Source organism: Alistipes sp. (genome assembly GCF_048465575.1).
In the GTDB taxonomy this organism is placed as follows: Bacteria; Bacteroidota; Bacteroidia; order Bacteroidales; family Rikenellaceae; genus Alistipes.
In genome coordinates this window covers 170996-228666 of record NZ_DBFWLG010000042.1, presented here as the reverse complement: position 1 = coordinate 228666, position 57671 = coordinate 170996, and the positions used below count along the sequence as shown (strand labels likewise).

36 protein-coding genes (2 of these 36 running past the window's edge) are annotated in these 57671 nt (G+C 61.8%); 13 read left to right on the top strand and 23 right to left on the bottom strand.

Going from position 1 to position 57671, the window contains the following annotated elements:
• Nucleotides 1-1140, bottom strand: partial view of a signal peptide peptidase SppA gene (gene sppA / locus ACMQ11_RS11840; RefSeq protein ID WP_418992983.1) — the 5' portion only. The gene continues 639 nt to the left of window position 1, outside the view; 1140 of the gene's 1779 nt are visible here — the first part of the coding sequence; its start codon is at nt 1138-1140; the stop codon falls past the left edge of the window.
• A gap of 186 nt (nt 1141-1326) precedes the next feature.
• On the opposite strand from sppA, the gene ACMQ11_RS11835 reads away from it, so the two are divergent.
• Nucleotides 1327-2376 carry a P-loop NTPase gene (locus ACMQ11_RS11835; RefSeq protein WP_418992982.1) on the top strand — a complete coding sequence of 350 codons (1050 nt, stop codon included), beginning with the start codon at nt 1327-1329 and terminating at the stop codon, nt 2374-2376.
• Nucleotides 2377-2767: 391 nt separating this feature from the next.
• Complete coding sequence (gene nadA / locus ACMQ11_RS11830; protein ID WP_418992981.1) at nt 2768-3709, top strand: quinolinate synthase NadA; 942 nt, start codon at nt 2768-2770, stop codon at nt 3707-3709.
• A 71-nt stretch (nt 3710-3780) separates the two neighbouring features.
• On the opposite strand, the gene ACMQ11_RS11825 is transcribed toward nadA, so the two are convergent.
• Nucleotides 3781-4095 (bottom strand): hypothetical protein, encoded by a 315-nt coding sequence (locus ACMQ11_RS11825; protein WP_418992980.1) that lies wholly within the window; start codon nt 4093-4095, stop codon nt 3781-3783.
• A complete protein-coding gene (locus ACMQ11_RS11820; protein ID WP_418992979.1) occupies nt 4083-5138 on the bottom strand; it encodes a hypothetical protein in 1056 nt (351 codons plus the stop codon). Before ACMQ11_RS11820 ends, ACMQ11_RS11825 begins: the two co-directional genes overlap by 13 nt.
• 182 nt (nt 5139-5320) lie before the next feature.
• Between ACMQ11_RS11820 and ACMQ11_RS11815 the strand changes: the two genes are divergently transcribed.
• The 3 genes from ACMQ11_RS11815 to ACMQ11_RS11805 all read left to right on the top strand — a co-directional run bounded on the left by ACMQ11_RS11815 (nt 5321) and on the right by ACMQ11_RS11805 (nt 10691).
• Nucleotides 5321-7447: a S46 family peptidase gene (locus ACMQ11_RS11815; RefSeq protein WP_418992978.1), complete on the top strand. Its 2127-nt coding sequence runs from the start codon at nt 5321-5323 to the stop codon at nt 7445-7447.
• Nucleotides 7448-7607: 160 nt separating this feature from the next.
• Nucleotides 7608-9650 (top strand): methionine--tRNA ligase, encoded by a 2043-nt coding sequence (metG, locus tag ACMQ11_RS11810; RefSeq protein ID WP_418992977.1) that lies wholly within the window; start codon nt 7608-7610, stop codon nt 9648-9650.
• Nucleotides 9651-9677: 27 nt separating this feature from the next.
• On the top strand, nt 9678-10691 hold the full coding sequence (locus ACMQ11_RS11805) for a branched-chain amino acid aminotransferase (protein WP_418992976.1): 1014 nt from the start codon (nt 9678-9680) through the stop codon (nt 10689-10691).
• 36 nt (nt 10692-10727) lie between these two features.
• On the opposite strand, the gene ACMQ11_RS11800 is transcribed toward ACMQ11_RS11805, so the two are convergent.
• The 18 genes from ACMQ11_RS11800 to pheS all read right to left on the bottom strand — a co-directional run bounded on the left by ACMQ11_RS11800 (nt 10728) and on the right by pheS (nt 38849).
• Nucleotides 10728-14765, bottom strand: a complete 4038-nt coding sequence (locus ACMQ11_RS11800) for a two-component regulator propeller domain-containing protein (protein ID WP_418992975.1) — start codon at nt 14763-14765, stop codon at nt 10728-10730.
• A 55-nt stretch (nt 14766-14820) separates the two neighbouring features.
• The gene (locus tag ACMQ11_RS11795; RefSeq protein ID WP_418992974.1) at nt 14821-16092 is read right to left on the bottom strand and encodes an MFS transporter; all 1272 of its coding nucleotides are present in this window, start codon (nt 16090-16092) and stop codon (nt 14821-14823) included.
• Nucleotides 16085-17815, bottom strand: coding sequence for a hypothetical protein (locus tag ACMQ11_RS11790; protein WP_418992973.1), 1731 nt, complete (start codon nt 17813-17815; stop codon nt 16085-16087). The genes ACMQ11_RS11795 and ACMQ11_RS11790 overlap by 8 nt, the downstream gene beginning before the upstream one ends.
• The gene (locus tag ACMQ11_RS11785; protein ID WP_418992972.1) at nt 17812-19578 is read right to left on the bottom strand and encodes a hypothetical protein; all 1767 of its coding nucleotides are present in this window, start codon (nt 19576-19578) and stop codon (nt 17812-17814) included. Before ACMQ11_RS11785 ends, ACMQ11_RS11790 begins: the two co-directional genes overlap by 4 nt.
• A 19-nt stretch (nt 19579-19597) precedes the next feature.
• Nucleotides 19598-21247, bottom strand: a complete 1650-nt coding sequence (locus ACMQ11_RS11780; protein WP_418992971.1) for a RagB/SusD family nutrient uptake outer membrane protein — start codon at nt 21245-21247, stop codon at nt 19598-19600.
• Nucleotides 21248-21254: 7 nt separating this feature from the next.
• Entirely contained in the window at nt 21255-24410 is a 3156-nt protein-coding gene (locus tag ACMQ11_RS11775; protein WP_418992970.1) for a SusC/RagA family TonB-linked outer membrane protein, read from the bottom strand.
• A gap of 12 nt (nt 24411-24422) precedes the next feature.
• A complete protein-coding gene (locus ACMQ11_RS11770; RefSeq protein ID WP_418992969.1) occupies nt 24423-24941 on the bottom strand; it encodes a hypothetical protein in 519 nt (172 codons plus the stop codon).
• A 6-nt stretch (nt 24942-24947) separates the two neighbouring features.
• Nucleotides 24948-26348: an FAD-dependent oxidoreductase gene (locus ACMQ11_RS11765; protein ID WP_418992968.1), complete on the bottom strand. Its 1401-nt coding sequence runs from the start codon at nt 26346-26348 to the stop codon at nt 24948-24950.
• A gap of 26 nt (nt 26349-26374) precedes the next feature.
• Complete coding sequence (locus ACMQ11_RS11760; protein WP_418992967.1) at nt 26375-28084, bottom strand: hypothetical protein; 1710 nt, start codon at nt 28082-28084, stop codon at nt 26375-26377.
• Between the two features lie 7 nt (nt 28085-28091).
• Nucleotides 28092-29132 carry a glycoside hydrolase family 130 protein gene (locus ACMQ11_RS11755; RefSeq protein ID WP_418992966.1) on the bottom strand — a complete coding sequence of 347 codons (1041 nt, stop codon included), beginning with the start codon at nt 29130-29132 and terminating at the stop codon, nt 28092-28094.
• Between the two features lie 154 nt (nt 29133-29286).
• Nucleotides 29287-30051: an SGNH/GDSL hydrolase family protein gene (locus ACMQ11_RS11750; RefSeq protein ID WP_418992965.1), complete on the bottom strand. Its 765-nt coding sequence runs from the start codon at nt 30049-30051 to the stop codon at nt 29287-29289.
• A 206-nt stretch (nt 30052-30257) separates the two neighbouring features.
• Nucleotides 30258-30827: a GDSL-type esterase/lipase family protein gene (locus tag ACMQ11_RS11745; RefSeq protein ID WP_418992964.1), complete on the bottom strand. Its 570-nt coding sequence runs from the start codon at nt 30825-30827 to the stop codon at nt 30258-30260.
• Nucleotide 30828: 1 nt separating this feature from the next.
• Nucleotides 30829-32244 carry an FAD-dependent oxidoreductase gene (locus tag ACMQ11_RS11740; RefSeq protein WP_418992963.1) on the bottom strand — a complete coding sequence of 472 codons (1416 nt, stop codon included), beginning with the start codon at nt 32242-32244 and terminating at the stop codon, nt 30829-30831.
• Nucleotides 32245-32552: 308 nt separating this feature from the next.
• Nucleotides 32553-34502: a tRNA uridine-5-carboxymethylaminomethyl(34) synthesis enzyme MnmG gene (gene mnmG, locus ACMQ11_RS11735; RefSeq protein WP_418992962.1), complete on the bottom strand. Its 1950-nt coding sequence runs from the start codon at nt 34500-34502 to the stop codon at nt 32553-32555.
• Nucleotides 34499-34930 carry an rRNA maturation RNase YbeY gene (gene ybeY, locus ACMQ11_RS11730; protein WP_418992961.1) on the bottom strand — a complete coding sequence of 144 codons (432 nt, stop codon included), beginning with the start codon at nt 34928-34930 and terminating at the stop codon, nt 34499-34501. Before ybeY ends, mnmG begins: the two co-directional genes overlap by 4 nt.
• Nucleotides 34931-34941: 11 nt before the next feature.
• Nucleotides 34942-36066 carry a murein hydrolase activator EnvC family protein gene (locus ACMQ11_RS11725; protein ID WP_418992960.1) on the bottom strand — a complete coding sequence of 375 codons (1125 nt, stop codon included), beginning with the start codon at nt 36064-36066 and terminating at the stop codon, nt 34942-34944.
• A 9-nt stretch (nt 36067-36075) separates the two neighbouring features.
• The gene (locus ACMQ11_RS11720) at nt 36076-37812 is read right to left on the bottom strand and encodes a tetratricopeptide repeat protein (protein ID WP_418992959.1); all 1737 of its coding nucleotides are present in this window, start codon (nt 37810-37812) and stop codon (nt 36076-36078) included.
• Between the two features lie 11 nt (nt 37813-37823).
• On the bottom strand, nt 37824-38849 hold the full coding sequence (pheS, locus tag ACMQ11_RS11715) for a phenylalanine--tRNA ligase subunit alpha (RefSeq protein ID WP_418992958.1): 1026 nt from the start codon (nt 38847-38849) through the stop codon (nt 37824-37826).
• 75 nt (nt 38850-38924) lie between these two features.
• Between pheS and ACMQ11_RS11710 the strand changes: the two genes are divergently transcribed.
• The 4 genes from ACMQ11_RS11710 to ACMQ11_RS11695 all read left to right on the top strand — a co-directional run bounded on the left by ACMQ11_RS11710 (nt 38925) and on the right by ACMQ11_RS11695 (nt 45560).
• The gene (locus tag ACMQ11_RS11710) at nt 38925-41249 is read left to right on the top strand and encodes a patatin-like phospholipase family protein (protein WP_418992957.1); all 2325 of its coding nucleotides are present in this window, start codon (nt 38925-38927) and stop codon (nt 41247-41249) included.
• An 88-nt stretch (nt 41250-41337) separates the two neighbouring features.
• A complete protein-coding gene (locus ACMQ11_RS11705) occupies nt 41338-43743 on the top strand; it encodes an ATP-binding protein (RefSeq protein WP_418992956.1) in 2406 nt (801 codons plus the stop codon).
• Nucleotides 43743-45122, top strand: a complete 1380-nt coding sequence (locus tag ACMQ11_RS11700) for a sigma-54-dependent transcriptional regulator (protein ID WP_418993038.1) — start codon at nt 43743-43745, stop codon at nt 45120-45122. The genes ACMQ11_RS11705 and ACMQ11_RS11700 overlap by 1 nt, the downstream gene beginning before the upstream one ends.
• 216 nt (nt 45123-45338) lie before the next feature.
• Entirely contained in the window at nt 45339-45560 is a 222-nt protein-coding gene (locus ACMQ11_RS11695) for a hypothetical protein (protein WP_418992955.1), read from the top strand.
• A 123-nt stretch (nt 45561-45683) separates the two neighbouring features.
• Here ACMQ11_RS11695 and ACMQ11_RS11690 read toward each other — a convergent pair whose 3' ends face one another.
• Nucleotides 45684-46721: a LacI family DNA-binding transcriptional regulator gene (locus ACMQ11_RS11690; RefSeq protein ID WP_418992954.1), complete on the bottom strand. Its 1038-nt coding sequence runs from the start codon at nt 46719-46721 to the stop codon at nt 45684-45686.
• A gap of 162 nt (nt 46722-46883) precedes the next feature.
• Nucleotides 46884-49775, bottom strand: a complete 2892-nt coding sequence (locus ACMQ11_RS11685; protein ID WP_418992953.1) for a glycosyl hydrolase — start codon at nt 49773-49775, stop codon at nt 46884-46886.
• 239 nt (nt 49776-50014) lie between these two features.
• Between ACMQ11_RS11685 and ACMQ11_RS11680 the strand changes: the two genes are divergently transcribed.
• The 4 genes in view from ACMQ11_RS11680 to ACMQ11_RS11665 are tightly spaced (at most 13 nt apart) and all read left to right on the top strand, a layout consistent with a single transcriptional unit that may run on beyond the window.
• Entirely contained in the window at nt 50015-51493 is a 1479-nt protein-coding gene (locus tag ACMQ11_RS11680) for an Ig-like domain-containing protein (protein WP_418992952.1), read from the top strand.
• A gap of 13 nt (nt 51494-51506) precedes the next feature.
• A complete protein-coding gene (locus ACMQ11_RS11675; RefSeq protein ID WP_418992951.1) occupies nt 51507-54569 on the top strand; it encodes a SusC/RagA family TonB-linked outer membrane protein in 3063 nt (1020 codons plus the stop codon).
• Between the two features lie 12 nt (nt 54570-54581).
• Nucleotides 54582-56147, top strand: a complete 1566-nt coding sequence (locus ACMQ11_RS11670) for a RagB/SusD family nutrient uptake outer membrane protein (protein ID WP_418992950.1) — start codon at nt 54582-54584, stop codon at nt 56145-56147.
• A 7-nt stretch (nt 56148-56154) separates the two neighbouring features.
• On the top strand, nt 56155-57671 hold the 5' portion of the coding sequence (locus ACMQ11_RS11665) for a hypothetical protein (RefSeq protein ID WP_418992949.1). It continues 1264 nt past the right edge of the window; only the first 1517 of its 2781 coding nucleotides appear in the window; it begins with the start codon at nt 56155-56157; the stop codon falls past the right edge of the window.

The following is a 57671-nucleotide window of genomic DNA, read 5'->3' as shown; positions in this document are numbered from 1 at the left end:
CTTCTCGGCCCGGAGCAGTTCGACCTCGCGCCAGATCACGTCCGAAGCTAGCGCGCTGCCGCCCGGCGAGTTGACGCGCAGCACCACCGCCTTGACCTTTTCGTCGTCGCGCACGGAGGCGATGGTGCGCGCCAGCGTGTTGCCGTAAATCTCGGGGCCCGAGCCCTCGCCGTCGACGATCTGACCGTCGGCATAGACCACGGCGACCTGATCGGAAGCGATGTGCTTCAGGTCGTAAGCCGCCTGCGCGGCGTATTCACCCAGGGTAACGAAGCGGTATTCCCCCTCGCTGTCGGGCTCGGCGCCCAGATCGGCCAAGACCTCTTTCATCTGGTCCTCATAGACGAGGCTGTCCACGAACCCCAGTTGCAATGCCTCTTCGGGCAGCGTGGCTTCCAGCCGGTCGGTGATGCGGTCGAGCGTGGCAAGGTCGAACCCGCGCGCCTCGGCCACCTCGCCGGCGACGGTTCCCCACATGGAGTCGACCAGCTCCTGCATCTGCTGCCGGTTGGCATCGGACATTTTGGTGAGGATATAGGGCTCTACGGCGCTCTTGTATTTGCAGGCCGTGGGGCGGAAAACCTCGGCTTTCAGGTCGAGTTTGTCGAGCAGCCCCTTGTAGAACATCAGGTCGAACGAGAGACCCGACCAGTCCATTCCGCCCTCGGGCTGCATGCAGATCAGGTCGGAGACCGAGGCCAGGTAGTACTGTCCCTGCGAATAGGTCTCGTTGTAGGAGACGACGAATTTGCCGCTCTCTTTGAAATCGGCGATGGCTTGGCGCAGCTCCTCGGCGATGGCCCAGCCTCCGATGCCGCCCGAGCCGTTCATGCGCAGGTAGATGCCGTCGATGCGGTCGTCCTCCTTGGCGGTCTCGATGGCCCTGAGCGCCTTGAGAAGATGGAGTTGGGGGGTGGTTTGCAGCGTGAAGAGGTCGATGCCCGCCAGCGGATCGGTCGCGGGTGCATCGGTCACCATCTCCGAAAAGTCGATCTTGAGAATCGACCGCGGATGCACCGCGACGCGCTGCTCCATCGACCCGGCGATTCCCAGCAGCAGGACGATCCAGAGAAAAAATACGACGAACGTCCCCACCACGAAGGCGAGCAATCCGGCGAGAAATGTTTTTACGAAATTCATGGTACGCTATTTTTTACGTGTTTGTCTCAATCGATGCACAAATATACGAACATTCTTATGAAAAACAAATAAAATTTATCGTTTTTCGATAAATTCATCCTTGCACCCTATATTATTTCTCTGAAAATAGCGTTATCTTTGCCGAGGATGCACCACGCAGGCGCATCGCATGGAAAAATTCGAATGATGGAAGAGAAGATAAAACACTTGTTGGCTTCGGTCGTTCATCCGGAGACGGAGCGCAATCTCATCGAGAGCGGTTTCGTGGAGCACGTGGCGGCCGCGTCGGGAAAGGTCACCATCGTGCTGCGGTTCTCGAAGACGCGCGATCCGTTCGCCGTGAAGATCAAGAACGCCGTGGAAGAGTTGCTGAGGCGGGAATTTCCCGGCGACGAGGTGCTCGTCGTGGTCAAGGAGGGCGGCGCGGCCCCGCGGCCCGAGCCCAAGACCCGGACCACGACAGGCGATATTGCGCATGTGGTGGCCATTGCCTCGGGCAAGGGGGGTGTCGGCAAATCGACCGTCACGGCCAACCTGGCCATTGCGCTGCGCAACCGGGGATTCCGCGTCGGCGTGCTCGATGCCGACATTTACGGCCCCTCGCAACCCCGCATGTTCGGCGTCGAGGGGTACCTGCCCGACGCCGTGCAGGAGCAGGGTGCGGACCGCATCGTGCCGGCTGAGTCGATGGACGTGCGGATCATGTCGATCGGCTTCTTCATCAAGCCGGACGACGCGCTGCTGTGGCGCGGTGCGATGGCCGTGAGCGCCCTGAAACAGATGATCCACCAGACCCGGTGGGGCGCGCTCGATTTCCTTTTGGTCGACCTGCCACCCGGCACGGGCGACATCCACCTCTCGATCATCGGCGAGCTGAAGATCGACGCCGCGGTGATCGTCTCCACGCCCCAGCAGGTCGCCGTGGCCGACGTGCGGCGCGGCGTCGAAATGTTCCGCAACGAGAACGTCTCGATCCCCGTGGCCGGTATCGTCGAGAACATGGCGTGGTTTACCCCCGCCGAGTTGCCCCAAAACCGGTACTACTTGTTCGGCAAGGGGGGTGCCCGCCGCTTCGCCGAGGAGAACGGAGTCGATTTTCTGGGTGAAATACCCCTGGTGCAGTCGATCATGGAGGGGGCAGACGAGGGGCATCCCGCCGCAGGCATCGATCCGCGCGTGGAGACGTGGTACCGTGATATTGCCGACAAGATCGTGTCGAAAGTGGTGAAAGGTTGATGATAAGTCAGCGGAAAAAGTGTTGATAACGGGATGATAACCGGGGATAACTTTTGAAAGAAAAGCCTTGCATTCGACGATCGACCGCGGGTATATACAAGATTTTCCGAAAACCAAAAAAAGTTGTGCCGACTTATTCCTCCCGACCCGATCCCGAAAACGCAATACGTTGTTCAAAATTCCCGGCTGTCGAAAAGCGCGCAAACATTGTGAACAACTGTTTATTGTTATATTAAATTATTGATTTATATAGCTTTAGAAATTAAAGATATAAAAGGAAAAAAGAATTCGTGTTGATAACCTTTTCACACCCCGAGTTGTGAACACTGTCAACAGCCATTATTTCTATTCTTTCTTTATTTAAATTATTTAAAGGAATAAAAAATAAAAGATGAAAGTCGATAACTCCGCGCAGCTCGTCCGCCGCATCGAACGACTCAAACGCGAAAAGCGGGCCGTCATCCTGGCGCACTATTATACCTTGCCCGAGGTGCAGGCCGTCGCCGATTTCCTGGGTGACTCGCTGGCCCTCTCGGTTCAGGCGCAAAAGGTCGATGCTCCGATCATTCTCTTTGCGGGGGTCAATTTCATGGCCGAGACCGCCAAGGTGCTCTGCCCGGACAAGAAAGTGCTCCTCCCCTGCCCCGAGGCAGGCTGCTCGCTGGCCGAATCGTGCGACGCCCGGGATTTCGCGGCTTTCAAAGCCCGCTATCCCGGCTACAAGGTGGTCTCCTACGTCAACACCACGGTAGGCGTCAAAGCCCTGACCGATATTTGCTGCACCTCGTCCAACGCGATGAAAGTCGTGCAGTCCATTCCTAAGGATCAGCCCGTGATCTTCGCCCCGGACCGCAACCTCGGGTCCTACATTCAGAAGCTCACCGGGCGGCGGAATATGGTCCTCTGGGACGGCGCCTGCCACGTGCACGAGGAGTTCTCGCTCGAAAAACTCCTGGCGCTTAAAAAGCAGCATCCCCTGGCCCGCGTCGTCGCACACCCCGAGTGCCGGGCCTATATCCTCGACGTAGCCGATTTCGTGGGCTCCACGGCGGCGATCCTCGACTGGTGCGGGGCGAGCGAAGCCCGGGAGTTTATCGTCGTTACCGAGGCGGGCATCCTCGCTGAGATGAAGCGGCGCTACCCCGAAAAGGTATTCATCCCGGCGCCGCCCGACGACGAGACCTGCGCCTGCAACAACTGCCGCTACATGAAGATGGTTACGCTGGAAAATATCGCCGCGTGCCTGGAAAACGAAAGCCCCGAGGTGGTGCTCGACGAGGAGGTGCGCCGCCGGGCCGAGCGGTCGATAAGGAACATGATCGCCGTCAAGTAGGGGACCCGGCCGGAAGAGGCAGAAAGAAACGCAGGGATTTCATCCGTCGAAATCCCTGCGTTTTTTACGGGTTAAATGTATTTCCAGATCAGAAGCAGCACCGAGCAGAGGAGAAACAAGAGAAAAAGTGCATCCTGAATGCGGTACAAGGAACGAACCCGATTCGGTTTTTCTTCCTTGTGTAAGACGTTTTTGCGCATGCTCCATGCGAGAAAGAGCGCGCGCAAGATCATAAAGCTCAGCATCCCGAACCCGACTGCGGAGGCGATCCATTCGGCCGTGCTGTCTGTCTTCAAAAAAAGGGAGACGATCAGCGAAACGAAGAGTGCAACGACGGCCAGGTTGAACCATTTATCTTGGAAGATGAGAGCTATCAGTTTTCGCATTTTTCCCAATATTTAGAACTGTAAGATGCAACAACCATCCCTATATATAAGGCGGTTTTTTCTTCTTCAGAGAGTTCTGTACTTGGTTTGATAGTGTTATAATAATAATTTACGATTTTATCAATATCATTTGCCTCATTGGTATAGAAGAGGGAAGCTTCTAAAAATAAATTCATAACATATTCAGATATGGAATTTGCTTCATCAAATAAAATACCACTTTCACTCTTTTGGATTTGCTCTTTAACGAGAGAAGAAAAATCTCTTTTAAAAATTTCTGAGGATACCATTTGAGCACTAAAATCATTTTGAAATATATTTATATCATCTATATAGAATGATGTAGAATTATCTGTATAATCATTAGCAGACAAAGTTCTACGATTAATTTTAGATGAGGGAGTTATTTTTTTGAGACTATCCTTAGTTTCTATTAATTTTTCTAATAGTACATTATGTGCTTTTCCAACTACATGATATATTGTATCAATTTTTATGGAAATTGTATTTGAATCATCTATTTCTTTTAAAGTGATAGATTTTTTTTCGGTAATTTCAGTATAAAGATTATATAGAATTTCTGGATTAAAAATCTCATTAGATTGTACCAAATCATTGATAAGAGAACTTTCCATTCTGGGAGCCCGTTGAACCCAATAATCGATTCCGGAGGAAATAGCCCCGCATAAAAGACCACCGACAATCGCTCCGGCAATTGCCCCACTCGGAGAAAACGCACAACCATAGGTAAAACCTGATCTGCCGCCTTGCCATGCCCCTGCAGCGTCCGCAAGCCAAAATTGTCTCCAGTTGATCCTTGTTACGTTGACATGATTAATACTGTCGGATTTATAATCGTAGATTCGAGGGATATTCCTTTTTGTAGATAAATCATAATTGAATTTATCCAGTCCTTTTAAGAGTACACTGGAGGTTGCCTTTTCTTGTAAGTCAAAATCAGTACATTGAGTTTCTGAGGTTTTGTTACAGCTCAAAAGGAAAGAGCACAAAACAGCAATCAAAATAATAACTAATCGTTTCATAACTAAAAAATTTATAGGTTAAACAAAAAGTATTTTTCATAACAAATTTACAAAAATGATAATTTGTTTGTACGGGCATGAAGAGGAAAATTTTTGATAAATAAATCGTATATTTGTAATTCATAATTTTTAATTGCGCAGACGGCTATGTCTGTCGAAAACAGAAAAACCAAAATCGAGCAATGAAAAAACTTTTTTTACTTTTTGCCGCGGCAAGCATTTGCTGGACCGCGGCCGCGGACGAGGGGATGTGGATGCTGCCCTACCTCCAGAAAATGAATATCAAACAGATGAAGGAGCGGGGCTGCAAGCTTTCGGCCGAGGAGATTTACAGCCTCAACCGCTCCTCGCTCAAGGATGCCGTCGTCATCTTCGGCGGAGGCTGCACGGGAGAGATCGTCTCGCCCGAAGGGTTGTTGCTGACCAACCACCACTGCGGCTACGGTTCGATTCAGGAGCTTTCGTCCGTGGAGCACGACTACCTCAAGAACGGATTCTGGGCCATGTCGCAGGCCGAGGAGATTCCCGCTCCGGGGCTCTCGGTGCGCTTTATCCGCAAGATCAGCGACGTGACGCCCGACATACTGGGCAACGTGCCCGCGACGGCCGGGCAGGAGGAGTACGAGCGGATCACTGGGGAGAACCGAAAGGCGCTGACCGAAAAGATTAAGGAGGAGAATCCGGGCATGCTGGTGGAGATCGAGTCGTTCTTCGAGGGCAACCAGTTCTTCGCATTCGTCATCGAACGCTTCGACGACGTGCGTCTGGTCGGCACGCCGCCCTCCTCGATCGGCAAGTTCGGCGGCGACACCGACAACTGGATGTGGCCGCGTCATACGGGCGATTTCTCGGTCTTTCGCGTCTATGCCGGACCCGACAACAAGCCCGCCGCCTACTCGCCCGAAAACCGCCCTTACCGGGCCGACAAGTTCCTCAAGGTTTCGCTCGACGGATACCGCGAGGGCGACTTTGCTATGATTATGGGATTTCCCGGATCGACCAGCCGCTTCGCCACCTCCTACGAGCTTCAGAACATGCTCGACGTGGCCAACCCGCAGCGCATCTCCATTCGCGGCGAGCGGCAGGCGATTCTGAAAGAGGACATGCAGCGAAGCGACAAGGTGCGCATCCAGTACGCCTCGAAATACGCCCGTTCGTCGAACTACTGGAAGAACTCGATCGGCATGTCGCGCGGCATCCGCAAGTTGGGTGTCGTGGAGCGCAAAAAGGAGCAGGAGGCGGCTTTCCAGAGCTGGGCCGAGCGGAACACGCTGCCCGAAGAGGAGTATGTCGACGCCCTGCCGCTGATCCGCGAGGCCGTCGAGGGAATGGCGGCACCCGATGCAGCCCGGCAGTACCTCTCCGAAGCGTTCCTCGCAGCGGTCGAGATACTCTCACCCGCGCGCAGTTTTCTGACCAAATCGGAGGTCAAGACCGAAATAAAGGATGTGGAAAAGGCCAGGAAGAGCCTGGCGGAGTGGTACAAGGATTACAACGCCCCGACCGACCGCAAGGTAGCCAAGCGGATGCTGCGCATCGCCCGCGAGAACATGCGCGAGCTGCCCTCGTTCTACACCGAGATCGTAGACCGGGAGTTCGGAGGCGACACGGACGCTTATGTCGACTACCTCTTCGACAACTCGGTTTTCGCCTCCGAAGAGCAGGTCATGGCCCTGCTGGATGATTATTCGCCCGAAAAAGTGGCAGCCGATCCCGCCGTGGCGCTGGCCCGGTCGGTGATGGAGAAATACACGGCTCTGAACGAAGCGCGCAAGCCGTTTGCCGAGAAATACCGCCAGGGTGCCCGCAAGTACGTGGCCGGACTGATGTTGCAGCAGCCCGACAAGGCGTGGGCGTCGGACGCCAATTTCACGCTGCGCCTGACCTACGGCCGCGTGCTTCCGTACGATCCGGCGGACGGAATCCGCTACAATTACTACACCACGCTCAAGGGCGTAATGGAGAAAGAGGATCCGCAGAACCCGACGGAATTCACCGTGCCCGAGAAGCTCAAGGAACTTTATGCCGCGGGCGATTTCGGCCGTTATGCCAACGAGCGGGGCGAACTGCCGACCTGTTTTCTGGCCGACTGCGACATCACGGGCGGCAACTCCGGATCGCCCGTACTGAATGCCCGCGGCGAACTGATCGGCCTGGCGTTCGACGGCAACTGGGAAGCCATGTCGGGCGACGTGGCGTTCGAGGCTCAGTTGCAGCGCACGATCTCGGTGGACATTCGTTACGTGCTCTTTATCATCGACAAGTTCGCCGGAGCCGGGTGGCTGCTCGAGGAGATGCAGATCGACTGACCTGCCGGATTCACTACTTGGAAAGGCGTGCCCCGAGGGTGCGCCTTTTCGTTTTACAGGAGAGCCGCAGGTGATGAATGGAAACATTTTCGCGGCGTTTGCTTTCCTTTTCGTTTAAAATTACTAATTTTGACAGAAAATTAGCAGATTGCAAGCATCTATGGCAAAAGAGTTCAAACGCTACCTCATCACCTCGGCACTGCCCTATGCCAACGGACCGGTCCATATCGGCCATCTGGCGGGAGTGTACATACCCTCGGACATTTACGCCCGTTACCTGCGGCTCAGGGGCCGCGACGTACTATGGGTCTGCGGCTCCGACGAGCACGGCGTACCCATCACCATCAAAGCCCGCAAGGAGGGCCTCACGCCCCAGCAGATCGTCGACCGCTACCACGAAATCATCCGTAAATCGTTCGAGGGGCTGGGTATCTCGTTCGACATCTATTCGCGCACCACCTCCGCAACGCACGCCGAAACTGCGTCCGCCTTTTTCCGAAAACTCTACGACGAGGGCAAGTTCATCGAGCGTACCTCGATGCAGTTCTTCGACGAGGAGGCCGGAACCTTTCTGGCCGACCGCTATATCGTGGGCACCTGCCCCCGCTGCGGCAACGAACGCGCCTACGGCGACCAGTGCGAGCAGTGCGGATCGACCCTCTCGCCCGACGAACTGATCGCCCCGCACAGCGCCGTCTCGGGCTCGGTACCCGTCAAACGCGAAACGAAACACTGGTACCTGCCGCTGGACGAGTACGAGGAATTCCTGCGCCAATGGATACTGGAGGGACACAAGGAGTGGAAATCCAACGTCTACGGCCAGTGCAAGAGCTGGCTCGACGGGGGCTTGCAGCCGCGCGCCGTCAGCCGCGACCTGGACTGGGGAATTCCCGTGCCGGTCGAAGGGGCCGAGGGCAAGGTCCTCTATGTCTGGTTCGACGCGCCGATCGGCTATATATCCGCTACGAAAGACCTGACGCCCGACTGGGAGCTCTACTGGAAATCCGGGGACACGAAGATGGTCCACTTTATCGGCAAAGACAACATCGTCTTCCACTGCATCGTCTTCCCGTCGATGCTGCGGGCGCACGGCGACTATATCCTCCCGGAAAACGTGCCTGCCAACGAGTTCCTGAACTTAGAGGGCGACAAGATTTCGACCTCGCGCAACTGGGCCGTCTGGCTGCATGAGTACCTCGAGGAGTTTCCCGGCAAGGAGGATGTCCTGCGCTATGTCCTTACGGCCAATGCGCCCGAGACCAAGGACAACGACTTCACGTGGAAAGATTTTCAGGCCCGCAACAACAACGAACTGGTCGCCGTGCTGGGCAATTTCGTCAACCGGGCGCTGGTGCTCACGAAAAAATATTACGACGGCGAGGTCCCTGCCTGCGGTCGGATGAACGACTACGACCGCGCGACAGTGGCCGAAATGGCTGCCGTGAAAGGGTCACTGGAGAACAATATCGAGAACTATCATTTCCGCGAGGCACTGAAAGACGCCATGACCATCGCCCGCATCGGCAACAAGTACCTCGCGGACACCGAGCCGTGGAAAGCGGTCAAAACGGATCCCGAACGGGTGAAGACCATCCTCTATACCGCCTTGCAGATTACCGCCAATACGGCCATTGCCATCGAGCCGTTCATGCCTTTCTCGGCGGCGAAAATCATGCGGATGCTCTCCCTCGACCGGTTCGGCTGGGAGCGGCTGGGCGGCCTCGACCTGGTGCCGGCCGGGCACCGGATCGGCGAGCCGGAGCTCCTGTTCGAAAAGATCGAGGACGACGTGATCCGGCGCCAGTTGGACAAACTGGCTGCGACGAAAGCCGCGAATGAAGCTGCGGAGACTGTTCAACAAATCGAAGCCCAGAAAGAGAGCGTTTCATTCGACGATTTTCAGAAGATGGACATTCGCGTTTCGACGATCCTCTCTGCTGAAAAGGTAGCCAAGACCAAGAAACTGCTCAAACTGGTGGTCGATACGGGTATCGACCGCCGCGAAATCGTCTCGGGTATCGCCGAACATTTCACGCCCGAAGAACTCATCGGGCGCCAGGTGCTCGTGCTGGTGAATCTGGAGCCCCGCGAGTTGAAAGGCACGCTTTCGCGGGGCATGATCCTTATGGCAGAAGACGCTGCGGGAAAACTGCGTCTGCTGGAACCGAACGAGAAGACCTGCAACGGAGCGATTGTGGGATAGATTTTAAACCAATTAACTGCTAAAAATATGGAAAACATCGATTGGGGCGCCTTGGGCTTCGATTACCGCAAGACGGACGTCAATGCACGCTTTACCTTTACCGACGGCAAGTGGAGCGAAATGGAGATCACCGACGACGAGTACATCCGAATGCACATGTCGGCTTCGTGCCTGCACTACGGCATCGAGTTGTTCGAGGGATTGAAAGCCTTTCGGGGCGTGGACGGCAAGGTGCGTCTCTTCCGCGTCGAGGACAATGCGCGGCGGCTGATCTCTTCGGCCGAACGGCTCTGTCTGCCGGTTCCGACCGTCGAAATGGTGGTCGAAGCCTGCAAGGAGGTGGTGCGCCGCAACGAACGTTATATCCCGCCCTACGGCACCGGAGCGTCGCTCTACCTGCGGCCGGTCATGTTCGGCACGACGGCCGGCCTGGGCGTGAAACCCGCCAAGGATGCGCTGCTGATCGTCTATTGCTCGCCCGTGGGAGCCTATTTCAAGACGGGAATCAAGCCCATGCCGGTGGCAATCGACCGCGAACAGGATCGTGCGGCACCGCACGGAACGGGCGATGTGAAAGTGGGCGGAAACTATGCAGCCAGCCTCTTGTCGGGAGAGAAAGCGCACAACCTGGGCTATTCGAACGTCATGTACCTCGACGCCGCCGAGCACAAATACATCGAGGAGTGCGGCGCCTGCAATTTCTTCGGTATCAAGGAGGGTAAATACATTACTCCCAAATCGCCGTCGGTGCTTCCGTCGATCACGAACATGAGCCTCAGGCAGCTGGCCCGCGACATGGGGCTGGAGGTCGAGGATCGCAAGATTCCCGTCGAGGAGCTGCCCACGTTCGAGGAGTGCGGCGGCTGCGGCACGGCAGCCGTCATCACGCCGATCGGCAAGATTTTCGACATGCAGACCAACGCCGTTTACGAATACGGCCCGGAGGTAGGCAAGGTCTCGATGGAACTCTATACCCGCTTGCAGGATATTCAGTACGGCCGGGCCGAAGACCGGCACGGGTGGTGTACGGTCGTGCTCTGAACGAGACGGGCAACGTAAACGGAGGGCTGACCAGCGTCAGCCCTCCGTTGTTTTGTTGCGGTACTCCTTGGGCGAGGAGGCGAATTTTTGCGTGAATTCGCGGTAGAAATAGGACTTGTTGTTGAATCCCGAGCGGTACATGATCTCCTGCACGGTCAGTTCGGTCGTGCGCAGCAGGTGGGCCGCCCGGTTGAGTTTTACGCAGCGGATGTACTCGCTGGGCGATGATCCGGTCAACTCCTTGATCCGGCGGTAGAGCTGCATCCGGCTGACGGCCAGCGTCGAGGCGATATGGGCCAGATCGAGGGATTCGTTTTCCAGATTTTCCTCGATGGTCCGGTTGAGCTGCACGAGGAAATTCTTGTCTTTCTCCGGGAGGTAGCTGCCGTTGTAGAGGTCGGTTTGCGCCAGCGGCGAATTGTAGTAGTCGCGCAGCGATTCCCGGCTGGAGATGAGCCGGTTGACGACCGACTGCAAGTGCCTGGGATGGAACGGTTTGGGGATGTAGGCTTCGACGCCCAGATCGTAACCCGAAATGTGGTCGGCCAGCGAGACTTTCGAGGTGAGGAAGACGATGGGAATGCTGGCCGTGAACGGATTGGATTTCAGCTCTTTCACCAGTTCGGGACCATTCATCGCGGGCATGATGATGTCGCACAGGATCACGTCGGGCCGCTGCCGCTTCATCACCTCGATCGCCTGGCGTCCGTCGGCGGCCTGCAACACGGCATAACGGTCGCGGAAGAGATCGGCTACGAGGTCGCGGATCTCCGCTTCGTCGTCGACGATGAGCAGCGTGCGGGTGCCTTCGGGCAGCGGAGCCGGTTCGGGCGGCTGCTCATCCGCTTCCGACGTTTCCGACGTTTCCGACGGGGCCGCCTCGGGCAGACAGACGGTGAAGACCGTGCGGCGGCCGACCTCGCTCTCGACACGGATCGTGCCGCCCAGCAGGGTGACCAGCCCTTTGGTCAGAGCCAGGCCGATGCCCGTGCGGACCACGTTGCCGCGCGAAACCTGGCGCTCGAAATTATCGAGCATCTTGAAGCGGTCGAACACCGTCTCCAGCTCTTCGGGGCGGATGCCTTTGCCGGTGTTGGTCACCGTAAGGATCGTGTCGGCCGCTTCGCTGCGGATTCCTACGGAGATAGATCCGCCCAAAGGAGTGTATTTGTAGGCGTTGGAGATCAGGTTGAACACGATCTTTTCGAGGCAGTCGCGGTCGCTGACCGCGATCGGATGATCGGACGGGAAATCGAGCGAAAAGTCGATGCCGTTTTCCCGGTTCAGTTCGGCGAAATTGTCCGCCACGCAGCAGACCAGTTCGTGGAGGTCGATCCGCTCGAAATGCAGTACGCGGTGCCCGGTTTCGACCTTGCGGAAATCCATCAGTTCGGAGATCAGGCCCTGCATCCGCGCGGCGTTTGAGCGGATGATGCGCACGTATTTGGCGGAGTTGTCGTCCAGGCCGCCCTCTTCGAGCAGTTTTTCGCACGGACTGTATATCAGGGTCAGGGGCGTGCAGAACTCGTGGGCGATGTTGGTGAAGAAGCGCAGTTTGGCTTCGTGTATCTCCTGCTGCCGCTGTTGCGAGAGCCGTTCCAGGAAGAGCGCCTTGTTCAGCGAGAGGTGGTTGCGGACGATCCGGTAGACGATGTAGCCGATCAGGGTTCCCAGCAGTGCGTAAAGTCCGAATGCCCACCACCGCGCCCACCACGGGTGGCGGATCAGCAGGGGGAACGAGAACTCGTTGTCGCACCAGATTTTGTCGCTGTTGGTGCTCCGCACGCGGAACGTGTAGCGGCCCGGCGGCACGTTGGTGAAGACGGCCGTGCCCTGCCGGGTCGCCGTCACCCAGTCGCGGTCGAATCCCTCGAGGCGGTAGGCGTATTCGCAGTTGCGGTTGTCGACGAGGTCCGAGGCGACGAATCCGATGCTGAAAAAACGCTGGTCGTGATCGAGCACCACGCCGTTGCCCGGCTTGCGGAAATAGTAATCGTTGTAGCCGGGAATGCGCTCGTTGAAGATCCGAAAATCGGTGATCCCGATCCGGGGCGAAAAGGAGCGTTCCCGTATGCGGTCGGGAACGAAATGGTTGAAGCCGCTGATGCCGCCCAGGTAGAACGTTCCGTCGGGAGCGCGGTAGGCGGCGCCGTCCGAAAATTCGTTGTTCTGCAATTCGTCGTCCATCGTATAGTTCACCGTCCGGCCGGTACCGGGGTGCAGGCGGCTGACGCCGCGGTTCGTCGAGACCCACACGGCGCCCTGCCCGTCGGGAAGGATGCCGTGGATGGTGTTGTCCGGCAGACCGTCCTGTTCGGTGAAGCGGGTGAACGAGCCGTCCGGCTCCATGCGGTTGAGTCCGTAGCCGGTTCCCACCCACAGCGTACCGTTCCGATCCGTGGCCAGCGAGAGGATGTCGTTGCTGCTCGGCGTGGCGGGGTCGGAGATGTGGTGCGGATAACACGTGAAGCGCTCTTCGGCCGGGTCGAGCCGGTTCAGACCGCCCCCGCGCGTTCCGATCCACAGGCTGCGGCCGTCGGCGGCGGGCAGGATCGCGTAGATGGTGTTGTTGCCGATCGAAAAGCGTTCTTCGGGATCGTACAGGTATTTCCTGTACTCGGTGACCCGGTAGCCTCGGGAGGTCGTTTCCAGGTGCATGCGCACCAGTCCGAATCCGCTCGTTCCGGCCCAGAGGATTTTCCGGTCCCGGTCGAGGTAGAGGCTGTACACGGAACCGAACGTGTCGCCGTTGCGCGTCAGCAGCGAAATGTCGAGGGGCGCCGTGCGCTCCCCGTCGCCCGAGCAGACGTCCACTCCCTGCCCGTCGGTACCGGCCAGCAGGTCGCCCCGCAGCCCTTCGATCAGGCAGTAGACCGAATTGTTCGAAAGTCCGTCGGCGGTCGTGATCCGGCTTCTTGCGGGCAGGGGTTCGAAGCGGTCGCCGAAGCGGAAGATGCCGTCGCCCTTGGTGCCGACCCAGAGAACACCGTCGGGACCGGTGCAGAAGCAGCGGACGGGGCTGTTGCGGCGGCCCTGCATCTGGCGGTTGTAAACCACTCCGAAATTGCGGTGCCGGGGGTATTGCACCACGACCCCCTCGCCGTCGGTGCCTGCCCAGAGGGTTTGCTGCGAACAGCGGCGCAGGGCCAGCACGGCTTTTCCCTGGAGGAATTCGACCGCCGTCCACCTCTCCCCGGCCGGGGAGTAGCGGTAGACGCCGCCGAGGGAAAACGCGGCCAGCAGCGTGCTGTCGCTCTCGGCCACGGCGGTCAAATCGCCGCATCCGGGGGCCGCATGGCGCACAATGCGCCGCACGCAGGCGCCCGACTGGGGGTCTAACAGGCAGATCGAATCCGCTTCGGCGGCGATCAGGTGGCTCCCCGCACCGTCGTAGAGCGCCCGGTAGCGGCCGTGCGCGCCGGAAGCCTCCGCGGCCGCGCCGAGAACGATCTTGCCGTTGCGGTCGCGGCCGACCGGAATGGCATGGAGGCGGCCTGAGGCGTCGAGCAGCCACAGCCGGTTGCCCGCAGCCAGCATCCCGTCGATCTCGAACAGGTCGATGCCCGGCAGGTTGAGAGCGACGAAACGTTGTTCGGCCTCTTCGTAGTAGGCCAGGCCGTATTGGCGGACGGCACAGAAGAGCGTGCCGTCCCCGGTCCGTGCCAGCAGGAACGAGTGTTCGGGCAGGGGGTTGGCCGAATCGTAGCCGAAATGGAAGCGGGAGATACGGTCGTTCAGGAGGTCGAGGCGGTTCACACCGTTGTCGGTGGCGACCCATACCGTGCCGGGCCGTTGCTCGATGATTTCGCGGATGACGTTGTTGCTCAGGCTGTTTTCGTCGGACGGATCGTATTTGTAGGTTCGCATGTCCCGGCCGTTGAAAGCGTTGAGTCCGTCCCAGGTGCCCAGCCAGACCGTGTGGTGCGAGTCTTCGAGGATCGTGGTCACCGAGCTGTTCGAAAGTCCGTCGGCGTTGGTGATGCAAAGCGAGCGCACATCCGCCGCGAACGCGGTTGCGGGCAGAAGCGTCCATGCGGTCAGAATCAGTCTGGGGAGCGAGTGTAGCGGGATCATCGAGGATAAAGGTAACGAATTGCAATCGGAAATCCTACTTTTCGGCCTTTTTGTTCTATTCCGATCTGCGGAGAATGCCGCTGGCCACGGGGATCGAAACCAGTTGTGCCAGGCCGATAACCACGAGGGCGTAGCGCAGGGCGAAATCGGACGACACGAGGAGTGCGAACACGAGGAAGAGGCCGCAGCCCGTGAACCGACCCAGGTAGAGACCCAGTTCGTGGACGAAAATATAGGTGAACGGATTGCGTTTTTCGCGGGCGGCCACCCGGTCGATCACGCGCAGCTGGATGGGGAAATAGGCCAGATCCATCAGCGGCCGTCCGATCACCAGACACAACAGGAAGAGCATGACCCCCGCGGGGGAGTAGAGCGCGGCGTTGAGAACCCCGCCGAGCGCGAAAAGGAGCAGTCCGGCTGAGAAGATTCCCAACCGGTGACGCGGCGCCGAGAAGCGCCCCAACAGGTAGAGCAAGGCGGCCGAGAGGATCGCACCGAGGGACTGGACCGTGCCGAGCGTGTCCTCGTTCCCGGCCAGCGACAGGACGAGCATGGCCGGAGCCGTGACGATGTATCCTTGGGCGATACCCTTGAGTGCCGCGAGCGCCATCATTCTCCACCACAGCCGCTCGAAATGCCGGTAGACGAAACGGCGGTTTTCGGGGTTGACGAAGCGACCGCGGAAGACCGCTGCCGAGGCGGCGACCGTAATGGCGAAAACCAGGCCCGTCACCATGCGGTAGGCCGTGTTGACCGCCTCCGCGGAGCCGTTGGAGGCGATGAATGCGCCGACGGTATAGGGAACCACCACGCCCGAAAGCGTGTAGAAGAAGCTCTCCAGACCGTAATAGTAGTTGCGGTTCGAGTCGTCGGTCGAGCTCAGGGCCAGAAAGTCGCGGTTGGCCCAGAAAAAGCCGTAGGAGAGTCCCATCACCAGGCCGGCGCAGACGATACCCGCGAAATCCAGCTCGCTCAGCGACATCATCATCGCCATCGATACGCCGCTGAGCAGCATGCCGAACGAATAGAGCCAGGCGATGGGGATGCGGCGGAGCAGATAGCCGTTCAGCAGAAAGGTCAGGGGAATGCCGCTGTACAGCGCCAGCTGGAACGAGACCACAAGCACCGTGTCGCTGCTGTTGCGCATGATGTAAGCTCCGATGAAGAGCTCCACGACGGGCAGGACGAACGAATAAAGCATGTTGGTCACAAGCAGCACGCGCATGTTGAGAGGTGCGGCCCGGAAATGGGCGTATTCACTGCTGAGGCGCCCGAACAGTCCCTTTGCCGGGCGCTTGGCTTCGGTGGCGGAGAAAGGGCTATTCATTGTTTTTTTCACATTTCTGACGATAATCGACGATACTTTGGCCTACTGCCAGACGGCCTGCCGTTCGCCGGAGTTTCCTGCCCGCGGGGATGCACACCAGGTTGAGCGTCTGTCGGCCGGCCATATCCAGTCGCACGGTCTCCGTCACGTTGCGGGCCACGTAGCGACCCGACACCAGGTCGTAGAGGTCCGAGGCCGTCTGGGGGAGCTTCACCGCGACCAGCCGGTTTTCGGGGTGGGGGTTGAACACGAGGTAGTGCGGCAGCGAGCGGTCGCCGAAAAAGTCGGTGGCGTTGCAGTCCAGCTGAAGAATGCCCTCCACGTCGGTCGTCTGCACGATACCCGCCAGCATGCCCGACCAAGCCGAACCGTAGGGACACAGGTCGGTGTAGGACTGGTAGTTCTTGAGGTGGTCGCCCACGGCATAGGGCCCCTCGGGGGCGAGCACGCCGAGGAACGGCTCGAAACGATTGCCCCGGAGCGAACTGCGCAGCCCCTCGTAACAGATCGCATGCGCCGGGTCGCCCTGCCACAGCGCACTGGTCTGGCGGTTGCGGGGATGCTCGTCGGCATAGAAGAGCCGCGCGGCGTTGACGGCGTTGAGCACCCACTTGGCGATCGCGTGCGAATAGGCGGCGTTGTATTTCACTACCGGCACGAGGGCGGCGATCTGCGAAAAGGTGTTCATAGCAAAGGCGTACCCCTCGTATTTCTTCTGCCCGACCAGTCCGTGCACGTCGTAGCCGTTCCAGCGGTCGGCCACCACGCCCCAGCCGTCGCGGTCCGTGTTGTGGCCGTCGAAACACCACGCGAGCATCTTCCGCTCGTCGAAAGCGGTGCCCCGCTCGGCGTTGAGCCGGACGGCCAGACAGGCCCCCCAGGGCAGCATGATCTCGTAATAGGGACCCTCGGCGGCATCGCGCTCGTCGAGAAAGCGCAGGCAGGCCAGCGCGCCGGCGAGGAACTTTTCGTCCCCGCTGCGCCGCCAGGCGGCGTACTCCAGCCACGCCACGCCCGCAGCGGCGTCCGGCTCGCGCCAGCGGCCGTTGTAGCGGCCCGCGCCGGTTTCGAAATCGTAGCCCGTCCAGTCGAAATCGGGATAGTCGCGGCCGCGGCTCAGCGCACGGACGGCTTCGAGCCATTTGCCGGCGTTGGAGAGCATCAGCGAGGAGAGCTCCCGGTTGTCGGGATAGAGGTCGCAGATCATGCTGAAAGCCATGCCCGGAAAGATCTCGTACCAGAAACTTTCGCCCGTGCGTGTCCGGTTGGGTGAGTTCTGGATAAGGTTCAGCCCGCTGCGGCGCGTGTAGAACTGGCGTATCATCGAGACGTAGTCCACGCCTCGCTGGTCGCTCTTGTCGATGCCGGCCAGCGTAGCTCCGATGATCGATCCCATCACGGGCAGCGATTCGTAGACGTAGGAAGCGCGCCGACTGCGCGTCTGCCCCACGTAGCTGGCGATGCCGAAAGCACGGCCCCGGAAATTGTAGCCGCTGTCGTCCCACCAACCCAGGGGCAGGAGCGCCCCGCGGGCGTCGAAATTGTAGAGCAGGCGGTCCTGCTCGCAGGCGATGGCGCGCCAGTCCTTGATCTTGTAGGGGGAGGGCAGGTCGGGCATACGCTCCACCAGCGCAATCGGGATTTGAGGCGTTTGCGGCTGCGCGGCCGCCCCGAAAGGCGCCGCACAGAACATGGCCGCAGAAAGGGTGAGTCTCTTTTTCATCGTTTCGATTCTTCGCGGATGCGGACGCAGCGTACCGAGAGCGCCGCCGCCTTGTCCATGGCGCGAACGGCCTTGCCTGTGGTGAACATGACGTATCCGCCGTATTTTTCGTCCTTGTTGTTGGTGACGTCCCGGCCCGTGCCCGAGTCGGATGCCCAGAGGTAGGTCTTGATGCCCTTGCCCGTAGCGCCGGCACCCGTGAAGACCCCCGCCGAGGTGACGTACCCGGCGGCCGGAATCGCCAGCAGGGCGAAAACGTCTTCGGCCGCCGCGGTTTTACCGACCAGCGCCGTCACGGCCGTCCACTCGGTCGCCGTCGGTATGCGGAACCCGCGCGGACAGGGGTTGTTCGTGCCGCCCGAGGCGTAGGCGGGGTCCTCGCGCTTGGCGGCCCAGTAACAGTTGAGGCTGTAATCTTCGGCCGTGGCCTGGTTGGGATCGCGCACCCAGTCCACCGTGCTCTGCCCCTTGAGGTAGAAGGGGGTGTCGTCGGCCGTGGTACGGTCTTGAGGAGCCTGGGCATTGGGCGCCGTGCCCAGCCGGAATGCGCCTTTGGTCGGCGAGCTCCACTCGACCTGCTGGTGGCCGTCGGCGCGGCGTCCCCACTGGAACATCCAGCCGTAGGAGAGGTGGTCATGGATCCCCGTGGCGACACGTTCGGCCCCCAGGTTGCGGTCGAGGAACTCCAGCGAGGTCGATACCCCGCCGATGGTGACACGCAGGGGCGGCAGCACGTGGTAGATCAGCCCGCCTCCGCCGTCGATGGCCGTATGGAAGCGCACCACCTGCTCCGAGAGGCCCGTACCGGTGCTGTTCGCGGCGAACGCGCGCAGGTAGTAGGGGGTATTCTCTTCCAATCCGTTCAGCGTCACCCTCACCAGCCCCTCTGCATCGGGCGTGCGGGTCGTCTCGGCGAATTTCGTCTCGACGGCCGCGGGGTCGGTGCCGTAGTAGACGCCGAACTCGGCGGGCTCTTCGCCGCCGTTGTCGGTGATGCGGATGGCGATGGTGCCGCCGGTGAAACCGATCTCGGACACGCTCTTATCAGCGAATTCCACTTTCGGCTCTTTCGGGACGAAGCGGGCCGTGAAGCGGGTCTGCGTGGAGTAGGCCGTGCCGGCGGCGTTCACCGCATAGGCGCGGACGTAGTAGGCGGTCTTGTCCGTCAGCCCGGCTACCGGGACCGTGAATGCGCCGAGCCCAGTCTGGGTGTCGGCTACTCGTGCATCGTCGACGGTCGGGTTTTCGGTCGTGGAGTAGCAGACGCCCCGCTCGCCAAGCCCCGGGCCCGCGACCACCGAGCAACTGACCGCGGCCCGGGTGGGTTCGATCTCGCCGACCGCGATTTCGCCCAGCACCGGCAGGGCTTCGTCGTCCGAGGGAGAGGCCGAGGTGAATTCGATTTCATTGCCCAGCACCGGCCCGTCGTCCGAGAGGGCGTAAGCCCGTGCGTAGTAGCGTGTTCGGGCTTCCAGTCCCGAGAGAACGGCGGTGAAAGAGGTGCCCGCCAGCGAGGCCGCGTCGGAGCGGGGCGTCGTTTCGGTGACGGCGAAATCCGCTTCGGCGGAGTAATATACGCCGCGCGCGGTAATCTCCGCGACGTCACCCGTCAGCACGGCGCTTACCACGGCGCTGCGGTCGGTAATGCCGATTACCTCGGCGGAGGTTCTCACGACGAGGGGCTGCTGCTGGTCGAGTTCGTCGCCGCTGTCGTTGCAGGCCGCGGCTGCGGCTGCGAGGATAATCCAGATAAGTTTTCGCATGGCTGAGTCGTTTTCGAATTTATCGGTCGTAGTGCATGCGCACGGCGTCGCGCAGTTCGTAGTTGGTGATGCGCTCGGCATGGGGATAGGGCAGCCAGTAGTTGTCGGCCGTGCGGGGACGGGGATTGCCGACGACGCCCTCCACACCGTTCCAGGCGACCTCCTTGCCTGCGCAGCGCTCTTCGAGGACTCCGCAGCGCATGAGGGTGAAGATGTCCTTGCCCTCCATGGCGAACTCCCATTCGCGCTCATCGATGATCCGTTCGCGCAGCTGCTCGCGGCTGAACTGCCCGGCGGCGTAGAGGTCCACACCGGCGCGGCGGCGGATGGCGTTGATGTGATCCACGGCCTGCTGCGTGCAGCTGTTCAGTTCGTTTTCGGCCTCGGCGTGGAAGAGGTACGCTTCGGCCATGCGGTAGTAGGGCATCTGGATAGCCGGACCGATGGTGTTGTTGGTTACGGTGTAGGTCGTATCGTAGAACTTTTTGGTCTGGAGCCGCTGGTAGGAGTTGTAGCGCCAGACGTTCTTGCCCTCGGTACGGACTGTGCCCTTGGCTACTTCGCGGTGTTCGTCGTCCAGATCGCGCATCCACACCTCGATGTAGGTGTTTCCGTTGGTATGCGGGGCGTAGCGCTTGTCGCGGTACTCCCAGATCACGCCCTCGCGGAAACGGATGTCGCGGCGGTCGAACGAGGCGGCCCAGTCGTAGGTCATGAACTGCTCGCCCACGCTCTGCCCGGGGCAGTACTCCGAGTAGGTGGGCGTATACTTGAAGAGGGTCTTGCTGCCCAGCACCCCCGGCACCACCTGCGAGGTCCAGATGTGTTCGCGGTTCGTGCGAGCGTCGAGCGTCGGGGAGTAGCCCCAAAGACGGGTCCAGTCCGCGGTCTCCAGGGCGTAATAGTCGCTTTGCATGACCTCGGCGGTCAACTCCTTGACCCGGCTCCAGAAAGCCTCCTTTTCGCCGTCGAAAGCCGCGAAATAGGGCTTCAGCGCCCGGGCGCTCGTCGCCGGGTCGTAGGCCCGCGCCGAGGAGGCGCACGTGAGGTAGATGTCCGAGAGGATCATGCGCGCCCCCGCGTGGTCGAGCCGCCCCCGCGGCTTGACGCCCGGCTGCCAGAGATGGGGCAGCGCCCACTCCAGGTCGGCGATGAGAAAGCGGTAGATGTCGGCCATGGGCGTCAGGCGGAAAGTCGAGACCCAGTGGTCGCACTCGGCCAGGCGGAATGGAACATCGCCCCAGAAACGCACCAGGCGGAAATAGCCGTAGGCCCTCAGCGCCATGGCTTCGGCGATGTTGGGCAATTTCACCTCCTCGTCGAGGGGCGAACGCCACAGATTGGCGATCACCTCGTTGGCCTTGCGCACCAGGGCGTAGTTGGTGGCCCAGTAATCCTCCAGATGGGAGGTCTGCGTGTGGATTCCGCCCGAGACGACGTAGACGAACCGCGTGTCGGCTGTGGAGGTGGTGTTACCCAACATACCCGGCAGGGAGTAGATGCTGCTGCTGAGCATGTTGGCGTAAATGCCCGCGAGAGAAGCGTCGGCGTCGGACTGGGTTTTGTAGATGTCGCTTACCCGCAGGTCGGAGTAGGTCGTCTCATCCAGGTCGAAACACGCGGAGAGAGCCAGCGCCGCAAACAGGGCGGACAGTATTTTCAGTTTCATGGCTTGGTTATTTGAAAGTGATGCTCAGTCCTATGGAGAAAGTCCGGGTCATGGGATATTCGTAGTAGGCGACGCCCCGCGTGACGGGATTCTGCCCGTAGAGGCTCGTCTCGGGGTTGACGCCCGAATAGTCGGTGATGCAGAACACGTTGTCGATGGACAGCGACGGCCTGACCTCGCCGATCCATTTGATCTTGCGCGGTTTCCACGAATAGGCGATCGAGAGGTTGTTCATCTTGAAATAGGAGCCGTCCTCGATGTAGCGGTCCACCAGCTTGCTGATGTCGTGCGCGCTGCTGGCCGGATACCACAGACACAGCCCCTCCTTGCCGTTGTCGGGAATCATCACCTCGCCCTCGGAGTTGCGGATTTCGGGAATCCAGAAATTGTAGAGCGCCCGTTTGTGGGTCTGGGTGCGGTTGAGCTGGATCTGCTGCTGCACGTTGATCAGGTCGTTGCCCACGCTGCCCGAGAAATTGGCACTCAGCGTGAAGCCCCGGTAACGGAACGTCGTGGAGAAGCCGTAGCAGAAATCGGGGGTCGTCTTGCCGATCACCTGCTCCTTCATGTACCCCGCGGCGTCCTTTTCGTAGTCGTAGTTGCCGATCCCCTTGTTGGGGTTGTCGATGGCCGCAGCGGCCTGCTGCTCGGGGGTCTTGATGATGTGCGAGACCTTGTAGCCGTAGATCTCGCCCAGCCGGGCACCCGGAGCGATCCGGAACGGGCTCCACGAATTGACGATCTCGACGCGGTATTCGTCGATGTCGCCCAGCGAGACCATCTCCGAGGTGTTCGTGTACCAGTTGGCCGCGAGGTCCCAGTAGATCTTCTTGGAGCGCAGGAGCACCCCTTTCAGGCTCAGCTCCACGCCGCGGTTGCGCAGGTGGCCGAGGTTCCTCACGCGCGAGCCGTACCCCGTGCTGGGAGCCAGCTGGAGGTTCTGCAACAGGTCGCGGGTGTCTTTCTGGTAGATGTCGGCCGTGAACGCGAGGCGGTTGCGGAACAGGGCAATGTCCAGGCCCACGTTGTACTGGTCGGTTTTCTCCCACCTCAGATCGGGGTTGGGGATGTTCGCATGGGCATAGCCCACGTAGACGCTGTCGCCGAATGCGACCTCCTGCGTGCCTACCAGCGCGAGGGACTTGTAAACCCCCAGGCTCGAGTTGCCCGTCACGCCCCACGAGGCGCGGACCTTGAAATCCGAAAAGAGCGGCACGTCGAAGAACGGCTCGTTGATAAGCCGCCAGGCGAAGCCCGCCGAGGGGAAATAGCCCCACTTGTTGTTTTTGCCGAAGCGGGTGTCGCCGTCGGCGCGCAGCGAGGCGTTGAAGATGTAGCGGTTGTCGTAGTTGTAGACCCCGCGCACGACCAGCGACGCCGAGGCGCGCGCATACTGGCCCGAGGAGGGTTTGTAGTAGTTGGTGGCCGCCCCGAAATTGTAGTTTTCCGTAAGGTCGTTCAGAAAGCCGTAGACCGAGGAGTTGAAACTGCGGCTGGTGTAGTACTGCATCTCGTAGGCTCCGGTGGCCGTCAGGTCGTGGCGGCCGAACTTGCGGTTGTAGGTCACGACGTAGTTGTTCAGCAGGTTGACGCTCTCCCTCCAGCCGAAGAACGCGCGTCCGTTGCCCTGCGTCGAGCCGCGCTTGGTGGACAGGGGGTAATACATGTCTTTGACGTTGCGCGTGTAGTTGACCCCGCCGTTGACCTCGAGCGTGAGGCCCGGAGCGATCCGGTACTTGACCGTGAGGTTTTCGATGGCCGTGATCGTCGAGTTGCGGTCCTTGAACCGCATGGCCTGGATGTAGGGGTTGTCGCTTTCGCGGACCACCCCGTACTCCTCGTCGAAAAGCGTCTGCCCCATCAGGGTCGTCGGGTTGTACATGTAGGCCGCCATCAATACGCCCCGGTTCTCGCCGTTCAGCAGCCCCGTCTGCCCCACCTTGCCGTAGGAGTAAGAGAGTTTGGCCGAATTGGCGAGCGTCCAACGGCGGCCCGGTTTGGCGTCGATGTTGGCGCTGAACGAGTAGCGCTGGAAATCCGAGCCGATCACGATGCCGTCGCACCGGTCGTATCCGCCGCTGATGTAGTAGTTCACGCGGTCGCTGCCTCCCGTCACCGAGAGCATGGTTTTGTTGTAGAATCCTGTGCGGGTCACCACGTCCACCCAATCGGTCGACATGACCGTGCCGTTGCGGTAGTCTTCGGGCGAGGCCTTGTAGGTGCCGTCGCTGCTCCACGACCCGCGGTAAGGCAGCGCGGCGACGGTCTCTTCGTAGCTTTTCCCGCCGTAGTAGACATCCTGCACGATCTTGCGCATGTTGGCGAACCAGGCGAAATCGTAGGCGTCGCAGGGATCGGCGCGGCGAAGCGGCCGTCCGAACGAACAGGTGTTGCTGACGGTAACCCGGGTCTGCCGCGCATAGCCTTTTTTGGTGGTGATGATGACCACGCCGTTGGCTCCCCGGGCGCCGTAAATGGCCGTCGAGGCGGCGTCCTTGAGCACCTCGATCGAAGCGATGTCGGAGGGGTTGAGGAAATTCAGCAGGTTCTGGGGCGGATTGCCGTTGCCCGTCGGGGCTTCGATCTCGGTGTTGCCGCCTTCGATGGGGAAGCCGTCCACCACATAGAGCGGTTCGGTGCCGCCGATCAGGGAGTTGCTGCCGCGGATCAGGAAGCTCAGACCGCCGCCAGGCGAAGCGTCCGACTGGGTGATCTGCACGCCGCTGATGCGACCCTGGAGACCCTGGTCGATAGAGAGCATCTGCTGCCCCTCCATGTTTTCGGCCCGAATCGAGGCGATGGCGCCCGTGATGCTGCTGCGCGGAGCCTGGCCGTAGCCTACATTCACGACCACCTCCTCGATCAGTTTGCGGTCCTCGGCCATGCGCACGTCGATCCGCGTGCGGCCGTTGATCCGCACCGTGCGGGTCTCCAGCCCCAGGAACGAGAAAGTGAGCGACTGGGCCTTCCCGGGCCGGATGCGGTAGCGGCCCGCACGATCGGTCGTGGTGCCCGTGGTCGTGCCGTCGGCCAGAACCGACGCCCCGGCCACGGGGTTGCCGTCGGCGTCTTCGACCTTTCCGGAGACACTCGCGGTCTGTGCCGAGGCGTGCAGACACAGGAGCGTGCATGCAGCGAGTAGAAGCGTATGGAGTTTGACCATGTTCGTGAATTTTTAGGGTTCCGTTTTTTTGAGCAGCACGCGGATGCTCCGTTGCGAGCCGACCCGGTAGTACGGGTTGCCGTTGGGATAGGCGCCTCCGAGCGGGTCTTCGACGATGCGGAACGTCAGTTCGCGGTCGCGGTCCTCGCTGCTGTGGACGCCGGCCGTGAGAAGCAGCCCCGTTTTGAGAGTTCCCTCGCCCATGTTGGCGGTGTAGACGGTCGTGTAATCGCCGTTTTCGGGGTCAGCGGTCTTGTAAACCGGATTGGCGACGGTGCAAACGTCGCCGATCCACGCTTCGGGGTCCTCGACCTCGACATAGACGGTGTAGGCTTTCAGCATGCTCCCTTTCGAGGCCCGGATAACCAGCGGGATCTGCTCTTCGGTGCTTTGTTCGATCTCTATGCGGCTCGTTTCGAACCCTACGGTCGCCGTGCGCTGGTCGAGTTCCAGTTCGCCGTCGTCGCAGGCGGCGGTCAGTGCCGCGCCGGACAGCAGCAGGAGCGGGATAAAGCGTTTCAGGTTGTTCATGGTCGGCTATTCTTGCTTTTGGATGAAGAGGCCCTGTTTGTCGAGACTCGCCCGGAGGGCCCGGATGTCGACGTCGCGCACCCGGCAGCGGCGCCCGGCAGCCAGGGCCGCCGCGGTCCCGGCCGCCTGGCCGATGCTGGCCACGACGGGCTGTACGCGGTAGCCGCTGGCGGCCAGGTGGGTCCCGCTGATGCTCTTCCCCGCCATCAGCAACCCCTCCACGCCGAGCGGAACGAGGCAGCGGTAGGGAATGCCGTGGGGCTTGGTCGCGCGCTGATCCTTGGGGATGTTCTCGCCCCAGGCGTCCAGCCCGTAACTGGTGTAGGCGATGGTGTCGTCGGGGTAGTTTCCGTCCCGCATGTCGTTGGCCGTCAATACGTATTCGCCCCGGATGCGGCGGCTCTCGCGGATGCCGAGCTTGGGCGCCAGGTGCATCTGGAATCCGGCTTCGTGCAGCGTCCGGGCGTCGGGGAGCAGCGTCTTCAGGCAGTTGCGCTGCGCCTGGGCGATGGCGACCGGATCGCGCGTATCCTCGCAGACGGTCGTGGCGCCCCAGTGGAGGTAGATGCCCGCGCGGCGTTCGACGTGCTGTTCGCGCACCCAGGTGTTCAGGTCATCCTCGACCAGCCCGCGCGACTTGAGGCGGCTCCACGGCAGCACCGCGTCTGGCCGGAGACGCTGGCTGACGTACATCCACGTGCAGCGCTGCACCTTGTCGTCGGGCAGCTCCGCTCCGATCCGCTCGCCGAAAGCCGCCCGTCCGTCGCGGCCGTAGAGGACGGGCGCGCCGGCGCGCCAGCCGATCTCGCCCGTGCCCGTGGCGTCGACCGTGACCCGGGCGCGGATGGTCTGCGTGGCGCCCATGCGGTCGATCTTCACGCCCCGCACGGTGTTGCGGCTTCCCTTTTCGGAGAGCACCAGCCCGCAGACGCGCGCACCGCACAGCAGGCGGATGTTCTTCTCGGCGGCGATCATCCGGCTCACGACCAGCATGAAAGACGAGGGCAGGTACCAGTGGTTCTTGCCGTTGGCGCCGTCCGGGCCGAAATCGGGTTTCGGAGCGCCCGAAAGGGTATACTCCGCATCGAGCGTCTGCGCCATTTCGCGGTAGATACCCACGCGGGGACCGCCGCAGAGCATCGAGACATACATGTTCACGGGTGCGCCTCCGGGTGTCATGTCCTGTTCGAGCAGGATCACCTTGGCTCCGGCCCGGGCGGCGGCAATGGCTGCGGGAATACCCGAGGCTCCGGCGCCGACCACGATCACATCGGCCTCCAGGTCGGGCATCGACGAGACGCTGTTTCCGCGCTCCGCCGATTCGTCCGCGAAGACGAATGCGGGGCTCAGGACGCTCGCAGCCGCGACGCCCACGCCCAGTTTTTTGATAAAGTCTCTTCTGTCCATATCGGTAGTTTTTCGGGTTGTCGCTTTCAGAGGCGGAAATCCACGGCGATCCGGTCCACGTACAGCACCCCGTTCCGGATGCTGCGCCGCCCGCCCGCGGGCAGCAGGACCACGACCCGGGCCGTGTCGGGCGCAAGGTCGAAATACTGGACCCCGGACTTTCCGCGGCAGAGGTAGCTGCGCGACACGATGTCGTAGAGGTCGCAGGTTTCGCTGCCGAGGTCGATGCGGACCGATTTGCGCTCCCCGTAGGGGTTGTAGTAGAGGTAGGTTGGATAGGCTCGGGCGAAGAGGTCGGTGGCCGTGCAGTCGAGTTGCAGGATCTTCTCGATGTTGGTGGGCCGCACTGTGGCGCCGAAGATGCCCGCATAGGCCGAGCCGTAGATGCTCAGCATGGAGTGCTGCGGGTTGCCCGCGACCCATTGGGGGCCGTCGCCCGTGGCGATGCCCTCGACGCCCCGCAGGCGGGGGTCTGCGTATTTGTCGTAGCGGCGGAATCCCTCGTAGGCGATCACCCCGCGTGCGGGCGACGGGTCGGTGAGCGACTGGTTGGACGGTTCGACGTACTGCGGATAGAAATAGCGGGCATTGCCCACGGCATTGACGGCCCAGCGGCCCACGGCCCGGGCGAACGACTGGTCGTAGCGGACGGCGGGCAGCAAAGGCCACATCAGCGCAAAGGTGTTCATGGCGAAAGCGTACTCTTCCGATACGCTGCCGCAGAGCCCGTCCACGGCGTAGGAGCCGAAGCGTCCCGTCAGCACGCCCCAGCCGGGCCGCGCTGCGGATTGCCCGTCGAACGTCCAGTCGAGGAACTTGGCCACGTCGTAGGCGGTTCCCTGCTCGGCGTTCATCCGGGCGGCCAAATAGACGGCAAAGGGCATGATGACCTCGTAGAACGGACTTGCGGTCTCGGCATTCAGCGCATTCATCGCCGACTGTGCGGCCCGCAGGTAGCGCGGATCGCCGTATTTGCACCAGGCGCCGTAGAGGACGTAGGCGAAGCCCGCCGCCGCGTCGCTCTGCACCATCCGTTCGCGGTTGCCGGGCTGCATGCGTCCGAAATCGAATTCCCGCATGCGGTAGCTGCCCACCGTGTGCATGATGACCGAATCGGCCGCCGTGAATCGTTCGGCCACCGTGCGCATGATCGGGTCCACCCCCTCGACGTCGGGATAGTGCCCGCCGATGGCGTAGAAGAGCATGTTGGGAAAGATGTCGTACCAGAAATCGCGTCCGTATCCGCCTCCGAGCGCGCCCGCTTCGGGGCATGTGTTGTTCATCACGATATTCCACCCCGTCGCCGAATTGAAATAGTTCTGGCACATCCGCACCCAGTTCATCCCCTGCTGCCGGCTTTTGTCGATCCCCGCGAGCGTCGCGCCGTAGATCGAGCCGAGCACGCCGATGGCCTCGTGGTGCTCGCCGTTGTTGCGGTCGGGACCCTGCCTGCGGTCGCCCAGCGCCGTATAAAGGCCGTAGGAGACGATCGGCACGTTGCGCTGCGCGCTGTCGAGCCAGATGAGGGGCAGGTCCTCTCCGCGGGCGTCGAAATCGTAGAGGTAGCGGTCCAGGTCGAGGGCGATCTGCCGCCAGTCGGCCAGTCGGAACCTTTCGGGTGCCGAGGGCATGGTCTCGATGCGCTCCACGGTGCGCTGTTCGACCGGAGGATGGTGCGGCGTACAGCCCGCGAACAGGACTGAAAGAAATGGGAGGATGAGTAGGAGGTGTTGCATGGGTGCTTTATTGGAGTGTTGCGAGTATTTCGGAGACGGAGAGCTCGGCCCCGCAAACCACCCGGTCCGAAGCGCCGTAATAGAGGGTCAGGCGGTCGCCGTCCACCAGGTGTCCGTTGGTGAAGATCACCTCGCCGAAGAAGCCCGAGCGTTCGTACGACGTTTCCGGTTCCATGACGGGTCGTACGGAGCGGGCCACTACGCGCGCCGGGTCGTCGCGGTCGAGCAGCAGCGCGCCGAGGGCGTAGCGGTTGTTGCGGTCGGCGCCGTGGTAGATCTCCAGCCACCCCTCCGGGGTGAGGATCGGTTGGGCTCCGGCCCCTACCCTGGCTTCGTCCCACATGCCGGGGCGCGTATGGGCGATACAGCGGTGGTTGCCCCAATGCAGCAGGTCCCGAGATTCGGCCAGCCAGATGTAATTGCCGCCCAGTTCGGGGCTGCTGGGACGGTGCAGCAGGTAGTGCCTGTCGCCGATGGGGCGGTCGAACAGCGCGCAATCCTTGTTGTGCGGGGGCAGGATCAGTCCGTGACGCCGGAACGTGCGCCAGTCGCGGGTGGAGATCATCCCCACCCCCACCCCGTGCGGCGACACGGCCGTGTAGGTCAGGTAAAAGGTTTCGAAGATGCGGCAGACGCGGCAATCTTCGATGCCGTACGATTCGTACTCTCCCTGGCCCGTGATCGGCCCGTATTCGGGTCCCGGGTCGCGGAAACGGATGCCATCTTCGCTGCACAGGAGCCGCAGGTGGGACAGCGTGGTCAGGTAGTCGGCGCCGCGGTAGCGGACAACGCGCGGGTCCGAAAGGTCGAGTTCGGGGTCCGAGGCGTCGATCTCCACGATCCGCGCCGCGCCGTTTTCGAGGACCGGGAACGACACGACACCCGGCCGCTGTTCGGGACGTTCGGCCACGCGCAACAGCAGCCAGGTCTTGCCGGCGAAGCGAAATGCGCCCGGATTGAGCAGGCACTCGGTCTTCATGCCGGGCAAAAGGGGTGCAACGTCGGCCGGTTGCACCAGGGGGTTGTTTTCGAATCTTCGGATAGCCATTTTTCTGGTCGGTCGGTAGTCCGTTCGGACTGGTTGGCAATGCAAAAGTAACTTTCGCATCCTTAGCCGCCGTCTCTTATGATTTCAAAAAGGTATACTAAAAAGAGAACCCAGATCATTCGGGTTCTCTTTCCTTAATACGGTTCTGTTTGAACTACTCTTCGGCGACCTCCACTGCGTCGAGCCAGGCCCGGGCGATCAGTTCGATTCCGGCGGAGAAAGGGTGGACGCCGTCGGCCGAAAATTTCTTTTTGCCGTAGCGCTCCCCCGCCCGGTCGAAATGCTCCTGAAGCGGAACGAATACGGCTTCGAACTCCCCGGCTACCCGTTTCGTTACGGGCTGATAGGCACGGAATCCCGGCAGGAAACTGTCGGTCTTCTCGCGGATTCCGGCTATGGCATAGGGCTCCATGACGATCAGCCGCACGCCAGGTAGCCCCTCCCGGATACGTGTGAGCAGTTCGCGCAGGTCCGTTTCGTACTTTTCGGGATCGCCCTTGCCGGTGCGAGCCAGCGAGAGCGAATAGTCGTTGATGCCCGTCAGGACGGAGACAACCGTCGGTTTGTAACGCAGTCCGAGGCAGTCTTTGTCCAGCCGGGCCGTCATTTGGAACGTCTTGTTGCCGTTGATGCCGCGGTTCCAGAAGCGGAACCCCATCTTCGGGTAGCGGCACGCCAGCGACGATGAGACCGAGAGGACGTATCCGCCTCCCAGAGCGTCGGGTTTCGAGACACCCCCGTTTTCCCGGTTGCGGTTGCCGTCTGTGATCGAATCGCCGTAAAAGAGGATGCAGTCGTCTTTGCGGAGTTGCAGCCGGGGCTGTCCGCTCTTTCGGATGCGGGCGGCGAGTTGCGGAGCGACGAACAGCGCCAGCGACGCCAGGGAGGCGGTTCGGAGGAATTTTCTTCGTGAAATCATGGTTACAGGGGATTGACGTAGGACAGCCAGCCGTCGCACATCAGCCGCACCCCGGCCAGCGAGGGATGCACGCCGTCGGTCGAGAAATGGCGCGGCGGAGCTTCGGCGGCCGCCTCGGCATAAATTTGCCGGTAGGGAATGAAGGCGGCGTCGAACTCTTCGGCCAGGCGGCGTACTACGCGGGGATAGCTTTCGAATTCGGGATACTAGGCGTCGATTTTGTCGCGCGAGCCTTTGAGGGCATAGGGCTCGCCGAGGATGAACCGCACGCCGGGCAGCGCCTCCCGGATGCGGGTGAGAAGGTCGCGGTATCGACGCTCGAAACCCGCGGGGTCGCCCCGGCCCGTTGCCGAGAACGATACGTTGAAATCGTTGACACCCAGCAGTATACTTATTACGCTGGGTTTCAGCTTGATACAGTCTGTTTCCAGCCGCGCTGCGAGCTTTGGGACCGTATCTCCGTTTATCCCCGTGTTGTAGATTTTGAGGTTTTTCTCCGGGAAAAGGTAGTTCAGCCGGGTCGCCGTCAACTGCACGTATCCGTTTCCGAGGGCCCGGATGTGGTTGGCCAGACGGTAGTATTTCCGTTCCCGGCTGCCGTCGGTGATCGAGTCGCCCGTGAAGAGCACGATCTCGTTTTCTGCAAGCCGGAAGCCCTTGCCTCTGGGTTCGAAAGGGCTCTTTTCCCGCTTCCGTGCTAAGATTTCGCCACCTGCGGGAAGCGTCGCCAGGGCTGCGCCGATGGCAGCGTTTTTCAGAAATGAACGCCTGTCCATGCTATTTTCTGCGAATTTTGGCGTCGAAAAGACCGGCCTTTTCGAGTTTTCCGGTCAATTCCGCGATTTCGATGTCGCGGGCCGAGATGCTGCGGAGTGCCGCTATCGCCGCAGCCGTACCGGCCGCCTGCCCGATGCTGGCGACGATAGGCTGCACGCGGTAGGAGCTCATGGCCAGATGCGAACCGCTGATGCTCCGTCCGGCGACGAGCAGCCCTTCGACTTCGAGCGGCAGCAGCGAACGGTAGGGAATACCGTACGACTTGACGCGGGCATCCTCTTTCTTGATGTGTTCGCCCCAGGCGTCTATCCCGTAGTTGCACCAGGCTACCGTATCCTCCGGGAACAGTCCCTGTTTGAGGTGTTGGACCGTGAGGACGTACTCCCCTCGGATGCGCCGAACCTCCCGAACGCCGATTTTCGGGGCGAGGTGAACCTGGTAGCCGGCCTTGCGGTACTCCGCAAAGTCGTTCCTCAGGGATTCGAGCGCTTCGGCCTGCGTGGCGGCCAGTTCCACCGGATCGCGCGTGTCCCTGCATTCGAAACGACCGCCCCAATGGAGATACAATCCTCCGGCCCGGGCGACGTCCGGTTGACGGAGCCAGCCGTGGTTGTCCTCGACCATCCCTTTCCAGCGCAGCTTCTCCCACGGGAGCAGCGCTCCCGGGACCAGCGCCTGCGTAATGAACTGCCAGGTGCAGGACTGCACCCTGCTTTCGGGCGCTTCCTTGCCGATCGCTTCGCCGAATGCCGCCCGTCCGTCGCGTCCGTACATGACCGGAGCCCCGGCCAGTTCACCGATCAGCCCCGTTCCCGTTGCGTCGACGGTCATCGTTGCGAATACCTCCTGCCGGAATCCGCCCCGATCGACAGCGGCGCCGACGACACGGGTGCGGTTGCCTTTCGCCCGGACGATCAGTTCGTTTACGCGCGCCCCGCACAGGAGGGTGATGTTCTTTTCCCGGGCGAGCATTTCGTGGATGGCCAGCACGTAGGACGAGGGCAGGTACCAGTGGTTGCGTTTGTTCGTGCCGTCGACCCCGAAATCGGGACGGGCGGCTCCGGTCGTGGTGTAGTTGCGATTGAGCAGCTGGATCATCTCCCGGAAGATCCCTACGCGGGGCGTGCCGCACAACATGGCGACGTACATGTCCACGGGGGCTCCTCCCGGAACCAGGTCCTCTTCCAACAGCACTACGCGGGCGCCCTCGCGTGCCGCGGCGATGGCTGCGGGCACCCCCGACGGGCCAGCGCCGATCACGAGAACGTCGGTTTCGATAGGGTCGAGTTTGCGGCTGCCGTCCTTTTTGGTGCGTTCCGAACGCTCCGTAGCGGCCAGTTGCAGCGGGTCTATCACCCCGATGGCTGCGGCTATTCCGGCGGAACGGATGAAATCGCGGCGGGTTATCTTTTTCATCGGATCGTGTGTTTGGTGTAGTGCAAATGTAAGCGGGAACCTTGCTCCGAACGGTATTCGTATGTAACAAAAAGGTATGCTATGATTGCAAATTGCGGTTGTGAGCCGTCTGAGAGCCGCATGTCTGCCGGAAAACGGGTTCCGGAACCTGATGCTTGTTGAGGCAGTAGATGTTCGACGGAGGGTGGCCAGTCGGTGCGTCTTGCTTTCTTTCTTATTGCGATTACCTCTTTGATTCCCAATTGTTTATTGGTTCTGTGTTCCACGTGGAACGAAATTCGCAGGATTGTTCCACGTGGAACGCTATCCTACCGGCCGAATTTTACGATCAGCACGTTGATGTCGGCCGGGGAGACGCCGGGGATGTGCGATGCCTGGCCGATGGTGGTTGGGCGGATACGCGAAAGTTTTTGGCGGGCTTCGATTGTGAGCGAATTCATGGAGTGAAAATCGAAATCATCGGGAATGCGGATGCTTTCCAGACGATGCAGCTTTTCGGCGATGAATTTTTCCCGCTCGATGTAGCCGCGGTATTTGATTTGAATTTCCGCCTCCTCGATGGCCTCGGCACTTATCGCGTTTGTCTGGACGAATTCGTCGAGTTGCGGAAGCACCGGCCGGAGTGTCTCGAACGTGACATTGTTCCGCATCAGGATGTCCGACAGCTTGCGACCCTGCGTCAACGGCTCCGAATCGATCGATTTCAGGTAGTCGTTAATTTCGGCTGCTCTGATGCTCTGCCGGCGTGCGAACGAAATAAGCGATTCTACGGACGATTTTTTTTGGACGAAATATGCGTATTGTTCATGCGACACGAGACCGATTTCGTGACCGAGCGGGGTCAACCGCATATCGGCATTGTCCTGCCGAAGCAAAATCCGGTATTCGGCGCGCGAGGTGAACATGCGGTAGGGTTCGTCGACCCCTTTCGTAACCAGGTCGTCGATCAGTACGCCGATATAGGCTTCGTCGCGTTTCAAGACGACCGGCTCCTTCCCTGCCAGGAAGCGGTGCGCATTGATTCCCGCCAGCAGCCCTTGTGCTGCGGCCTCCTCGTAGCCAGTGGTTCCGTTGACCTGGCCGGCAAAATAGAGACCCGAGACGTGCTTGGTTTCGAGCGTATGATGGAGTTGCGTGGGCGGAAAATAGTCGTATTCGATTGCATATCCGGGACGGAATATATGCAAGTCTTCGAATCCGCGAATTTTATGCAACGCTTCCCACTGTACATTCCACGGTAGCGACGAAGAGAAGCCGTTGAGGTAGTATTCGTTGGTCGAGCGGCCCTCGGGTTCGAGGAATAGCTGATGCTGCTCCTTGTCGGCAAAAGTGTGCAGTTTGTCCTCGATCGAGGGACAATAGCGCGGTCCTATGCCGCGGATCGTGCCGTTGAAGAGCGGCGAGTCCGCAAAGCCGCCGCGCAGCGTTTCGTGGACCTCCGGCGAGGTGTATACCAGAAAGCACGGCAACTGCTCCCGGACCGGTTCGGTATCGGGCGAAAACGAAAATTTGGCCGGATTTTCATCGCCGTATTGCGGTTCCAAAGCCTCGAAATCGATGGTCCGTGCATCGAGCCGCGCCGGGGTTCCGGTCTTCATGCGTCCCGTTTCGAATCCGACAGCCTGCAAACAGGCCGTCAGCCCGTGGGACGCGGCATCGCCCGCGCGGCCGCCCTCGGCCTGTGCGGTGCCGCAGTGCATCCTGCCGTCGAGGAAAGTTCCCGCCGTCAGCACGACGGCGCGGCACGAAAACTCGACACCCATGCGGGTGCGTACGCCCCGTATCCGCCGTCGTCCCGAAGCTGCTCCCGAAGCTGTTCTTGAAGCCCACTCCGATCCTGCTCCCGCTACCGGATCCGCTTCCGGAACCGTCTCGAAAAGCAGTTCCTCGGCTGCGTCCTGCCAGATGTAGAGGTTCAGCGTGTTTTCCAGCGTGTGCCGCCACTCCTCCGAAAAGCGCGTCTTGTCGCATTGCGCCCGGGGACTCCACATGGCCGCGCCTTTCGAGCGGTTGAGCATCCGGAACTGGATGGCAGTGCGGTCGGTAATGCGGCCCATTTGGCCTCCCAAAGCATCTATCTCTCTGACTATCTGCCCTTTGGCCACACCTCCGACGGCCGGATTGCACGACATGGCGGCCATCTTCGACATGTCCATCGTCAGCAGCAGCGTGCGTGACCCGAGCCGCGCGGCGGCTGAGGCGGCTTCGCATCCGGCGTGTCCCGCGCCGATCACGATGATGTCGTAGTCGAGTGTCATGCTTTCTCCCAGAATTTCAGGTACTTATCCTCCTTGCGGTGCATCTGTGCATTCGTGCGGGGCGTCTTGTCGCCCTGGCCACAGAGGTGCAGCACCCCGTGGACCACCACCCTGCGCATCTCCCCGAGGCGCGTGGCGCCGTAGCGGCGTGCGTTGTCCGCCACGGTCTCGACGTCGATGAATATATCGCCCGCAATCTCCCGGGCGCCCTTGCGGTCGCTGTAATCGAACGTAATGACGTCCGTATAGTAGTCGTGGCCGAGGTATTGGCGGTTCATCTCCAACAGCCGCCGGGCCGAGCAGAAGATGTAGTTGACCTCCGTGAGCGTGTACCCCTCGGCTGCCGCCACCTCGTGGAGCCACCGGGCGGTCAGCCGTTTCTGCGGCAGGCGGTAGGTGCAGTCGTCCGTATAGTAATGTACAGCCATGCGTTGTTCGATTATTTGCGGAAACAGTTTTCGGCCCGCAATTTCTGCGCCGGATCGGGCGGGTAGATGCCGAACACGAGTTTGTACTCGGTCTCCATCGTGAGGATGTTGACCGCCGAACCGATGGTGCCCAGTTGCGCGTTTCTTGCCACTTTCTGGCCTTTCTCGATGCAGATCGTCCCCAGGTTGGCGTATGAGGTGATATAGTCACCGTGCGCCACGTAAACGTCGTATTTGTTGGTAATGCGGTTGCGCTTGATGTCGACCACCTTGCCCTCGTAGATCGAGACGACGTGCGCCCCCTTGGGACCCGTGATCTCGGCCATGTTCTCCTTGTAGCGCTTCACGCGCCCGGCCGTTACGGGGAGCCGCAACCCGGTGGTTTTCGACGAGAACGACGCGCCGGCCGTGTTGCCGCGCGTGAGTTTGCGCAGTTCGCCGATGGCTACGTCCAACTGTTGCTCCTGCGAGATTTTGCGCTGGAGGGCCGTTTTCTCCTTTTGGGAGAGCTGGCGGATGCTGGCGCGGGCGTTGCGGGCGTCGCGTTGCAGACTCAGCTTCTGGGCCGACACTTTCCGCGTCACCGAATCGAGCGACCGCTTGCGGTTGTCGAGCAGCTCCTTTTCGCGTGCGACCTGCCCCTTGAGCGAGTCGATGTCGCGCAGTTTGCGTTCGCGTGCCGAGGCCATTTCGCGCAGCGAGGCGATCCGCCGGGCCACGTCCTGAAAATTGCGCGACGAAAAGAGGTAGGTGAGGTAGTTGTGGTGGCGGTAATTGCGATAGGCCTCGCGCACCAGGACGGCGTATTGCGTGCGGTTGCGGTCGAGGGCCGCCGTGAGGTCCCCGGCCACGCTGTCCGCGCGGGCGATCTCCTCGCGCAGCAGGCGGGCCTGTTTCTCGGTCTCTTCGAGCAGCTGGTTGCGCGAGTCGATCTGCCGCGCCAGGCGTTTCACGCGCTCTTCGGTCGCGGTGCGGCCCTTCTTGAGCTTCGAAATCTCCTGCTCCTGGTCGGCGATCCGCTTTTCGAGGGCCGCAATGACGCGCTTTTGCTCCTCGATGCGGCTGTCGTGCTGCGCCGGTGCAGGCCACGAAAGCAGCAGGAATGCGAGGGTCAGTATCGTGCAGAGGGGTTTCATCGGCCGGGATTACTCTTTTTTGCCGCTTTCGATCCGGCGTGCGATTTCGGAGGCGTCGTACCCTTTTTCGAGGGCCTTGCGCCAATAGACCTCCGCGAGGAAGCGCTCACCCAAGGCGTCGAGAATGTCGCCGTAATGCAGGAGCAACTCGGGACTTTGCTGCGTGTCGAGCGACACGGCCTGCTGCATGATCTTGCGGGCTTCGGCCGTGCGGCCCAGGCGGAAGAGCACCCAGGCGTGGGTGTCGAGGTAGGTGGGGTTGTTGTCCGTGAGCGCCACCACGCGGCTCGACATTTCGAGCGCCCGCTCCAGGTCGCGGCCCTCGACGGCCAAAAAATAGGCGTAGTTGTTCAGAACCAGCGTGTTGTCTGCCTGGTAGCACAGGCTCCGGTCGTAGGCTTTGTAGCTTTCGGCCACGGCCTTGCGCCGCTTGTGGCCCTCGGTGGCTTCGGCCTGCCGGTGCCACGTGTCGCCGATCAGGCCCCAGACGACGCTGCGCAGCGAATCCGTCGCCGCATGGCGCAGCGAGCGCTTGTAGGCCTCGATGGCGTCGTCGTACTGTCCGGTGTAATTGAGCACGTTGCCCTTGGCTAGGTGGAACTCCGCCTTTCCGGGGAACAACTCCAGAGCCCGGGTGACATAGCGGTCGACCGAGTCGGGACGCTTCAGATAGCTCTCGATGTCGATCACCGAGCGGTAGTAGCTCTCCACGGGCGGTGTGTCCCCCAGATGCAGTTTGTAGAGTGCAAGTGCCTCGTCCAGCTCGCCCGAGGCGATCAGGTGGTTGGCGTAGAGCTCCACCACGCGCCGGTCGCGGGGGTAGCGGATGGCCAGCGTCGAGGCCAGGTCGTTGAGCTGGAAATAGAATTCGCGGTAGAAGCGTGTGTCGGCCGTGAGTTGTTCGAACCGATCTACCTTGGCCTCGAGCGGCATGGCGTCGACGAGGAACATGCGCTTGGTCACGTTCAACAATGCCCGGTAGTCGTGGCGGCTGTTGTAGAAATCGGCCAGCGAGCCGAGCGTCGCCAGGTTGGTCGAGTCGATTTGCAAGGCGCGGTCGTACTCCCCGAGCGCCAGCGAATCCTGCTTGGCCAGGGCGTAGAGGTCGGCCAGCACTACGTGGTGCCGGTCCTCGTAGGGGTCGGTTTCGACCAGCGCGCGGGCTTCGTCGATGGCCTTGTCCAGCTGGTTCGTGGCCACCAGCATCCGCCGCTTCATGGCGCTCAGGAGCGGAATGCGGCCGAAGCGCAGCTCGGCCGAATCGAGCGTGGCGATGGCTGAAAAGGGCATTTGCGCCTGGTCGTAAAGCGCGGCCAGAATGCGGTAGGTATCGGGATTCTTGGGGTCCCGCTCCCGGAGGTCGCGGAAGACCTGCAACGCCTCGCCGTAGCGCTCCGCCAAAAGCAGCGTCTGGCCGTAGAACTGGTGGTACCACTTGTTCGCGGTATCGAGCCGGTAGGCGCGGCGGGCCATTTCGACGGCTTCGGCGGGCTCGAACCAGCCTCCGGCGGCCAGTTCGTACCAGGCCGGGGCGTAGGCCGAATCGCGGCGCACCGCTTCGAGGAAGAACTCTTTGGCCCGGAGCGAGTCGCCCGCAATGGCGTTCTGTTTGATCCCTTCGGTGTAGAGGTAGACGCTGCGCAGCGAATCGGGAAATCCGGTCGTCCGTGCGGGCCCTTTCCCCGCGACGAAAGCCGTGGAGAAGAGCACGAGGCAGAGGGCGAAGATCGCAGCGGTGCGTTTCATGAGGTTGTGTGTCAGAGTGCCTGGTCGAACTGGTGGAGGAACCGCACGTCGTTCTCGAAATAGAGCCTGAGGTCCTTCACCCCGTACAGGAGCATGGCTACCCGCTCAATCCCCATGCCGAAGGCGAATCCGCTGTATTTTTCGGGGTCGATGTTGTTTGCTTTCAGTACGTTGGGGTCCACCATGCCGCAGCCCATGATCTCCAGCCACCCCGTGCCCTTGCAGACCGGACACCCCTTGCCGCCGCAGAGGTTGCACGAGACGTCGACCTCGGCCGACGGTTCGGTGAACGGGAAATAGGAGGGGCGCATGCGGATGGCTGTCTGCTCCCCGAAAATCTCCTTGGCGAAATAGAGGAGCGACTGCTTCATGTCGGCGAACGAGACCCCCTCGTCGATGTAGAGCCCCTCAATCTGGTGGAAGATGCAGTGAGCGCGGTAGGAGATCGCCTCGTTGCGGAAGACGCGGCCCGGGCAGATCACGCGGATCGGGGGCTTTTGCTGCTCCATCGTGCGGACCTGGATCGACGAGGTGTGCGTGCGCAGCAGGATGTCCGGATTCTTTTCGATGAAGAACGTGTCCTGCATGTCGCGTGCGGGGTGCTCGGGCGGGAAATTGAGCGCCGAGAAGACGTGCCAGTCGTCCTCGATCTCAGGACCGTCGGCCACGGTATATCCCAATCTGGAAAAGACCTCGACGATCCGGTTCTTGACGAGCGAAATGGGGTGGCGCGACCCCAACTGTTCGGCCGAGCCGGGGCGGGTCAGGTCGCCCGAAAGGGCCGTATCGTCCGCCGCGCAGTTCTGCATTTGTTCCCTCAGGGCCGCAATACGCGCCGTGGCTTCGTTTTTGAGACGGTTAAGCTGCTGGCCCAGTTCGCGTTTGAGCTCCGGAGCCACCGTTTTGAACTCCTCCATCAGGGCGGTCAATTCGCCCTTTTTGCCGAGGATGCGGATGCGGAACTCCTCGATTTCGGCCGCCGCTTTGGGTTTGAACTCTTCGACACGTCGGAGAAGTTCATTGATTTTGTCGGTCATATTTTGAATGTTTAGCCTTTTTCCCTACTTTTGAGCAATCGCGTTTAACACGCAAAGTTATAAAAAATTCGGTATATGTTGCGTAAATCCCTTTCATTTCTGGCCTGCGTGCTGGTGGCTGCGGCCGTTTTCGCCCGCGACGTTTCGGCCGCGCAGCCCGGGAGCGTGGGGGTGGTAATGAGCGGCGGCGGGGCCAAGGGGCTCTACCACATCGGTGTGCTGGAGGCGCTCGAGGAGTACGGCGTACCGATCGACTACGTGGCCGGCACCTCGATGGGATCGATCATCGCGGCCATGTACGCCGCCGGCTACTCCCCGGCCGAAATGCGGCGGATCGTCGATTCCGGCGTGGTCCGGGAGTGGGTTTCGGGGCGTATCGACCCCAACCGCTACATGCCCTACTACCGCCAGGTGGGACACAACCCCTCGTTCATCAACCTGCGCCTGGACCTGGGAAATCCCGAGGCGAAATTCCGCATCCCCACCAACCTGATCTCCTCGACGCAGATCGACATGGCGCTGGTCGAACTGTTCGCCCCGGCCACGGCTGCCGCGAAAGGCGATTTCGACCGCCTGATGGTGCCGTTTCTCTGCGTAGCCAGCGACATGAACCACCGCCGGGCGGTGGTCATCCGCGAGGGCGATCTGAGCGAGGCGGTCCGGTCCTCCATGTCGATTCCATTGGTATTCAAGCCTATGAAAGTCGATTCGATGCTCCTTTACGACGGGGGTATTTACGACAATTTTCCGTGGAAACCGCTCGATGCCGATTTCAATCCCGACCTGATCGTCGGTTCGATCTGCACCGAGGGCAATACCCCGCCGGGACCTCAGAGCAACATTCTCGATCAGGCCTTTATGCTCGCCATGCACGAGACCGATTACACGCTGCCGGCGGACCGCAGCGTGACGATCCGGCGTGCGGTCCATGCCGGGATGCTCGATTTCGACCAGGCCACGGCCATCATGGATGCGGGCTACGTCGACGCCGTGGCGCAAATGCCGGAGATTCTCAAGCGCACCTCGCGGCGGTGGACCCCCGAACAGTACGCCGCCCGGCGCGAAAAGTTCCGCGCCGAGTGGCCGCCGCTGATCTTCAACGACTACAAACTCGAGGGGCTCAATCCGCGCCAGCAGGCCTACATCCGCGATTTCGTGCGGGTGGACCGCCGCACGCCCGGGCACCAGCGGCCGATGGGGTTTTCCGAACTGCGCGACAACCTCTTCGGCGTGCTTGCGGGCGGCGACTACACGATGGATTTTCCCGCGGTCTCCTACGACAGCGTGCGCGAACGCTATCGGTTCGAGGCGCAGTTCCACACCAAACCCAATTTCAAGATCACCCTGGGCGGCAACGTCTCCTCGACGGCTTTCAACCAGGCCTACATCGGTGTCAACTACCAGACCACCGGGCGCGTGGCGCAGCAGCTGGGGGCCGATCTCTACCTGGGTCCCATCTATACGTGGGGTGCGCTGGGCGGCCGCACGGATTTCTACCTGCGCGAACCGCTCTTTCTGGACTACTCCTACAATTTCTCGGTCCGCAACCTGCGGCACGGATCGTTCGGCAACGTCACGCGCATCGACAACACGGCCGAGGTCAAGAACAGCGAGAGTTTCTTCTCACTCGCTGCGGGTATCTCGCTCACCCACCGCAGCCTCTTCTCGCTGCGCGCCAACGGCGGGCATGTCAACTACCACTACGACTCCGGCGACCTCTTCGCCGACGATACCGACCATTCGCGCTACTCGTTCTTCGCCCTCAAGGCCGAGGTGGCGCGAAACACCCTCGACAAGTTCCTCTACCCGCGCCGCGGCTCCGACGTGCGGCTGTCGGCGATCTTCGTCACCGGACGCGACAAGTACCGCCCCTACGACGCCGGCGGATTCGTTTCACGCACCACGCGCAGCTGGTTCGGCGGGCGTTTCACGTGGGACAAGTATTTCGACATGCCCCGGTGCAGCTGGTTCTCGTTCGGATTCAATGTCGATGCCGTCTTTACAAACCACCCCGCATTCACCACGGGCGGCGCGACGCTCATGTCCCTGCCGGCCTATGCGCCCATCCCCCATGCGCAGATGATCTACATGCCCGATTTTCGGGCCGAGCGCTTCGTGGCCGGGGGCGTCATGCCGACGTTCGACCTCATGCCCAATTTCTTCTTCAGAACCGGATTCTACACCATGTTCCGCGAGCGGCGGTCGTTTATTCCCGAGACGGTGCAGGGATTCCAGGACGAGCGCTGGCATTTCATCGCCGAGGCGTCGCTGGTCTACCATACGCCCATCGGACCGGTGAGCCTGGCTCTTACCAAGTACGACCTGCGCAACTGGAAGAACATGTACCTCACATTCAATTTCGGCTACGCCATCTTCGCACCCAAAGGGACGTTCTATTGAGTGTGCAATCGAAAAAATTGTCCCGGGAGCGTACCTGCATCCCGGGCTTTTTCGTTATATTTCGGGCATGAAATAGAATTTTCGGGCAGTGAAAGAGTCGAAATTCGTCAAGACGAAGATCGTGGCGGGCTATGCGATCCTGATCGCGGTCTGCATCCTCTCGGTGGGCAACGTCTACCGGGCGGTGGTCCGTTTCTCCACGCCCGACGCCACCTACGCCCTATTGCAGCTCAAGCGCAACACCATCAACCAGACCCTCTACCACCTCTACCAGGCCGAGGGCTACGGGCAGCTGATGATCGCCGGATACCGCTCCTACGAGACGCCCTACAAGCGCGAATTGCAAAAGGTGCGCGCGTGTCTCGACTCGCTCGGGAGCCTCTCGGGCAGCGCGGATTCACTGCAACGGATGCGGCTCGACAGTATCGGGCGGCTCCTGACGGACAAGGAGCGGCGCACGAGGAGCCTGCGGAGCACGATCCGCTCGGCCGGTACGGCGAGCCTTTTGGACAAGAACATCCGCCAGCTGATCGACCCTACTGACTCGCTGGACGATACGACCCGCGTGCGCTCCGTCTCGCCGCAGGTCGTCCGGCAGGACACGCTGGCCGTGCCGCGCGCCAAGCGGCGGTTTTTCCGCCGTGTAGCCGATCTTTTCAGCCCTCCGAAAGAGGATTCGAGCCTCTTGATCTCGCGCCGCGAGGTGGTCGCGGCCGTTTCCCCCGACGCCGTGAAAGATACCATCGCCGTGGTGCTCCAGGCCTTGCAGGACAGCGTGACGCGCGAGCGGCTGGGCATCTACGAGCGGGCCTGGAACGAGGGAGTCCGGCTCAGATACAGCAACGAACTGGTCAACGACAAGATCTACCGCCTGATCCGCGACTTCGAAGCCGAGGAGACGGCCTACCTCATGGGGCGTATCGGCCGCACCGAAGCCATCCGCCGCCGTTCGTCGCGGATGCTCGGCGCGATCGCCGTCGCGGCCGTGGTGCTCGTCCTCGTGTTCGTGGCCATCTTGTGGCGCGACATCAACCGCGGCAACCGCTATCGCCGCGAGCTTGAGACGCTCAACCGCGACAAAGAGGCGCTGCTCGCGGCGCGCGAAAAGCTGATGCTGGCTATCACCCACGACATCAAGGCCCCGCTGGGATCGGTGATGGGGTATATCGACCTGCTCGCAAGGCTCGACCCGGGCCGGCGCGAGCAGCTCTACCTCGATAACATGCGCAGCTCGTCCGAGCACCTGCTGACGCTGGTCGACAGCCTGCTCGATTTCTACCGCCTCGACATCAACAAGGTCGAACTGCACGAGGTGGCGTTCGACCCGGCACGGCTGTTCGAGACCATCCGTGCGGCGTTCGCCGCAACGGCTGCCGCCAAGGGGATCGAACTGCGACTCGAGGTGGATGAATCGGCCCGCCGCGAGGTGCGGGGCGATGCGTTCCGCATCCGGCAGATCGCCGACAACCTCACCTCGAATGCCTTGAAATTCACCGACAGCGGGTCTGTTACGCTGCGGGCGGAACTTAACGAGGGACGGCTTGTCTTCTCGGTCCGCGATACGGGCCGCGGCATCTCCCGTGCGGAGCGGGAGCGTATCTTCGAGGAGTTCGTGCGGCTCGATTCGGCGCAGGGGGTCGACGGCTTCGGATTGGGGCTTTCGATCGTCGACCGGCTCGTCAAGCTGCTGCGGGGCACGATCTGGCTCGAAAGCCGCCCCGGCGAGGGGAGTCGCTTCACGGTCTCGGTACCGGTCGGCGAAGCGGAGCGTACGCCTGCCGGTGAACTGGCGAAAGGCGTGCGCGTGCTGATCGTGGACGACGACCCGTTGCAGCTTGAAATGACCGCTGCCCTGTGCCGCCGAGCGGGCGCCGAAGCCGTCTGCTGCCAGTATCCCGAATATGTGGGCAGGGTGGTTTCCGAGGGGCGCTTCGACCTGGTGCTGACCGATATTCAAATGCCCTCGGCGGACGGATTCGCCGTCCTCGAAGCGGTGCGCAAGGTCGATCCGCAGCTGCCCGTTGCGGCCGTTTCGGCCCGCGAGGAGGTCGGCGGTGAGTTCGCCGCAAGGCTTCGCAAGCCATTCACATACAGCGAACTGACCGCATTGCTCGCCGCCGTGTGCGGCCGGGCGCCGGAACCCGCGCCGCCTGCTCCTGCCGCCGGCCCCGATTTCGGTGCGCTGACGGCCTATGCGGGCGACGATGCGGAGGCCGCCGCGGGCATCCTGCGCTCGTTCGCCGAGCAGAGCGCCGCCAACTGCGACCGGCTCGAGGAGGCCCTGGCCGCCCGCGACGGCGCGGCACTGCGAGCCGTGGCGCACAAGATGGTGCCGATCTTCACCATGCTCGGGGCCGCGGAGATCGCCGCCGTCCTTCGACGGGCGGAGCAGTGCGGCGAACCCGACGAAGCGTTTTGCCGCGAGCTTCGCCGGGCGGCCGAAAATATCCGCAAACTGATCGCCGAAGCGCAAAAAAAGGTATCTTTGCCGTGATGGACACCGAAAAAATAGTGATCGTAGACGACGACGTGACCTTTGCGCTTATGCTGCGCACCTGGCTAACGAAGCGTGGTTTCGACGTCCAGACTGCTGCCAGCGTCGCGGCGGCCCGCACGGTGCTCTCCCGAGAGACCTTTTCGCTTGTTCTGAGCGACATGCGTCTGCCCGACGAGGACGGGATCGCCCTTTTGCAATGGATGGCTTCGGAAGGGATCGCCACGCCGGTGATCGTCATGACGAGCTATGCCGAGATTCAGAACGCCGTGCGCAGCATGAAACTCGGTGCCCGCGACTATGTGGCCAAGCCCGTCAATCCCGACGAACTGCTACGAAAGATCCGCGAGGCGCTCGACGCACCCGCCGCGGAGTCCTCCCGCAACACCTCCGATGAGCCCGCTTCCCGCCCTGCCGCCGTTCCGGCCAAGGCCCGACCCGCCGCCCCGGCCGCTCCGCTCAGTTACATCGAGGGCCGCAGCGATGCGGCGCGCAGGCTCTACGAATACGTCCGGCTGGTCGCCCCGACCGACATGTCGGTTCTGGTCAACGGCGCCAGCGGCACCGGCAAGGAACACATCGCCCAACTTATCCACCACTCCAGCAAGCGCGCCGGGCGGCCGTTCGTGGCGGTCGACTGCGGTGCCATCTCGCGCGAACTGGCCGCCTCGGAGTTCTTCGGCCACGTCAAGGGGTCGTTCACCGGAGCGCTCGCGGACAAGACGGGGGCGTTCGAAGCGGCCAACGGCGGCACGCTCTTTCTGGACGAGGTGGGCAACCTCACCTACGAGACGCAGGTGCAGCTGCTGCGCGCCTTGCAAGAGCGGCGCATCCGCCGCGTGGGGAGCACGCGCGAGATACCGGTGGACATCCGCCTGGTGGCGGCCACCAACGAGGACCTCGAAGCCGCTATCGCGCGCGGCGCGTTTCGTGCGGACCTCTTCCACCGCATCAACGAATTCACGCTCCGCATGCCCTCGCTGCGTGAAATGCGCGAGGACATTCCGCTCTTCGCCGATTTCTTTCTCGATGGGGCCAACCGCCAGCTGGACAAGCGGATCGTGGGCTTCGACGCCGCAGCCTCCCGAGCCATGAGCCGCTACGACTGGCCGGGCAACCTGCGGCAGATGAAAAATGCCGTTACCTCCGCCACGCTGCTTGCGGCGGGCGAATACATCACCCCGGCCGACCTGCCGGGCGAGATCACCGACGGCAGCGGCACGACCGACACCCGCCCGCTGCACGATCCCGAGAGCGAACAGGAGCGCATCCGCCGGGCCCTGGCCGCTGCCCGCGGCAACAAGTCGCAGGCGGCCAAGCTGCTGGGCGTCGACCGCAAGACCCTCTACAACAAACTCCGCCTCTACGGCATAGAGTAGCGCCGTTCCACAGTTCCGTTGTGGAATTTTTCCCCACCGCACCCCGTCGTTCCACACTTTTCCACACAGTCCGGTTTTATGCCAATCGCTGATTATCAATAAGATAATGGTGTCGTCGGTCGCATGGCACAAGGCTTGAACTTTATTCGGTCAGAACGGTTGCACGAAGCGGCCGCAGACAAAATGAAGTCAAACCTTTTTTTAAAATTCAAAGCTATGAAAAAGATGATGGTAACGATGGCAGCCCTGCTGCTGATGGTAGGTGGAGCAATGGCATGCGCACAGCAGCCCGAGAAGACCGATGCCCCCGATTCGACCGAACAGACGACTCCCCAGGAGCCGCAGAAGGAGGAGCAGAAAGAGGAGAAGACCGACGGCGAGAACACGAGCGAAGGCAGCGAGAAGAGCGATGCCGGCTCGAACTCCTCGGCCGAATAATCCGGAAATTTTAGTTAAACAGTTGTTTGCCTGTACTCCGTCCCGCAAGGGGCGGAGTATTTTTTGCCGGGAGAAAGGGGGAGATGTCTTTTCAAGAGAGTTGGCTGTGCTTTGTGCTTCGGATTATTCGCCGCTTCGGGCGGCGGCAGCCCGCAGCGACGATTCGCGGATGTTGAGCGAAGCGTCGATCACTACCTTCCGGGAGCGGCGGGGCATGGCACCCTCGTGCAGCCATTCGAGCAGAATCCGGGCAGCGGCCGCCCCGATTTCGAACGTCGGCTGTTCGACGCTCGTCAGCTCGGGCTCGACGATCGCGGCCATGGGCGACTCCGAAAAACCGACCACGGCGATCTCTTCGGGGATTCGCACACCCCGCTTCCTGAGCGTTTTCATGGCCCCGATGGCTACCGGATCGGTGATGGCGAACAGGCCGTCGGGACGCTCCTCCATCGCCAGAATCTTCATCGCCGCGGCGGCGCCGTCCTCCAGAAAGAGGCCGGCCGGAACGATCAGCGACTCCTCGGCCTCAATCCCGTGCGCCGCAAGCGCATCCAGGTAACCCGCCTTGCGCAGGATCGAGACGGAGAGGTTGTCGGGACCGGTCAGATGGACGATCCGCCGGCACCCCTCGCGGATCAGGTGGTCGGTGGCTTCGAACGCCCAGCGGCGGTCGTCGATGATGACCTCGGGGGCATCCGCTTCGTCGCAGACCCGATTGAAGAAGACTACCGGAACGCCCTTTTCGATCAGTGCCCGAAAATAGTCGCAGTTGGCCCTGTCGTCCGACACGGAGACCAGAAATCCGTCCACACACCGCGATTCGAGAAACCGGATATTGCTTTTTTCCGTCTCCCACGACTCGTTCGACTGGCAGATGAGCACCTGGTAATTATTGGCCACCAATACGCTGTTGATGCCGTTAATTACTTCGGCGAAAAACGAATTGACGAATTCCGGAATGATGACGCCGATCGAAAAGGACTGGTTCGAACGCAGTCCCAGCGAGATCAGATTCGGCTTGTAGTGGAGCTGCTCGGCCATCTCCAGCACGGCACGGCGCGTCTCGGGATTCACATCCCACCGGTCGGCGAGGGCACGCGACACCGTCGAGGTGGAGATATTGAGCCGTTTGGCAATATCCTTGATTGTAACCGGTTTCATCCTATTCAGGTGGAAAATGCGATCCGTACCGACCGTCGCAAAAAGTGCGCCGCCACGACCGTATCCCCGATAAAATTAGCAAAAAAGTTCCGTCCGTGCAAATTCCGGTCCCCGCCGGAAAAGACTTTTTCGCTCCGACACGACCGCACCCCCACCCGCGCTTCAGCGTTTTCGGCAGACCGTCAGCCGGACGGGTCCCAGCAGGCCCGAGGGCACGAGCGGTGACGAGGCCGCGTAGTGCTTCCACGTGGTAAAGGCGATGCGGCGTCGATCGGCCGGCTGCGCCCCCGAATAGAGCCACTCGGGCAGCGCGGTCAGACGCCCCGCGGTGAACTTGGTGCCCGCGGTTTCGTACGCAAGGTCCTCCGGCAGTTGCTCGTCGCCGATCAGGCGGTTGATCCAGGTATTGGCTACGCTTACTTTCAGCCTGTTGCGGCCGCTGCGAAGCGCCCCGGTCACGTCCAGACTAAAGGGCGGCGTCCAGACCGTGCCCAGGTCGCGGCCGTTCAGCTCCACGCGCGCGATGTCGCACACCTCGCCCAAGTCGAGAAGAACACGCTCCCCGCCCGCGAGGAGGTCGGCCGGAACCTCGAATCCGGTGGTATAAACGGCCGTTCCCGAATAGTAGCGCATCCGGCAGTCGTCGCTCCGATGCCAGGAGGTCAGCTCCGAAACGGTCGTATCGGCGGCTCGCTGCCTGCGATCGGCAAAAAGAATCGTCCAGGGGCCCTCGACGGGCAGCGTGCGCACGGGATACGGCTCCGCAGCGGCCCGGGAGTACGCTTTCCGGTCAGCCGGAAGCGGCTTGCGAAAGACGACGAACAGGGCTCGGGCCGGTTCCAGCACAAGCTCAACCCCGACACCCCGGCTGTCGGTATGCGTCACGCGCGCCGGCGACACCTCGCCGGTCAGCGGGTCCCACAGTTCGGGTTGCAGCCCCGCGACGCGGAACAGGGCACGCAGGTGGAACGGTTTGTCCGACTGGTTGGTCAGGTAGTAGATCTCCGCGCCCGGAGCCGAACGATGGAGGTGGTAAATCGCCCCGTCGGTCGGCGTACCGAAATCGATGTCGGGACGAAGCGCAGCGCGGGAGATCGCCTCGGCAGCGGTCATGCCGCGGAAAACCCGCCCCTTGCCGAACCGCTTTTCGCGCACGGTGCAGCCGTCCAGTCCGCCCCACAGATCGGCGACCAGACGGTCGTATCGGGCCTGGTCGAGCCGTTGCGCCTCCCTGCGCGAGGGCACCGTGGCGGGCGGTGGACCCAGCAGCAACGCGCCGCCGGCCACCAGCCGGTGCAGGGTCTCCAGCGTCCCGAGGTCCATGCACCCGTTATCTGCTAATACGATCAGACGCGACGAGAGGCCCGACGCGAAGCGCACCTCCCCGTCGCGGAAGCGGGCCCCGGCCATATCCGCCGGGAAAGCGATGCGGTAATCGTACCCTGCGGGCAGGCGGACCATGTCCGCCGGAAAGTTGTAGCGGACATCGTCATGCATCAGAAAGCAGACGTCGGCCACGGTCCGTCCCTGTTGAAGCAGGTATTGGCTGCGGGTGAGGTAGGTTATCCACTCCCCGGCGTACTCCCACCAGGTCGAAAGCCGCCCGAAAAGAGTGCCGTAACGGCCCAGCGTGAAGCCCGGAGCGGCACAGTCCGCCGGCTGGTGGGCATAGGTGTGGAAGCAGAACCGGTTGACGCCCCCTGCGAAGGCCAGGTCGCCCGGACGCTTCATCGTGCGGGGCGTGTTCTGCCAGCGGCCGTGCTCGGGTTTGGAGGTGAACGCCTCGGCGGCCACGATGCGGCGCCCCCGGAAATCGGCCTGCGAGGCGGTCAGCTTCAGTTTGGTCAGGCGCGGACGGGTATCCGGATTCCAGAATTCGTTCATCGGCACGTCCACCCGGTCCATCGCGCACGCGGGAACGGGTCCACCCTGCGCCTCGGCGTAAACCACCATCCCCCGCTCGCGGACGCGCCGCTGCATGGTGCCGTAGAAACACTCGGTCAGCAGGCTGTCGAGCAGTTTGCGCAGGTCATGAAGCACCTGCTCGCTTTCGCGGTGCGAACCCACGTAGCGGCCCGTGAAGAGGGGCAGCCAGGGCATGAAGTCGTAGCCGTTGAGCCTGCGGAACTCCTCGGGCAGACGCTTCGTCCAGTTGGAAAAGTGTGCCTCGTAGCTGTCGAAGAGGATGCCCTCGAAGGTATTGCCCAGATAGGGCTCCGTGGCGGCAAAGAGCCGCCCCAAAAGCTGTTCGAACTGAAAGTCCGCGTCGTCGGCATCGAGTTTGTTCACTTCGTACCCCTCGCCGCCGTAGGCCGCCGGGTGGGATTTCTTGCCCGTCAGCGTGTAGCCGAAACGGATCACCGTCCAGCTGCCGTCGGGTATTCGGCAGCGCAGCCACCCCGAAGCGTCCGTCGAAGCCGTGAGGTCGAGGACGCTGTCCCGGGGGATGGTCTCCGAGGGCTCCGGCCGGAAAGGGGTGCGGAGCATGGCGCCGTTCTTCATCAGAATCTTCGATTCGAGCTCCTCGATCCGCCCGGCGGCATAGCGCGCCGGCACAGCCAGAACCGCCACGTCGCGGTAGAAGCCGCCGACCCTCATCGGCACGGGCAGTTGCAACTCCGCCTGCCCGCCCGCAACCGTCGTTTCGGCCCATACGAGCTTCTTCATGGCCCGCTCGGGTGTAATCCAGGGGCCGCCGCTGCCGGACCACCCGGCGCCGGTCATGGTCGTGAACTTCAATCCCAGCGAGTCGCACACCTCCACGGCATACCTTACCAGACCGAACCACTCTTCGGAGGCGAACTCCACGGGACCGCGGGGCAGGTAGATGTGCGTATTGAAGAGCTGTACGCCGCGGATGCCGACCCGGTGCATGGCGCAAAGGTCCTTGCGGATGCCCTCGCGCGTGACGTTTCCGTTGATCCAGTGCCACCAGGTCATCGGTCCGTATTCGCGCCCGGGCGAGCGGAAGGTCTGTTCCGACAGCGGTCGTGCCGCGATCGGGAGGGCCAGGCTCAGGCTCAGGCCGAGCAGAAAAGTTTTGAGCGTGTTCATGGGCGGCATGGGTTTCGGTTCGGGACCCGCTATCCGGGCTCCCAACAAAAATAACGATTCGGAGCGCCGAACCGACGGGGAAACGGAGATAAATTACCGGGAACGTTCCCGGGCGCGTTCCCGGCGATTTTTCGCCCGAAAGGCGTCCGATCATCCTTTTTTATCCCTTATATTTGTTTCGGACCGCCCGAACGGCGTATCCGCCCGACCGTTCGCACTACAAACCTAAACCCCTTGCCATGAAAAACCTTTCCCGCTATTTGTTTTGTCTCCTTGCGACCGGGCTCATCTGTGCTGGGTGCGATGAGAGCCCGACGGAAGAGGGTGCCGGCACGATCCGCGTCGAATCCATCTCCCTCAACACCCCGGGCAACCGGATGACGCTCATCCGCACGCGGACCTTCCAGTTGGAAGCCACCGTCTTTCCGGAAAATGCAGCCGACAGGGAGTTCTCCTGGTTCAGTGCACACCCCGAAATCGCCTCGGTCTCGGAAACGGGACTGGTGACGGCCCTCACGGAGGGTGAAACGATCCTCGGCGCCGTGGCGCACGACGGGGGCAAGCGCGCTGTGGTGCGGCTCACCGTCACCAAATACATTGCCGAGGTGCCCATCACCGCAATCTCCCTCGACCACAGCGAACACGATTTCTCGTCGATCGCCGACCCGCCCCTGCAACTGGTCGCCACGATCCGGCCCGCCGAGCCGACCATGCCCCTACTGGCGTGGAGTTCGGATGATCCGTTCGTGGTGCAGGTCGATGCCGACGGATGCGTACGCATCGTGGGCGGCGGCACGGCGACCGTGCGCGCTTCGGCCGTCGACGGGGGCGACGCCTTCGCCGCTTGCCGCGTGTCCGTGCCCGGCACGGCCATCAAGGACCGCAACTACGACTCGGTGGGCACGATCTACGCCGACGACTATTACAAGATAGTCTACGAACCGGTTACGATCACGGTTCCGGTGCTCGACGAGGAGGGAAACCCCGCCGGCACGACCACCCAGACGTGGCTCGACCGCAACCTCGGGGCGCGCCGCCGCGCCGTCGCGTCCGACGACCACGAGGCGTTCGGATCGCTGTTCCAGTGGTCGCGCAAGGCCGACGGGCACGAGAAGATCGTCTGGACCCTCGACGAGGAGGGCTACCCCCTGGGCACCCCAGCAACGGGCACGCGTACCGAGCAGGCCGCGAGCCGCGAGGATGCCGGCCACGCCGATTTCATCGTCTTCAAGGGCGACTGGAGCACCGACAAAATCTCAGCTGGCGGTCTCTGGGGCGGTAAGACCTTTTCGGTCTCCTCCTCGCTGGCCAGCTACGCGACCCACTACGGGAACCTCACCTGCCACGCACCCTTGGACGATCCCGCGCAGGCCAACAATCCCTGCCCCTACGGCTACCGCGTGCCGACGGTCATGGAGCTGCACCAGCTGATGATGGCCGCATCGGGGACCGAAACGATTGTCTTCAACGGCGTGAACACCGCCGCCGGTATCGGCCAGACGCTTTCCGAAGCCCCCTATTTCCTGCCCTGCGCCGGCGACCGGGCCTACGCGAACGGTTCGCTCACCAAGGCCGGCACCTGGGCCATACTTTGGACCAACAGCGCCCAGACGGCAGCCAACGGCTATCCGATGCGGGTCGACAAGGCCAAGCACCAGTACCGCATCAGCGGAATCCAGCGCGCCGTAGGCTCGCCCGTGAGATGTATCAAAGACTAATTCCTCGAAAAAGATGAAAAATATACTCCTTATATGCCTGTTCATGGCCTTGTGGGGCGCATCCGCGGCCCCGCAGGCCGCCCGGACCGTCACGGGAACGGTGACCGACGAGTCGGACCGCCCGCTGGTCGGAGCCACGATCGTCGTCGCGGGAACCGTTCAGGGAACCACCACCGACTCCGAAGGCAAATTCACGATCCGCATCCCGGAAAGCAGAGACCGCATCGACGTTTCGTTCGTAGGCTACCTGGCCCGTACCATCACCCTCGGTACCCGCACGCATGTGGACATTCAACTCACGGAGGCCGCCAATCCCATCGACGAGGTGATCGCCATCGGCTACGGCAGCAAGACCAAGGCCAATGCCACGGGCGCCGTGCAGAACCTCTCGGTGACCGACGCCGCCATGCGCGCGGTCAGCTCCACCGACATGCTGCTGCAAGGCAAGGCCGCAGGCATACAGATGATCCAGAACTCGGGACAACCGGGTGCCGACGCCCTGGAGATCCGCATCCGCGGCATCTCGTCGATCGACAACAACAGTTCGCCGCTGGTGATCGTGGACGGCGTGGAAAGCGACATCAACCGGGTCAACCCGCGCGACATAAAGAGCGTTTCGGTTCTGAAAGACGCCTCGTCGGCGGCCATCTACGGCAACCGCGCCGCGGCGGGCGTCATCATCATCGAGACCAGGACCGGCCGCAAAGGGATCGAGATCAACTACTCGGGAAGCGTCTCGGCGCATTTCGCAACCCGTCTGCCGGAGCTGGTCGACGATCCGGTGCAGTATATCGACCTGGCCAACGAGGCGTTCCTCAACACGGGGCTCAAACCCAAGTACACCGAGGCGACCCGCCAGCAGTGGATCGACCGTGAGATGAAGACGCGCCAGCCCGTGGACTGGAAAAAACTGCTCTTTGAGACCGGAATGATGCAGACCCATTACGTGAATGTCTCGGGTGCGGGCGAACGCTACGATTTCTCTTTCTCGACAGGCTACCGCGATCAGGACGGCGTGGTCTTCTCGACGCGGGCCGACAAACTCGACTACCGCCTGAAGATGAACGTCCTGTTCTTCGACAAGAAGCTCAAGATCGGCGCCCTGGTGAGCGGCTACGAGACCAGTTCGCACGAAGCCCAGGCCGCCAATACGATCATCAACCGCTACGTGGCCAACCGTCCCATCCTCCATTTCAAATCCACCGAGGGCGGGCGCAACATCTACGGCGCGGGAGCCGCATTCTACGCCATCGAGGAGCTGGGCGGCGGCAACGACCGGCGCTACTCCGACCTGAACAGCACTTTCACCGCCACGCTGACGCCTGTCAAGGGACTGACGCTCAAAGCTCTGTACAACCAGCGCAATTCACGCATCCGGCTGACCAAATACATCCCCTCGTACGAGCAGAGCGCCAACGCCGAGGTGACGACCGGAACGCTGAAGCGCTCCGAGCTGACCGAGCGGGCCGACTGGAACAAACGCCGCACGTTCAACGCCACAGCCGGCTACAAGGGGCGGTTCGGACGCCACGACATCGACCTGCTGGTCGGCTACGAAATGCGCGAAACCTGTTCCGACTGGAATCAGGTGAAAGTGATGGACCTCAAGAAGAACGCCCCGCTGATCTCCTATGGCGACCCCAACACGCTGACCGTGGCGGCCTCCGCGTCGGAGTACGCCGCCATCTCGCTCTTCGGCCGCCTTTCCTACGAGTTCGACAACCGATACCTGGTGGAGCTGAACCTCGGCCGCGACGGCTCTTCGCGCTTCGCCCGTGGGCGCCGCTTCGGCTGGTTCCCCTCGGCGGCCGCGGCTTGGCGCGTCTCGCAGGAGCGGTTCCTCAAGGAGGTCGCGTGGATCGACAACCTCAAGCTGCGCGCCTCGTACGGCCGGCTGGGCAACGACAACATCGGCAGCGCCTACACGTTCACCGACCGGATGAGTTCGCAGGAGTATTACTCGTTCGGAGGCACGCAGGTGGACGGCTCGGCCATCACCCTGCTCTCCAACCCATTCACCTCGTGGGAGACGGTCGAGCAGGCGAACATCGGTCTGGATTTCGACTTTCTGAACGCTTTCTCTTTCTCGGCGGACATCTTCCGGAAAGACGTCAGCGACATGCTCGGACGACTCTACCCCGTCGTCTCGCTGGGAACCGGAACCAACGGCGCGCCCCAGAACGTCGGCCGCATGCGCAACCGCGGCATCGAGGTTTCGCTGAGCTACACCAAACGCTTCCGCAACAAATTGCGCCTCACGGTGGGCGGCAACCTCGCCTGGGTCGAGAACAAGGTCATCGACCTGGGCAGCAACCGCGACCAGTGGCACACCACCGACGGTTCGGTCCGCTCCGAGGTGGGTTATCCCATGCAGTCGCTCTACGGTTACCGATGTATCGGACTGTACCAGGTGGACGATTTCACGTGGCAGAACGACAGCGACCCCGCTATCCCCCACATGGAGCGCCGATACGCGCTCAAGCCGGGCCGCACGACCACCACGCTGCACGCCAATCCCCGCCCGGGCGACCTGCTGTTAGAGGACCGGGACGGCGACAACGAGATCACTACCGACGACATCGTGCGGCTGGGCCGCGGACGCTCGGACCTCACGTTCGCTTTCAACATCGGGGGCAACTGGAAGAATTTCGATTTTCAGCTGCTGGCCCAGGGGCAGGGGCGCGCACTGGCCTACCTCCAGAATTCGGCGCCCGCCACGACAGCTTTCACGGGCCAGATATTCCGGTCGTTCGTCCGCGAGCGCTGGACCGAGCAAACCCCGCACTACCGCGCCCTGCACGCCGACAAGCAGCGGCTGGCGATCATCTCCTCGTACGACATGCACAACGCGGCCTACCTGCGGCTGAAGAACATCCAGCTGGGATATACTTTCACCGGAGCCTGGCTGCGGAAGATCCGCCTGCGCGACCTGCGTATCTACGTCACGGGCGAGAATCTGCTGACGTTCACCTCTTTCCCCAAGGATTTCGACCCCGAACGGGCCGTCGACAACCACACCGTAGGGGCCTACCCGCTCATCAAAAGCATCTCGGGCGGCCTGTCCGTTACCTTTTAAAACTCAGAACCGATGAAAAAAGCACTCTCGATACCGCTTCTCTGTCTGGCCCTCTCGGGCCTGGGAAGCTGCTCCGACTTTCTGGACCGCGACCCGGACGGAATCATGACCCCCGGTGACATCCGGCTCGAAAAAGACATTCTCAACGCGCTGAACGGCACCTACCGGGCGCTGATCCTCGACCGCAACCAGCCCTTTTGTCAGGATTTCATGGGCGACGACGCCTACTGCAACGACCCCGGTTACGGGGAACTGCTGATCTGGAAAATGGAGCAGACCCCCTCGGACATGAAATACACGCTCGACAAATGGTCGCGCAACTACGAGGGCATCCTGAGGGCCAACACAGTCATCGCCTACGCCCCCGGGGTGCATTTCGACGACGCGTCCCTCCGGGCCCGCTACATTGCCGAGGCGCTCGTGCTGCGCGCCTATTTCTACGCCGATCTGATCGACTTCTACGGCGACGTCCCTTTCCGCACCGAACCCGAAGGGCTGAAGAAGCGGATCAGCCCCCGCGTGGACCGGCAGACCGTGATGATGAACATCCTCATGGACCTGGACAACGCCGTCGGCGACTTGCCGAAGACATACAGAAATCCCGCGGACCACGGCCGCGTCACGCAGGGCGCAGCCCTGGCGCTCAAGGCCCGCATCTGCCTCTACAACAAGCGGTGGGACTGGGCCGTCGAGGCGTGCCGCGAGGTCATCGGACTGGGTGTCTACGACCTGCATCCCAGCTACCGCGAACTCTTTACGCCGGCCGTCGAGAAGACCAATAAAGAGTATATCCTCACCCAGCAGTACGTCGCCGGAAAGGATTCCGAAGGGCTTTCGGGAATCTTCTGGACCAAACTCTCGGCCTACGGCGCCTTTCAGATCGCCCACAATCTGGTCGAGGAGTACCGCATGACCGACGGGCGCCGCTACGACGACCCGCTCTCCGGCTATACCGATACGGCGCCCTACGCCAACCGCGACCCGCGGCTGCTCTACACCGTCAAGGTGGACGCCGTGGCGGACATGTCGGGGACCTCGCACACGGGGTACAAGGCGCAGAAATTCGTAGACGACGCCGCCAATCCCGACAAGATACACCGCAACGACGAGGTGGACTTTCCGCTCATCCGCTACGCCGACGTGTTGCTGATGCTCGCCGAGGCGCTGGTCGAAAAAGGGGAGTACGATTACGACGAGGTGACCGGGCTGGTCGACCGCATCCGCCAGCGGGGCGACGTGCGGATGCCGACCGTCGCTGAGGCCGAGGAGCGATTCGCGGGCCGCCGGCTCACGCTCGAAGAACTGCGGGAGGCGATCCGCCGCGAACGCCGCGTGGAGTTCCCGCTCGAGGGGCTCCGCTACTCGGACATCCGCCGCTGGGAGATCGGTCCCGAGGCTTTGGGGGACTGCTATGCCATAAGGAAGGTCACCGACGACACCGATCCGGACGACATCACCACCCGCTACGAAAAGGTGCTCTTCATGAAGCGCACGTTCAACGCCGCAAAGGGCTACCTGTGGCCCGTTCCGGCCATCGAGATCCAGACCAACCCCATGCCTCAAAACCCCGGATACTGACGCGCCCATGCAACCTCTTCGCATCCTCTGCACCGCCCTGCTCGCGGCGACGACGCTTCTCCCGGCCGCCGGACAGGGCCGCTACGCGAACGACCGCTACGAGGCCGAGGTATTCGCCGACGGCCGGATTGACCTGCGCCACAAGGCCTCGCTGCGCAGCGTCGCGTTCCGGCCCGATTTCCGGATCCTCCGCTACGAAAAAGCGCCCCGATGCACCATGCGGCGCATCGAGAAGCAGGGCACGATCGACAATCTAAACTACCGCACTTGCGCCTGGGGCGCCGAAACAGACCTCTTCCGGCTCGGAACGCCCGAGCGGCAGGAACTCGAACGGGTGGACCTGCTGCCCGGCAGGGCCATTTTCCGGTTCCGCGCCACGGAAACGGGACAACTGACCGCCTCTCTGGAACTCCCCGCGGGCGACACCGAACCGCGCATCGGCTACCGGTACCATGTCCGGCGCCGAGGCAGCTACTCGGTGGGTTACTGCGGAGCTCCCGCCATCCGACCAGCCGACGCGGAGGAGGTGTGGCAGCCGCTGGTATGGACCCAGAAGCGCTTTCCGGGCAAGTCCTATCTTACGCCCGACCACCTCTGCTCGATGCCCCTGGCAGCCGTGACGGCGGGCGGGCTGAGCTATGGCGTCGTCGCCGACCCGGCCGATTTTCCGTTCGAGCCGCTGCCTACTTTCCGCACGATGCGCTTCGGCGTGGCGCTGCGCGACGCCGCGGGCGAGGCCCGCCCGATGATCTGGGCCCCGGTTCCCGGAGCCAAGGAGTCCCTTTTCGAAGCCGGCGACACCTGTACGTTCCGCCTGCGGCTCTTCGCTGCTCCCTGCTCCATGACGGCCCTGCACGAAGACCTCGCACTCCACCTCTACGGTCTTGCCCGTTACCGGCGCACCAATGCCACGGGGAGCCTCAACGCCACGCTCGACAACATGATCGACTACGGCATGAGCCATTACAGCTGGTTCGTCGAGGAGCTGAAAGGGTGCTCGTACGAAACCGACGTGAAGCGCGCGGTCAAGAACACCTCGGCGCTCAACCCCCTGAATATCGCCCTGGTGACCGACAACGAAGCCATCTACGAACGGCGCTTTCTGCCCATGTACGAATTCATGCTCTCGCGCGAAAGCCTGCTTTTCGCGCTGGAACCCCGGACGGGCGCCGACCGGCAGGTGCCCTCCAGCACGCTGGGAAGACCCGTCATGCCGCCCTCCGAGGCGGCTGCGATCTACGAAGTCACCGGGGCGCAGTCGCCGTTTCTGATCCGCGAGATGCAGCGGGAGAAGGGCCTGGGGTCGAATCCCGCCCACGAACGCTACTGGCGCGGCCAGCTGGCCCTCTACCGGGCCACCGGGCAGCGGAAATGCCTCGCCGAAGCGCAACGCGGCGCGGATAGATACCTCCTGGAGGCGGTAGACGCGGTGCAGGACCGGTTCGACTACAAGCACCAGAACGCATCGAGTTTCTGGACCCAGCTTTCGCCCAAATTTCCCGACCTCTACGACCTCTACGAAGC

Coding starts and splice junctions, on each gene's coding strand:
- ACMQ11_RS11835 (WP_418992982.1), top strand. CDS start 1,327: ATGGAAGAGAAGATAAAACACTTGTTGGCTTCGGTCGTTCATCCGGAG.
- nadA (WP_418992981.1), top strand. CDS start 2,768: ATGAAAGTCGATAACTCCGCGCAGCTCGTCCGCCGCATCGAACGACTC.
- ACMQ11_RS11825 (WP_418992980.1), bottom strand. CDS start 4,095: ATGCGAAAACTGATAGCTCTCATCTTCCAAGATAAATGGTTCAACCTG.
- ACMQ11_RS11820 (WP_418992979.1), bottom strand. CDS start 5,138: ATGAAACGATTAGTTATTATTTTGATTGCTGTTTTGTGCTCTTTCCTT.
- ACMQ11_RS11815 (WP_418992978.1), top strand. CDS start 5,321: ATGAAAAAACTTTTTTTACTTTTTGCCGCGGCAAGCATTTGCTGGACC.
- metG (WP_418992977.1), top strand. CDS start 7,608: ATGGCAAAAGAGTTCAAACGCTACCTCATCACCTCGGCACTGCCCTAT.
- ACMQ11_RS11805 (WP_418992976.1), top strand. CDS start 9,678: ATGGAAAACATCGATTGGGGCGCCTTGGGCTTCGATTACCGCAAGACG.
- ACMQ11_RS11800 (WP_418992975.1), bottom strand. CDS start 14,765: ATGATCCCGCTACACTCGCTCCCCAGACTGATTCTGACCGCATGGACG.
- ACMQ11_RS11795 (WP_418992974.1), bottom strand. CDS start 16,092: ATGAATAGCCCTTTCTCCGCCACCGAAGCCAAGCGCCCGGCAAAGGGA.
- ACMQ11_RS11790 (WP_418992973.1), bottom strand. CDS start 17,815: ATGAAAAAGAGACTCACCCTTTCTGCGGCCATGTTCTGTGCGGCGCCT.
- ACMQ11_RS11785 (WP_418992972.1), bottom strand. CDS start 19,578: ATGCGAAAACTTATCTGGATTATCCTCGCAGCCGCAGCCGCGGCCTGC.
- ACMQ11_RS11780 (WP_418992971.1), bottom strand. CDS start 21,247: ATGAAACTGAAAATACTGTCCGCCCTGTTTGCGGCGCTGGCTCTCTCC.
- ACMQ11_RS11775 (WP_418992970.1), bottom strand. CDS start 24,410: ATGGTCAAACTCCATACGCTTCTACTCGCTGCATGCACGCTCCTGTGT.
- ACMQ11_RS11770 (WP_418992969.1), bottom strand. CDS start 24,941: ATGAACAACCTGAAACGCTTTATCCCGCTCCTGCTGCTGTCCGGCGCG.
- ACMQ11_RS11765 (WP_418992968.1), bottom strand. CDS start 26,348: ATGGACAGAAGAGACTTTATCAAAAAACTGGGCGTGGGCGTCGCGGCT.
- ACMQ11_RS11760 (WP_418992967.1), bottom strand. CDS start 28,084: ATGCAACACCTCCTACTCATCCTCCCATTTCTTTCAGTCCTGTTCGCG.
- ACMQ11_RS11755 (WP_418992966.1), bottom strand. CDS start 29,132: ATGGCTATCCGAAGATTCGAAAACAACCCCCTGGTGCAACCGGCCGAC.
- ACMQ11_RS11750 (WP_418992965.1), bottom strand. CDS start 30,051: ATGATTTCACGAAGAAAATTCCTCCGAACCGCCTCCCTGGCGTCGCTG.
- ACMQ11_RS11745 (WP_418992964.1), bottom strand. CDS start 30,827: ATGGACAGGCGTTCATTTCTGAAAAACGCTGCCATCGGCGCAGCCCTG.
- ACMQ11_RS11740 (WP_418992963.1), bottom strand. CDS start 32,244: ATGAAAAAGATAACCCGCCGCGATTTCATCCGTTCCGCCGGAATAGCC.
- mnmG (WP_418992962.1), bottom strand. CDS start 34,502: ATGACACTCGACTACGACATCATCGTGATCGGCGCGGGACACGCCGGA.
- ybeY (WP_418992961.1), bottom strand. CDS start 34,930: ATGGCTGTACATTACTATACGGACGACTGCACCTACCGCCTGCCGCAG.
- ACMQ11_RS11725 (WP_418992960.1), bottom strand. CDS start 36,066: ATGAAACCCCTCTGCACGATACTGACCCTCGCATTCCTGCTGCTTTCG.
- ACMQ11_RS11720 (WP_418992959.1), bottom strand. CDS start 37,812: ATGAAACGCACCGCTGCGATCTTCGCCCTCTGCCTCGTGCTCTTCTCC.
- pheS (WP_418992958.1), bottom strand. CDS start 38,849: ATGACCGACAAAATCAATGAACTTCTCCGACGTGTCGAAGAGTTCAAA.
- ACMQ11_RS11710 (WP_418992957.1), top strand. CDS start 38,925: ATGTTGCGTAAATCCCTTTCATTTCTGGCCTGCGTGCTGGTGGCTGCG.
- ACMQ11_RS11700 (WP_418993038.1), top strand. CDS start 43,743: ATGGACACCGAAAAAATAGTGATCGTAGACGACGACGTGACCTTTGCG.
- ACMQ11_RS11695 (WP_418992955.1), top strand. CDS start 45,339: ATGAAAAAGATGATGGTAACGATGGCAGCCCTGCTGCTGATGGTAGGT.
- ACMQ11_RS11690 (WP_418992954.1), bottom strand. CDS start 46,721: ATGAAACCGGTTACAATCAAGGATATTGCCAAACGGCTCAATATCTCC.
- ACMQ11_RS11685 (WP_418992953.1), bottom strand. CDS start 49,775: ATGAACACGCTCAAAACTTTTCTGCTCGGCCTGAGCCTGAGCCTGGCC.
- ACMQ11_RS11680 (WP_418992952.1), top strand. CDS start 50,015: ATGAAAAACCTTTCCCGCTATTTGTTTTGTCTCCTTGCGACCGGGCTC.
- ACMQ11_RS11675 (WP_418992951.1), top strand. CDS start 51,507: ATGAAAAATATACTCCTTATATGCCTGTTCATGGCCTTGTGGGGCGCA.
- ACMQ11_RS11670 (WP_418992950.1), top strand. CDS start 54,582: ATGAAAAAAGCACTCTCGATACCGCTTCTCTGTCTGGCCCTCTCGGGC.